Here is a 57,273-nt window from a genome sequence, read left to right as displayed (position 1 = left end):
CGAACAGCGTTTGGAAACCAGGCGCGGCGGTTGATCGGGTAAAAATTCAGCCGGATAGACCAGTTCAGCCTCCAGCCGCACTTCACAGCCGGCATGGTCACAAAACTGCACACGGATCGTTTCCCAGCGTTTGTCAGCCATCACACACCTCCAGTAATCCTTTACCATAGCATAGCGTAAAACCGGGCAATTGAACAGGATGATTTTTACCCATTCGGTTGGATTTTCATCCTCTCTTACCGGCGTATCAGCTTGTAGATGCTGCCCGAACGATGATCCAGCAGGTACAACTCCCCCTGCGCATCCTCGCTAAATGAGCTGATGTTGGCACCCAACTGGAAGAGACGCTCGACCACCCAGTTACCGTTTGAGTCCCGCAGCATCCCCCACACAAAGCCGTTGCAGTAATCGCCAAACAGGTAAACCCCGTAAAACTCCGGTAATTGACTGCCACGATAGACATAACCACCGGTAACCGAGCAACCATCGTTGCGCCCGTATTCATGCACCGGATCGTACAACGACAAGCCGGCCGGGGGTGTATCCGCAAACGGATGGGTTGCTTCACGGTAATGCCATCCAAAATTGAGGCCGGGTGGGCTGCCCGCCGGTACAAAATTGATTTCTTCGTACTTATTCTGTCCCACGTCTGCAATATACAGGTCACCGGTCAGTCGGTCGAAGGTGTAGCGCCACGGGTTGCGCAACCCGTTTGCCCAGATTTCCTGACGTCCACCGTTACCGTCCGCAAACGGATTGTCCGGCGGGATGGCATACAGGGTTTGACCGCGTACATCCAAACGCAGCATCTTGCCCAGCAAGGTTTGATTGTTTTGGGCACGCCGCTGCGGGTCACCGGCAGAACCACCATCTCCCAAACCGATGTATAAATAGCCATCCGGGCCGAACTCCAAATCACCGCCGTTGTGATTGGCGTAGGGCTGCTCCACGTACAACAACACCTGCTCGGATTGAGGATCACCGCTTGTCCCATCAGCAGAACGCCGGAAGCGGGAAACCACGGTATTGCCGTTCTTGTCGGTGTAATTCAGGTAAAAAATGCCGTTCTCCGCATAATCCGGATCGAGCGCAATTCCCAGCAATCCCTGTTCAGACGAATTGGCGCCCACCCGGTCGGTCAGATCCAGAAACGGACGCTCCTGGAGCTGCCCATCCGCAATCACCCGAATCAAGCCCGGCTGTTCCAGCACCAGCAATCGTCCGCTGCCATCATTCGGATCGGCAAAATCGGTCGGGCGGCGCAAACCGCCGGCGATGGTAACCCAATCAAAAGCCGCAACGGCCGGAAAGGCCGTCACGTTGCCCGGCCCAGCGGTTTCGGTGGGAGAAGACACTGCCGTATCCTCGGTTAGTGGAGTTGCTTCGGCTACAGGTGAGGAAACCGGTTCTGGCTGAGTGGTCGGCTGCGACGGCGGAGAAGTGGGCATTAATGTCGCCGGCGGGGTAATCTGCGGGGTTGGGCTGCAAGCCGCAGCTATCAAACCAAACAGCAGCATGGCCAGACTCAGCCGCAACACAATGGGGGAACGAACTTTCATCGCTTCTCTTTCTCCTCTTTGTGGCCATTTTCGTGAATGGTCACGTCCTTAATCTCGTAATACTCGCCCTCGATGATGTCTTCCTCAATGGCCTTGCGCTCCGACGGAGAGGCCGATCGTCTCTGGGCTTCTGCCCGCAGTTGCTGCAGATGTTCTTCCACCACCTCCGGCGGACACAGCTCAACAAACAGGCTGAAAGCAATCCCCAGCACCGCCGCATCATCCAGCGGCCCGATCACCAGATCCGGCAGGAAAAAATAGATGAAGGAAGCAAAGGGAATCAGTTTGATAAAAATGTTGACGCGCGGATCAGCCAGCAAACGCAGCACCAGTTTGATGCGCAGCGCAATTTCGCCAAAAAAGCCGGGCGAATAACGGCCTGAGGGAGACGAGGTTTTTCGAGCCATGAGCCACCTCCAACTACCATTATAGCCGGAACATGCGCCGTCTTCGCCAGTTGATATAAGGTGCAGCCAGTTTTCTAATCCAGTACTTAAGCACAATCATCGAAAATGGCGAACCCCCATCGCGATAATGCACCCGCAACATCTCCGGCCAGCAGCGGTCATCGGCAGCGATGGTTTTGGCATCCGAATGCAGGCGAAAATTCGCCCACAGGCGCGGATGATAGACAATCGGCGCTTCGCGCGCCAACCGTACCCATAAATCATAATCCATTGCAAAGTAAAAACGCTCATCCAGCGGACCCACCTTGCGCCACAAGTCCGCCCGAAAGAAAGCTGCTTGCTGGGGGATGTGAACATAGCCCTGCCGCAGACGGCGGTAATCGGTCTGCGCCGCCGGAAAACGGCCGATCACGCGCCCATACTCGTCAATGTAATTAGCGTCCCCATACACCAATCCTACCTGCGGGTTTTGCTGCAAAAATTCAACCGCCTCGCGGACCGCGCCGGGCTGGTAAGTATCATCCGAATTGAGCCATGCCAGCACTTCCCCACGCGCCCGCGCAAAACCCTTGTTGATCGCCTCCGTCTGGCCGCGATCTTTCTCCGAAACCCACCACGCCAGCCGGTCGGCGTACTTTTCGATGATCTCACGGCTGCCATCCGTCGAGCCGCCGTCCACCACCATGTACTCAATGTGGGGGTAATCCTGCTCAAGTACCGAGCGGATGGTTTCTTCCAGATAACGCGCCTGATTGTAAGAGGGAGTAACAATCGAAACTAACATCTTGCCTCTCTATCGCTCTGCAATAATTTGCTCGACCTGATAGTAATCCGCGGCACAGCCGTTGACCCAATGCTCAGGCTGGGGAGTCAGGTCTTCCAGCGTGCTGACGACATCCACCTCGCGAACGCGAATGGTCTGTAAACCCGCGGCGCGCTGAGATAAAATCTCAGCCTGACGTGCATCCCAGCGGGCGGCTTTGACCGCCAGCATCTGTGCCTCTTTGAGCGGCAGCTGGGTGGCCCGCAGCACATAAGCCCCAACCAGCAGCAGCCCAACCAGCCCGGCGGCGCTCACCCACTGGTGGGAAGCAGAGGGCAAGCGGCCTTTCAGCCAGTTGCCCCACGCGGCGGCCGCCAGACCCAACCCGCTCATCAGCGGGAAACGGGCGGTCATCAACGCCCGGCCAGCGGGGTATTGCAGCCCGGCATAAACACTCGGCGCCATCGCCGCCGCCGTGCCAATGATCCCGGCAGCCAGCAGCGCCCATCCCGCCAGCCCTGAATTTCTCGGCTTATTTCCATTCAGGAGATAACCCAGCACGCCACAAAACGCCAGCCACATCCCCAACGGCAGCGGTAGAGTACGTAAAGTATCCCGCACAAAATCAATGGTGTAACGCAGGAGCGCACCGCCCCACGCGCCAGCCGAAGGCGGAGGGGGTAATAAGGCCTGCCGCCACTCGTTGGCCGGAGAAAGCGCCATGATCAACAGGGCAAGCAGCGAAGCCATCAGCCCGCCACTCAACAACACCAGCCCGTTGCGCTTTCCGCCGCCGCCCCATATCACCAGCCCGGCTGCCAAAAGCAAATACAGGGTCGTTTGCAGCGCTGCCGCCGTTTCCGAAAGGCCGGCGCAAAACAGAGCCAAAAGGCCGTTGGCAGCGCTGATCCACACCAGCCGGGCGGGCTTGCCGGTAGTCAGACCGCCAAGCACCACCCCAGCCTGAATCAGGATCAGCACCAGCGGCAGGGAGTAGTGCAGCAGTCCCATGCGCCAGTAGAGGGTTTGCAAACGGTCAGGCGAAGTATAGGTCAGGAAAAATACCCAGCCCAGCGAGGCAGTTGCCAGCCACAGACGGTGTACCTTCCAGCCCGCCAGTTTCACCAGTGCGTTCAAGGCAAAGCTGGCCGCCGCTGCCCAGGCGATCAGCAGCCCCGACGGTAAAAACACAACCGACGCCTGACCTAGCCGCTCAATCAGCCCAACGGCAAGGAAGGCCGCAAAGCGGTTACCGCCGTTCTGATACCAGTACAGCGTGCCGCGGATCAGACCATCCCGCTGTACCACCGCCGCGTAACAGTAGTCATCCGCCCAGTAACGGCTGAAAGTGCCGGCGTATGCCGTCGCTCCCAGACCGCAAAGCAGCACCAGGCAAACTACAATCAAAACCACCCGCTCGAAGACCGATTTCATGGCGATTCTTTCCGCTGCCGTAAATCATACACCCGAAAATCCGGCCCTTCCAGCACCAGCGGATAGTGATTTTTCAATTCCATTTCCAGCTGCGGCTGGCGCGCCAGTTCCTCAAAATCGGTCACCAGAAAGTAATCCCGCCCACGGGTCTGATTTTGAAAATACTCTTCAAAATCCATCTTTTGCCCGGCTGCCTCTCGCAGGGCAAAATCACCCACCCCAAACCAGTGAGTCGTGTTCAGCCAACCCCAATAGACCAGCGGTAAACTGTAATCGGGCGCAAGACTGACCAGACTGTCCTCCGGCGAAAAGTGCGCCGCAATGGATTGAATCTGCTCCACAACCGGACGAAAGTCCTGCCGTTTGAGCAGGGTGCGTGCCGACCAGCCCTCGGCCAGAAAAATGAAAGCAAGCCCAAGCACCGCCATGCCTCGCCGCCAGCCGGCGTGAACCTGCAAAATGGACAACAGCCCGGCCAGTGCGCTGCCTGCACCCAGCGCCGCCAGCGGGATAAGCGGCAGGTGATAATAGTCGTGTGTGCTGACGTAGTACGAAAAAATGAACGCATAGACCCCATAACCGACCGCCCAGCCGAGTAACAGCGAGCGGGCACGCCCGGCTGACAGCGAGAAAATTCCAGCAATCATTAACACCAGCCACGGCAGGTTCAACACGGCGTTTAAGCGTGTCCACCAGCGCAGGTAAAAAGCCGCATCCAGCCACATTTGCGGAAAAAAACGCAGGCTCAACTGCCCTTGCAGGCTGTTCAACACCATCGCTGAATAGAGCGCGTATATCAGCCCCGGCAAAACCGCCAGCCCGCCGATGACCCACAACTGACGATCCCGCCACAAGCGGCGCAACCCGCCATCGGCCAGCAGTAGCCCCAGCCAGCCGCCGGCGATAAAAAAGACGGCCGTCCACTTGATCAACAGGGCGAGACCGGCCAGTAAACCCGCCAGAACTGCCCTGCCCCAGGCGGGTCTAGTTTGCCACTCAGCGGCACCCCACAAAGCCCAGATAATGGCGGCGGTCATCAACGGGTCTGGCTGAAAGGAACGCGAAGCCAGAATGGCGTACGGCCAGCCCAAATACAGCATCAGAGCCAACAGACCGACATCCACATGGATCAAACGGCGACCAAGCAGCCACAAACCCAGCCCGCCCAGCATCCAGAAGAAGATTGAAAAAGCCCTTCCCGCCCAGACGATTTCAGCGCCGGATAAGCGGTAGGTAAAGGCAACCAGCGACTCCATGATCGGCGGTTCGATCACATCCTGCGCCCGCCATTGACGTACAGCATACTCGCGCTGTTGTTCCGGCACATCGGGCAATTGTTGCAAGTACATACCGCGCGCAATGATCAAAGAACGCACCTGCCGGGTGGGGTGAAAATCCAGCGGCGGGTCGGTCAGGTCATACAGGCGAAAAGCCGCCCCGCCCACCAGCAGCAACACCAGCAGCACACCGCTCAGCCAGCGCGGCTGAACAAACAGGCCTGGTCTGCCGGCGGTGTGGGGTAATCCATTTTCGTCCATGGTTCAATGCCCCCGCTGCTGAAAACGCCGGCTGCGACGCCGCAGGTAAGCCTGCCGCAGGCCTTCCAGCCCCAACGGGCTGAGCAGGGCATACAGCAGCCTGCGCCAATCGCGCAGTACCGTGGGTGGATGATAGCGAAAGGCTTGAGCGTATGCCGCCAGTGCAGCGCGCCGGTCGCCGGCATCCAACCGGTAGAAGGCGTCTAAGCGGTAGGCGCCGGCCCACATGCGCCTTTGGACGGACGGCAGATGCTCCTTGAAGCGCGGATCGCTCTCCATCCACGCCGCCAGCCGTAAGGCTTCGTTGCCAAAACCAGCCGCCTGGGCCACATTTTTGGCGGCCGGGTGAAAGCGCGCTGCCGCCCAACGCGCCCCCCGGGCATAATGCAGCGGAGCGATGACCGCCATCCGCAACCAGAGGTGATGATCGAGCAAGTAGTGGTAATTCGGATCGAGGTAACCGGCTTGTTCCAGCACACTGCGGCGCATGAACACGCCCGGTTGGCTGATGATCCGAAACGCCATTAAATCGGTCAACCCCCACTCACCAAAGCGCATGATGTTGAACCGGTTACCCTCCCCATCTACCGACTCAACATCACTGAACACCAGCCCGGCCTGCGGGTGATGACGAAACACCTCCACCGCCTGCCCCACCGCAGCCGGCAGGTAATAATCATCCGAATTGAGCCACGCCACAATCTCCCCTTGGGCGCGGCGCAGGCCCTTGTTGATTCCATCTGCCTGCCCGGCGTCCTTCTCCGAAACCCACCACGCCAGCCGGTCGGCGTACTTTTCGATGATTTCACGGCTGCCATCCGTCGAACCGCCATCCACCACCATGTACTCGATCTGCGGGTAGGTTTGTTCCAGCACCGAACGGATCGTCTGTTCCAGAAAAGCCGCCTGATTGAAGGATGGGGTAATAATCGAAACCAGCGGTGCGCTCATCAGAATAGCGAGTCGTAATCCACTTTGGGAAAAACGGTTAATTTTCCGCCGATGGTTGCATCCAGCACACGTCGGCCCTCGGCTTCGTAAGCGGCACGCGCCATGCGATAAGCCCGTTCGGATGTTTCCAGATCCGGCAGCTGCCAGCGGAATCCCTTACCAAAGTAGCCGGGGTGAAAGTGATTGGGGTCATCTCCCTGCGAAACCACGGTCGTGTTGGGTTTGCCCTGGGTGGTGAAGTTGTGATCCACCCCAATCAAAATCACCGTCTCAAAGCCGAGGTAAAACGCCACCTGCAAAGCGACGTAGGTCACGGTTGCCCCTTCCCAGACCCGGCCGGTCAGATCACGGGCGAACCTTGGTCCGGTGTAGGTGGTGTAGAGAAAGTAAAGATTATCGTCCGGTTGCAGCCAGCGGTGCGCCCGCCACGAAACGAAGCGCGGCATTTTGAGCGTTTTGATCTCCTCGGCGCATTGCTCGATGACCAGATCGTTGATCGAGAGGTAGTAACTGGTCTCAAAGCCCATCTGCGGAAAAGCCAGATAAATGCGGTTGAGGCCGATGGTGTATTCATCCCGCAGGCGGGTCAGATCGGTTCTGGCCAGACTCGGGCCGTTACCAAGGATGAAACAGCGTTTGCCGCGCTGACTGTTCCTCAGGGCCGGCAGCCGGCGAATCGTGTCTCGCCGCCAAGGATGGCCGTAAGCATCCGGCAAGTCGCCCAGCCGCACCAGGCCGTCGCGCGCCTCACGCAGCAGGTCAACCGCGCTCGGCGGCAAGATTTTCTTAAGCGTCTCACGCCATCCGCTCATTCGGTGCTGAGCCTCGCTGTCGCCCCGCCATCCACAATCAACGCCTGACCGGTCATAAACGAAGACTGGGTGTCATCAGCCAGGAAATAAATGGCGTGGGCAATTTCTTCGGGCTTGCCGATCCGTCCGTTGACCGTCTTGCGTGCCAGATTTTCAAGGCGGTCGTAAATCGTTTCCCCGCCGACATGTCCGCGGTTCAAACCGGCGCGCAGCATGGGGGTATCCACCGCACCCGGCAAAATGGCATTGACTCGGATGTTGTCGGGAGCAAATTCAATCGCCATGGCACGGGTCAGGGCCAGCAGACCGCCCTTGCTGGCTGCATATGCAGCAATGTTGGCGGAAGTGGCAACCGCATGAACCGAGGAAACATTGACAATTGCCCCGCCGCCGGCTGCTTTGAGCAGCGGATAGGCCAGTTTTGCCCCCAGAAACACCGAACGCAGGTTCGATGCCATCACCGCATCCCATTCCTCGGCGGTAGTTTCGATTAGCGGTTTGGCAATTTGCAGGGCAGCGTTGTGAATGACGGCATTCAACTGGCCGGTGTAGGCGCGCGTTTTTTCGTAGATACCCTCCAGCTGGGCTGGTTCGGAAATATCCGCCTGGATGAACAATCCCTCAACCGGAAAATCCTCACCAAAGGATTGCCGGTCAACCCCAATCACCCGCCAGCCGCGCTCGACGAACAAACTGACCGTTGCCCTTCCAATCCCACCGGCAGCGCCGGTAATCAACACAATTCGGTTTTCAATCTTCTCGGACATATTCTAATTGTACCCAATCTATTTTGTTGGAGTCTTTGCGGAAGTACATCGGATGGGTGTTCACTTTTGCCATGAGGTATTCATCATCCAGATACTTTTCGGCAATATCCCCCGTACTGCGGCGGATTTCAACCACCACATCGGGTTTGAGTGTTCCAATGGAATACTGATAGTTGAACTTGATATGCCCCGGCTGCAATTCGCGCCAGTCCGCATCTGGCGGCACCTGAATGCCACCACGGGCAATCACCGGGTCACTCTTGCCCAGTAAATCAATGCAGTAGCGATGGGAGAAGTAGCAGATATTGCCGGCAGCTACCATCGCCACACTGGCATCCGGCTGAGTCAGCCGGCGGATGATGATCGCATCACGGGTGTATCGCTCATTACCCGGCACGTAAATGGAGCGATCCAGCAGCAGGAAAAAACGCAACTCACCTTCATCAATCCGCCTCAGGCTGGTAATAATCCCATAATTCCCCGGCATTCGGTTCCAAAGAAGCATGCTCAGCAGGATGAAAGCGGCCAGCCCGACCGGCATCAGCCGGATCAGACCGCGCGCCAAAGCCCCACCGCGTTGGTGCAACCAGTCGCCAAGCCGGTCATACCACTCCCACGCCGCCAGCGAGAAGAGGACAAACACGGCCGGCATTCCCAACGCCACAAAGCGGTTCGCCCCGCCACGGTGCTCCCAGGCATCCCCGCCGACGTAGATGCTGTACGCTACCTGCGCCATAAAGACCAGTGCCACCAGCAACACTTTCCGGTCACGGCGGAAAAGAAAGACCGTGAAGGGAAAGATCATCAGTAATGGAGAAAAGCCGCGCACGAAGTTCCAGGTCACCTGCAATCCGCGACGCAAGCGCGCCCAAAGCGGCAGCCCTTCCACCTTGAGAATGTAGGTGTTCGGCACCCATTCGCCGTAGTACAGTTTGCGCGCCAGCGTCTGACCACCCACAAATAGCAGCAAGAAGAGACTGCCTTCAATTAAGTGACGGCGGCGGTTGGCACGGTCAAACCACACCAGCAATCCCCACACGGTCAGGTAAGTGACGGCTGCATCCACCCGCACCAGCGTAGCCAGCCCCATCAGCAGGTACAGCCGGCGCGAAAATTGCCCGCTCTCCAGTGTGCGCAAGGCGAGAAACATGGAGAGGTTGACCATCAGCAGCAACACACTGACCTCCAACCCCAACAGCGACCAGTTGCTGAGTGGGTAGTAAAAAGCGGTCAACAGCACCGCCAGCAAAACAACCCGTGCCTGCCGGGCGGAAACCTGTTCAGCCACCCGCCGCAGCACCAGCAAACTGGCGAGGAAAAAGACCCCGCCGCTGATTTGCACCGCCAGACTGATCCAGTTTTCCGGGATGGGCAGCAAATGAAACAACGCCATAAACGCCACCCACAACGGATTGCTGAAGCCTTCTACCCGTTCACCGCCGGGATTCCACACCAGTCCATACCCCTGTGCCAGATTGCGGGCATAGGTCATTGAAATCATCATATCGTCGAAAAGCGCTGAATAGGGGATTCCATCCACCCAAAAGATGGTCTTTGCGATAAAGACAACCGCATACACCCCATACGCCGTCAAAATCAAGATCAATAATCTTCGTTCCAATTTTTGGCTCATACTAAAGGACTCATCCTCAATCTCTGCCCAAACGTTTTCTCCACTCTTCCAAACCGCTCACATCCAGGCCCAAACCATCCAGCAGATTGCGGATGGTGTTCCAGTGAACGCGCTCCCATGCTGCCGGGCTGGAATTGGAATTATGCGCTGCCAGCAGAACATTGTCCATCTTCAACAGAGGCGAATCAAGCGGCAGCGGTTCCACCTCAAAAACATCCAGCGCCGCGCCGGCCAACCGTCCTTCTTGAAGGGCGGCAATCAGCGCGGGCTCGTCCACCACCGGCCCGCGCGCTGTGTTGATTAATACCGCTCCGGGTTTGACCCATCCCAGCGTCTCAGCGTTGATCAGATGATAGCTGGTCGGGTTCAAATCGCAGTTCAGGCTGATAAAGTCGGAGCGTTCCAGCAAATCACGCAGACCGGTCATCTCCACTCCGTTTTCGAGGACGAAATCCGGCGCAATCGGCACAATATCGTTACCCAGCAGGCGCATCCCAAACGCCCGCGCCCGCCGCAGCACCGCCTTGCCGACATTTCCGACCCCCACCACTCCCAGCGTACATTCACTCAACGAACGGCCTGGCAGTTTTTCCCACCGGCCATCCTTCATGGCGCGATCCATCCACGGCAGCTGACGGGCAAAGGCGAGAATGTAGCCCAGCACGCTGTCTGAAACCGGCAGCGTAAAGGCATTCGGCGTATTGCGCACCTGAATGCCCAGCCGGGCTGCTGCAGCCCGGTCAATCGAGTCAATCCCCGTCCCCCATTTGGAAATCACCTTCAATCGCGGGGCGCAGGCTTGCAGCACCCGCTCGGTATAGCGGTCATCGCCGCAAATCGTGGCATCGAACCGGCCGGCATACGCCAGAATTTCCTGCTCGGAAAGCCGTTCATGAACTGGCGGAACGATAACCGTCAACCCGTAGTGATCGAACAAGGGGCGGAAGCGCTCCACCACCGGCAGCATGTACGGTGCAGAAAGCAATACCGTGTACATCAGTCCTCCCTGCCGCTTTCGGCCTGCAGCCGCTGGCGCATCAGCAAATCCGCCAGAAGGAAATCGAACTCTTCATCAATGTCGCGGGCTTCAAGCGGATCCATTTCAAATAGATAGGGACGTTCGCCAATCCGGTTACGCCGCTGTGCCAGGGTTTGGCGTGTAAAAATATACATGCAGGAATTTTCCTCGTAAACCGGCGGTAAATCCTGGGTGCGCAGCAGGATCGCCGGGTTGTGATTGATCGGTCGAGCCAGCCCGTCCCACAAGCGGGTTTGCAGACGGGTCACCGAAAAGAGTGAATCATAAGCCGGGTAATGGCTGAGAAAAGTCTGGATGGCTTTGGAGATGGTTTGCGGGCGCAGCAGCGGATTGGTGGAATGGGTTTGCAGGTAAAAATCGGCTGCCACCTGTTCGGTATCGTACATCAAAATTTCATTCATCGGCACCGTGTCCGCCGTCAGGTGAGCCGGGCGTTCCAGCAGGGTCACCTGCGGAAAATCACGGGAAATTCCCTCCATCAATACCGGCGAGTCGGTGTCCACCACCACCCGGCCGATTTCCGGAGTTTGCAGCAAAGCGCTCAAAATATGGTGAAAGAGCGGTTTTCCCGCCAGCGGACGGTAGTTCTTGCCGGGTACACGCACCGAGTGATGGCGCATGGGCACCAGTGCCACAATCATGGGGTCTGTCTTCATTCACTCACCTCGCCTGGTAAGAATCCTTCTCTCATTCATTGCCCTCTTTGTATTGAATCGGCTGGACATCCCGCCGGACGGTTTGTCCGTTGGGAGGTTCATTCAGGTTGGGGTAGTAGAACGTCTGTTTGAGCTGCCAGGTCAGCGGCCCGGACTGGCGATAGCCCTGATAGGTTCCCCAGAACTGCATCAGTCGAAACCGGACGATATTCGCCCATTCTTTAGCCAGTAAGCCATCGCTGGCTGCCGCCCGCCAATCGCTCCACACATTACTCACCCACAGGCGCACAAAATCGGTGAATCGAAAATGCTCCTGCGGATAAATCTGCTTGAAGGCCATCCCCTCACGCCGGTAACGGTTGTAAATTCCGCGCCAGGTTTCCTGATGAACATGAATGACCTCCGCCTCGGCCACATAGGCAACTCCATAGCCCTGACTCTGCGCCCAGCGCGCCCAGGCCAGATCTTCCAAACCGGTGAGAAGTTCATCATAAGCGTGCTGCTCCCACAAGGCGCGGCGGATGGCCGCGTTGGCATTGTTGCAAAACGGATGCGGCTGGCGCAGGGTGGATTGGTCGGGGAACCAGCGCCGAAAAACCTGATGCTCGGAGTAGTGGGTGGTGGCTGCGCCGCGCTGTTTACCGTAAGCCACCGCCACCTGCCCATCCTCGAACGGTTCGAGCAATCGTTCCAGCCAGTCCGGATAAACCGGATAGACATGCGCCGAGGCCATGACCACCACATCAGCACGTGCCCGGGCAATCCCCATATTAAGCGAGCGCCCAAAGGTGAATTCCTGCGGACGGATATGCACCACCTCAACCGGGAAGCGGCTGGCAATCGCAACGGTCGCATCGGTTGAACCCGAATCCACCAGCACAATCTGCACATCCTGCACGGTCTGCTGCAGGATGCCGCTCAACAGCCGGCCGATGTGCTTTTCCTCGTTATATGCGCGGATGACAATCGAGCAGCGTGGTTTCGACATGCCGGCTTAATCCTCCTCCGGTAGCAAAAACGGCTCACCCTGAAGCACCCCGCGGTTGATCACCGCCAGCGTGGGGGAAGATTCGGGCAAAAAGTCCTGCCAGCCCAGGTTCTTTTTCAGGCGCACAAAACCGGGAGTCAGGTCCTCTTCCAAAAAGGCATCAAACGGCAGTGAAGCCCGAAATAGTTGATAGTACAAAAATCGGCGGGCGTTTCGTTGAAACTCAGGCGGTGGACTAACTCGCTCGGCGCGTAAAAAGGCTTCCGCCATCCGGCGAAAATCCTCGGCCGATTGGGGCAAAAACACGGTTGGCAGACGGGTGTAGCGTGCCTGCCCGCCGCACAACACCGCACTCCCCAGGATAGAGGCTTCCAGACCGATGGTCGAATTATAAACCATCACAAATTTGGAGCGTTGGATCAACTCATAAGAACTCAGATATTCCGCCGGCGGAATGAACACCACGTTCGGCAAATCAGTCAGCCGTTTTTGGGCAGCCCAGCCGGTAACACTCTGGCGAGCTTGTTTGCCGGGACGGTCTTCATCGGGATGAGCCCGCACCACAAACAGGGTTTCGGGGTGAGCGCGGATGATCTCCAACACCTCATCCAGCCAGGCGAACATATCCCGGAAGAGGATGTTGGCGTGGATTTGGCTGGTATCAAATATCACATTGGTAAAAACCGGCACAATTTGACGGAAGGCAGCTGCCTTTTGCAGTAAACCCTCATCCAGATGACGCATGTCCTGCCAAAAGCGGATGCCCGCCATGCTGAACTGCCCCTGAAAGCGTTTTTCAAGGTAAGCGTTCAGGCGCGCTTCCCGGTCCGGGTTGAGTTCAAAATTGGACGGCACATCAATCGGGTAGGCAGTTGCATGCCCGTGCGAGAAGAAAGCACTGAACGGCTGTAAGCCCACCTCGTGCGTAATCACCGGCAGGCCGTGCTTCTGTCCAATCTGCCTTGCCACCGCCTCCGGGTAGGAAACGCCGTTGAATACCACCACCGCCCGGGGCTGCACTTCCTCAACAAAGCGGGAAAACTCCACCGCCACCCGCGCCGCCGAAAGAAGGAACTGCCTGAGCAGAAAGCGGGTCGGCTCGTCATCTTCCAGATCATGGCGGCGCAGCGCCCAGCGCAGCGATGGCAGCACCAGTTCACCCAGCGGTAAACCCTGCCACCCAAAACCCATCAAATCGGTCAGCGGCAGACCGGCTGTGGCGCGTTCGACTTCTTCCACCGGCTGGTACTCAAACCAGCGCACCTTTCCGTTGCGGTAAAGATGCCCCGACTGGCGGACGCAAGCCGCACACGGCGGCGGTTGGTCAAACGGGGTCAGCGCACTGCCGAGTTGACAACGCGTCATCCCCGCCCGGCAGACGAAATGCACCACCGGCACCCCCGCCAGACGCAAACCCCAACCGCTCAGCAGGGTAAACGCCGCATTCAGGCTCATCCACGCCAGCCGGCTGGACGCATTGAACATCACCACCGGGCGCGAATCGACCACCGGCGGCGCATTTCGTTCAATTTGCGCTGCCAGATCAGCCAGGCGCCGGTTATTCTGCGCTTGCAGCCAGCGCCGCTGCACGCCCTTGCGGATGCGCTCCACCGTCCAGTTCATGCTGGATTAGTTGAACACCCTGCGCAGTTTTTTCAAAGAGGGCAGTTCGCTGTCGTACACCCGTTTCACGCCGTCACCCAGCGAAAGTTCGGTGACGCGGATGTATTTGACCAGTCGTTCAAAGCCGCCCGGCTCTACCGAAGCCGCCTGATCCGATCCCCACATGGCGCGGTCGAGGGTGATGTGACGTTCCACCAGACAAGCCCCCAACGCAACCGCTACCACCGAGGGGATCAAACCGACTTCATGACCGGAGTACCCAATCGGGCAGGGATAGGTCTCTTTGAGGGTCTGCACCATGCGCAGATTGAGTTCTTCCGGCGGGCAGGGATAAGCACTCGTGGTATGACAGATAATCAGGTTTTCCATATCCAGCAGTTCCACCGCCGCCTTGATCTGGTCAATGGTGGACATGCCGGTCGAGAGGATGATCGGTCGGCCGGTCGAACGTAGTTTACGCAACAAGCCGTGATCGGTCAGGGCAGCAGATGGTACTTTATACGCCACCGGGTCAAAAGCCTCGATGAAGTCCACCGAGGGCTCATCCCAAACCGAAACGAACCAGGTGATCCCGATTTCTTTGGCGTAACGGTCCACTTCGCGGTATTCCGCCTCACCAAATTCGATTTTATGGCGGTATTCCAGATAGGTGATGTAGCCCCACGGCGTCTCACGCATCACATTACGCTGATCGGGCGGGGTGCACAGTTCGGGGGTGCGTTTTTGAAACTTGACCGCATCCACCCCGGCATGTTTGGCGGCATCCATCAAGCGCTTGGCAATTTCAATATCGCCGTTGTGATTGATGCCAATTTCAGCCACGACATAGGTGGGATGGCCATCCCCCACCCAACGATCCCCTATTTTGACTGCCTTTGCCATTGGTTCACTCCTTAAGAATTCAATCGAACAATCCAGTTTTATTCCTGCCTGTGCAACAGCAGATCACACAGCTCGCGTACGGCACCATATCCACCCCGACGGGTCAAAATCAGGTCTGCCTGACGCAGCACTTCCGGCTGGGCATCGGCAACAGCCACCGCACAGCCTACCAGATCGAAACAGGTCAAATCATTGACATCGTTCCCCACAAAGATGACCGAGCGAGCATCGAGTTCATGCTCTTTGAGGTATTCGGTCAACCGCGCGGCTTTATCCTCCACACCTTGCAACACCGGCACACCCATTTTTCGGCAGCGGGCCGAAACCGCCCCATCTTTTTCGGTCGAAAGCACCAGCGTCTGGATGCCGGCTTTGTGCAACGCTTGAATGCCGAGGCTGTCCGAGCGATAGGCGGCAACGAACTCATGGCCCTCGGAATCCACCCACACGCGGTTATCGGTCAGCACGCCGTCGAAATCGAAAACCACCAGAGTCACCTCATCCGGCAATGGACGGCGCACCCGGCCGGGATGCACCATCTCCAGCCCGCCGTGATACACCAGCCACTCGGCCCGCACCCAATCTGAGAGCGAGTCAATATCCACCGTGTAGCGCGGGTCAATCATCACCGGTAAAATCACCTCGCCGCTCATCGAATTTTTTTCTAGAATCGTCACCGGGCGGATGGCGTCAATGTGGCCGGTCTGCCAGTAAACCGGCGGCAGGATCTGACGGGGCGCATTGTACGGCTCCGGCACCCCCGGCACATCCAGCAAATTTTTCATCTGTCCGGTTTGCAGGTCAATCCGCCACATCTTGTGAGGGTTTTGTCCGGCCGGCACCACACCCCGCACGGAGTCGGCTTCGGGGTGTTCCAGCAGAATCCGCACGGCCTCGTCCACCAACCCTACCGGGCGGATCGGAGAAGTCGGGCGAAGCTGCACCACCACATCTGGAGCATAGGCTTCATTGGCCGTCAACCATGCCAGAGCATGTTGAAAGACCGGCAAATCCAGTGTCGAGTCCTGAGCCAGTTCGGCCGGGCGCAGGAAGGGCACCTCGGCTCCGTAGGAGCGGGACACCTCGGCAATTTCGGGGTCATCGGTCGAAACAATCACCCGGGTAACCCGGCGCGACTGCAAGGCCGCTGCAATGCTATACGCAATCAACGGATGACCGGCAAAGTTGCGGATATTCTTGCGCGGAATGCCCTTCGATCCGCCGCGCGCCGGGATGATCGCCAGCACTTCGGTGTTGTTCACCATGCCGTCCAGCCTCCGTCCACCACCAGATTGGCGCCCGTCATGTAACTGGAAGCGTCTGAAGCCAGAAAGAGCAATGCGCCGTTCATCTCATCCTGTTCAGCCATCCGCCCCATCACGGTACGATAACTGTAATTTTCGACAAACACGGGGTCATGCTGATGATAAACCCCGCCGGGGGTCAGCGCATTCACGCGAATGTTCCGCCCGGCATAATAGGTCGCCAGATAGCGGGTCAACCCCAGCACGCCGGCTTTGGTGACGGAGTAAAACACCGGCTTGTACTGCGGCGGTTGTCCAGGGCGCTGATAAATCCGCTGATCCGGGCCAACCAATCCGTATGTGGAGCAGATATTGATGATCACACCGTGATTCTGCGCCAGCATCGGCTTGACGGCTGCCTGAGCGCTGAGGAACATGCCGGTCAGGTTGACATCCAGTGCCTGCCGCCAGGCTTCCAGCGGGTAGGTTTCAAAAGCGTTACCCTGCTGCTGATCAGCGTGTTCGGCATCGAATTTCGGATCCATGGCGGCACTGCACACCAGCACATCCAGCCGCCCAAAATGATTGACCGCCGCTGCAACCATATCTTCCACCGAGTCGGGATCGGTCACATCCACGCCGGTGCCAAGCGCCGGATAGCCGTCTTTTTGCAGGTTTTCCGCCAGCGTGATGGCGCTCATGCGGTTCAAATCCGCAACCACCACGGCAGCACCGGCTTCAGCCAGCGTTCGGCAGAATTGCCGTCCCAGCAAACCTGCCCCGCCGGTCACTACCGCAACCTGTCCGTCCATTCGAAACTTATCCAGAATGTGGCTCATTTTTACCTCTCTCAAGGAATTTGATAGCGTTTTTTCATCATCGCCCACTGTTCCGCTGAGCAGGAAGGGGATGGCAGCGGCATATCATCCGGGCAGGAATGCACGGCAAAGTAAGGTCCGCAGGCGTCCGTACAGGTTGCCACAATACAGGGATTGCCGTTTGGATCAATCCGGCATTCTGTTTCGCAGGAAACATTCTTACCGCGCTGATCGCAAGCCGTATGCAGATAACCCACCGGAGTTGGCGGTACCATAAAAGCCAGCGGGATGATCAAACTGCCCCGGTACACTTCCTCACCATTTTCTGGATTGACGAACACCAGCAACATAGATTGATCCACGGACGGTTTTGCCAGCCCCTGACAAAATAAACGCTCGGGGTAACGCTCGTCTAGCGAACAGCGGTAGTCTTTCCCATCCAATTTTAATAGCAGAGGCTGCCCAATTCCGGGCAGGTGGAACTGTATCATCCAGCCGAAAGTGTTGCTTTCCAACGTAATCACCCGCAGCGAAGAAAAATCCGCCAGCGGGGTTGGGGTTGGCGCAATCGTCGGGCTGGGCAGAAGCGTTGCCGTTGCGGTAAAAGTTGCAGAGGGTTCTACCGCCGTCGGCATCGGCGGCAGGGATGTGGAGGTGATCATTACCGCCTCCGTGGGACTTTCCGTCGGCGTTGAGCGGGCCGGCTCGGCCGTTAAGGGCAGCGGTGAAGCACAGCCTGCCACGATCACAATCAACGGAACCAACAAACTCAATCGGTAGAATTTCATTTTCTGATCACTCACTCAAGGAATATTGTGGCGGGCTTTCATTTCTGCCCACTGTTCGTCGGTGCAAAGCGCCGGATAGACATCCACATTTTCGGGACAGGTATGAATGGATAAATACAGCCCGCACGAATCGTAACAACTTGCCACCACACACGGTTCACCGCTGGGCGGGATGCGGCATTCCATCTCACATTTCACGTCCAGCCCGCGTTGCGGGCAATTCGGGTCGTAATAGCCACGAGGCATGGGAGTAACCACCAGAATGGACGAGATCGAAGTGACAGTCTCAAATACCGCCTGGTTGGTTTCGGGGTCGCGCAAAATCACCTGCACCGGTTGATCCACCGGCGGTTTGGCGAGTCCGTTGCAAAACAGCCGGTTGGGGGCGCTCTCCGCCAGTTGACAAAGATAATTAACCCCGTTGATGGTCAGGTTGTAAACCTGCTGCAAATTGGGGATTTCAAGGATGATGCTGGCGCCATCATAACGAGCCGTTACGCCGATGAAACGAAGACTGGAAAACAAGGGTGCCGGTGTGGGCGTTTCGGTCGGCGGCAGCGTTGGGGTGGCGGTCAAGGTGAGGGTTACCGTGGGTGAGGGCGTAGCAGTGGCCGCCGGAGTTGGGCTGGCCGTCGGGTTGAGGGCCGTCTTTGCCATAGACAACGCCGTTTCCTGAACATCGGCGGTTGGAGTGGTGTTTTGCTGGGGTTGACAGGCAGACAGAGCGAGGGCAGCCGTCAGCCATATGAGTATCCATGTCATGGGAGAGCGGGAATGGGTTTGCATGGTTTTCTTCCTCATATCGTGAATGTCCGTCCCTGCCGGGCCGAATCGAGCGCTGCCAGAGCAATTTGCAAAGCGCGTTGGCCGTCCTCCAGCGTACAAATCGGTCGGTCTTCTCCGCGCACCACTTCCAGAAAATGGCGCATCTGTTCCAGAAACATCCAGTTGCGCTCAAAATCCGCCGGCGGGTGAGCGTGGTGTGGCTGGTTTTCTCCCACCCGCTGCCAGGCGAGCAGGCCACTGGTGTTATCCCAATTCAGCACACCCTCACTGCCAATCACCTGCACGGTGTGTTGGGCCGGCTGCTGAATGTAATCCAGATGGACACTGCCAACCGCCTGATTCTCAAAACCCAGCAGAATTTCCGCCACCGCATCCAGATTCAGGTCGAGCTCGGGGATGGTAGCCGTCATGGCGCTGACCGAGCGGATTTCTCCAATCATCATCCGCAGGTAGTCCAGCGGGTGGCAGAGGGTCAGGATGACCCCCCCGCCCAGGTCTGGGCGGGCTGCATAACTCTGGCGGTAATCTTCCCACGGATGCCAGTTGGGCAGGTACTCGCCCCAGTGCGCCCGCACCGCCAGCGGCCGGCCGATCTCACCGGCGGCGATCACCGCCGCTGCCGTCCGCAAGGTAGGATGAAAGCGAAACTGGTATCCCATCAGCAATTGACCGCCGCCCTGCTCCAGCGCGCGGCGCAGTTCGTCCAATCCCTCCAACGAGTGGGAAATCGGCTTTTCCATGAGGATGTGGCAGCCCTGCCGGGCAGCCGGTATGGCAACCGAAAGGTGCAAAGCGGTCGGGTTGGAGATGATCACCGCATCGGGACGGTGGGCAAGCGCGGCTTCCAGAGAGGTTTCGGTGGGGAACTGCTCAATTTCATCGGTCGGCAGGGTGGAACGGTGGGTGCGGTACAGGATAATATCGCGCTCCCCCAGCGCCAGCAAATTGCGCAGATGCCTGCGGCCTATCGAACCAAAACCGGCGATCAAGAACTTCATGAGTTTCCTCACACCAGAGAAAGCAGATATTCGGCGGTACGCCTGCCGGCGCTGCCATCCGTGAAAGTCACTTCCCGCTCCACAAAGCGGCGGCGTGCTTCGCGGTCGGCATCCGGCTGAGTCAGGTAAAAATTGACCGCCTCGCGCACCTGTTCGGGATTGAGCGCAACCCGCCCGGCACCGGCCTGCCGGAAGCGTAAATGAGTCGGCCATTCGGCAATTTCCGAAAGCGCCAGTGAAAATTTGCCGGGCGTGTTCCACCCGCCGGGTGTGTCAATGCACACACTCACAATCGGGCGGTCGTGGATGGCGGTTTCCACCACCATCGTTGAATAAACAGTCAGAAAGACATCCGCATGGGCCATCATCGAGGATTTTTCCGGCATGTCCTCCCCGGAATAATATCCCAATTCACCGCCCAGCGGGACCGGCTCAACCAGATGAACATGGGGTAATTCACCAACCAGTTGACGAACGCGCTGCGCCTCTTTTTCGTAGAGCGAACCGGGGATGAAATGATTGGGATGCAGACGGATGAGCAGCTGCGCCGGGTAAGCCAGGCGGTCTTCGGCTACCAGCCGCGCCAACGCCTCGATGTTGGGGTAATTCGGCGCAAAAGTGACAAAACTGGAAGCGTAAGCCAGCAATTTACGCTGCGGGTCAAGCCCGTGCAGGGCAAAGTATTCTTCGCGGCTCATCTGCCACTGTTTGCGGAAGTAACCGTCATAAGCCGGAATACCGCCGATGTTGACCCGCTCCGGCTGCCAGTCTGAACCCAGCACCAGTTCTTCCTTTTGAATTTCCGACCAGCAGGTGATGTAGTCCACCGGAGCGCCCGGCAGCCGGTAACTGCTGGGATTATCCCAGCCGATAATCGCCGTGGCAGTGCAAATACCCTGCCGGACCGCCTCACGCAGCAGGTAGCGGTCAAAGCGCCAGCCGGGAGTGCTGGCAACCACCAGCGCCGGGCGGTATTTCTCAAACAGGTCACCATAAATTTGCGGGGTGTAGCGCATCTGAAAGTTGACCAGCGCCCGCCGCGCCACAGCCGAACGACGCAGCACCGCCGTGGCAGCCCGGATGAAGGGCATCAACAATTTACCCCGCCGGGAGGTCTCATGCTGCATCTGGCGCAGGTGACCGTCCATGGCGTTGGTGTTGATTCGCCGCGAGCCGCCCATCCAGCGTAAAAAGTGCAGCCAGTACTGCGTGCTGTGGTCGTGCGTCTCAAAATAATGGCGCGCCTGTTTGAGGCGCAACCCCTCGACAATCAGACCCGGCTGCCCAAAGCGGCGTTGAATCTGTTCCACCAGACCGTCGTCGGTCAGCAGCACCACCTCAACCCCGCCCTTCAAGAGCGTGGGCAGCACATCCGTTTGCAGGAAGTAAACCACCGCTAAACCATGGTCAGCACTGATGAAGATGCGTTTGTTTGTCATAGGACTTGCGGTTATCTCTCCCATCCTTATCGCCGGTCATAATACCAGCGGAAAATCGTGTCGTAAAATTTCAACAACAACGCCCGCAGCGGCGGAAAATCCAGCAGCGGATTTGGGCGTTTGGAGCGCAGGCGGCCAGGCTGGTGTTGATCGGCTTTCAGACCGCGCAGGGTATTGCTCAGATTCATGGCGAAGGGCTGGGTGGGCATCAGCCGCAGCAGGCCGGCATCATTGACGCGCTGATCCAGTTGCTTAACCTGCCCCATTGGGCGATCCATCTGAAATGGCAAAAATTGCGCCAGCGTGGACTTGTAAGCCGTGAATTGCCAGTGAGACGCTCCAGCAATCGCCTGCATGCCGCGGTAGGTAATCCGCACGTCCTCGGTCGTCTCGTAACGCTGGCGGATTTCTTCCTCACTCTGTCCCAAACTCAGGTCAAATTCACGGAATACCTCCCACGGGATGAACTGCCCGCGCTCGACCTGCACGTCCGGTTGAGACTCTGCCCAGGCTACGGTGCTGCTGTAAAACTGAGGATTGGTGCGGTAAGGCCGGGCTGTCACCATGCCCACATGGGGAAAGGTTTCCAACAGGTCAACGCTCTGCTTGAGCCAGCCGGGGTAAAACAGCACATCACTGTCGGCGTAGGCAATGATCTCTCCCGGCGCACCGTTCAGGATGATATTCCACGCTCCGCCCTTGCCGAGGTTCTTCTCCGATAGGATCAAATACTGAATATTACCGTCACGCTGCTCACTTACCAGCCAGTCCTGCACCTCGGCGCATGAGCCGTTGTCGAACACCAGCAGATCAAACGGCAGACCGGCATCTTTGCGTGCCGAGGCAAGGCAAACCTTCAGCACATCCAGCGTTTCGGCATAAAAACCGCTCAGGAACGGGATGTAACTTAACACCGCTACCGTAATGCGTTCCGGGTTGGCAACTTCTTTGACGAACTTGGCCGGGTTTTGACCTACACGCATCGTTCATCCTTCCTTTCGGTTGTGAGGAGCCGTCAGCCGTTTGCGCAATTCGGCATAGGCCTTATAAGGGTGAAAAACGGCAAAAAACAACCACGCCAGCGCCGACGAATGCAGGCGCACCAGCGGGAAAATCTCCACCTCGCGGCGCAGTTTTTCGCCCTTCAGCGGCAAAGGGGAGACTCCCTCGTCGGTCAGGCGATGAGTGGCATCCGTCAGTTTGAAGATGGTCAACTTGCCGCCGCCCAATCGCACGTTTTCTTCCGTTTCCGGAAGGCGATAGTGGGGCTGACCGCCGGGCAGGTGCGAGTAGTCGTGATTTTGATGCAAAATCATCACGCTTTGACTGGCATCAATCACCGGTAAACCAGCCGCCCGCGCGGCATAAATCATCCAGTTATCCCAGCCGGCCCGCCCGACCGCCATTGGCGGCACATTCTCGAAACACTCACGGGGGAAGATGAAATAATCGCTGCCGCCGGGCGAGTGCAGGCGTCCCTCGTTGAGCGCCATTTGCCGCAGTCGGTCGGCCCACTCCCCTTCAAAATCCAGCGACTGGCGCACATCCACGTCCCAACGCTGCCCAACGATGAGGAAACCTGAAAACTGCCCGGCAGCCCGCTTTGCCGCTTCCACAAAATCGGGCAGCAGCAGAATATCGGCATTCACATAAGCCAGAATTTCACCGCTGCCGTGCCGGCGCGCGAGGTCGAATATCGAGCGAATCAGCGGCGTGCCGTAGGCGTTGCGTTCCACCTGTGGCAAGTGGCGGATACCCAATTCTGCCGCCGTTTCGGCGAGGCCCTCTTCATCGCCGATCAGCAGTACCTCCACCTCATCACCCAAAGCCAGCCACGAACGCAGGGCATTGCGCTGAATCATCGCAATGTGCGGGTTGGTAAACGGTTTGGGGGCGGTGAAGATGGTCAAAAGCGGCATTGCTTACGATTCCTGTTTGCCAAAACGTTCGTCATATTCGTTGAACCAGTGATGCTGCACCCCGGCGTTGAGCGATTGGACTTCCGGATGCTGCAGCCAGACCGGAAGCACCTCCAGCCAGGAAAGCGGCGGTTGATTTTGAAACAGGGCAAATAAAGCCCGCATGGCGGTCAAATCTTCGGGGGTGTCCACCGTCCAGCGCAGGTTGCCGTAATCCTGCCCGGCGTGGATGACATGCACCTTGAAGCGGCCTTCTTCCTCGTACAGATACGGCATGACATGCTCGCGCTCATGCGGTTTGTCCGCTTCGCGCCAGGCACGTTCCAGCGCCGCAAAACTGCACACTTCCGTATCCAATCCAATAGGGAAAGTGCGTTTCCACGGCGGCGGCAGGCGGTTGGCAGCAAAATCTGCCTGATGAGCAAAAAAGGCTTCGACCGTCTGGTCAATCACCAGCGGGTCAATCAACGGGCAATCGGCGGTAATGCGTACGATCACATCCGCACGGTAAGCCCGGGCTGCCTCGTAAAAGCGGTCCAGCACATCGAATAAACTACCGCGGAAGCAATCATAGCCATGCTTCTGACAGAATTCGGTCACCGGGTCATCACTGCGATCCACCGTAGTGGCAACCACCACCTGCCGAACAGTTTTAGACCGGCGCACCCGTTCGACCACGTGTGCCAGCATCGGCTTACCGCCCAAATCGGCAAGGATTTTGCCCGGCAGGCGGCTGGAAGTCATCCGCCCCTGCACAATCGCAACCACATGGGGTGGAGTGACTGTCATGGTTGCTGCTCCTTCAAGGGTTTTGAGATTGAAGAGAGTGAAGAACGATGCAAATCCACCGCCCGTTGATAGGCTTCCAGCAAGCGCTGAAAATTGACCGGCCAGTTGGCGCGTTCCTCGGCGAGTCGGCGGGCAGCCAATTTCATTGGAGCCAGCACCTCCGGCTGGCCGGCCGCCCGCAATATCCCCTCGCTCAAAGCGAGATCATCGCCATCCGGGAAGAGCCAGCCCTCCTGACCGTCGGTCACCCACTCGCGGTTGGATGGGATGTCCGAAACCAGCACCGGAAGTCCGCTGGCCAGGGCTTCCATCAGCGAAACCGAAGAACCATCGCTGTGAGAGGCGCTGACATACAAATCGGCAGCCTGATAATACTGCGGGAGTTCATCCCCGTTGACCTGCCCGCCAAAAAAGACCTGTTCCAGTACCCCTTCCTGCTGAAAGATGGTACGAATCAGGCCTGCCTGCGAGCCGCCGCCCAGCAGCAGCAAACGCAGGCGCGGATTCTGGCGGGCGGCGCGTGCAAAGCCGCGCGCTACCACATCCACGCCGTAGAGCGGTTCCCAGGTACGCAGGGAAAGCACCACAAACGCCTCCTGCCAGCCGCGCCGCGTCCGGAACTCCTCCGCCCGGCCGGGGCGGAATTGAGTCAAATCCACCCCCCAGGGGAAGAGAACAACCCGCTCAGCCGGGAATCCAAAGGAGGCGGCTTTTATTTGCACGGTACGACAGTCGGCTGCCAGCACGGTGGTGCGGCGCAGGGTAAAGCGGGTCACCCAGCGCATCCACGCCGAACGCCCGGCATCCAGCAGCAGATCCGAACCCCACGACATACTCACCAGCGGCTGAAAACCGCTCAACGCCGCCAGAAAAGCCGCCGATTGAATCGGCCCGACATGGATGACATCCGGTTGAATCTGGCGGATGACGCGTTTTAAGTCCCTCAGCAGGCGCGGGTAGTCCCGCCAGCCGGCTGACTGGCGTCCACCCTGCCAGACCACCTGCTCCACCTGGGGCGGCAACGGACGATCTTCCAATTGACGGGGCTGCCGCTCCAACCGCAGGTAGTAGATGGTATGCGGCGACTGCGCCAGCGCGCTCAAAAAGCGGTGGTCGTGGGGAGTGTAGTCGCGCGAAAAATACAGAATCTTCAATCGCCCAAATCCGTCCAGCGAATTTCTTTGCCATACGGCAAATCGCGCAGGGCCTTGGTGCCGATCACGCGATCAATCTCCGGCGGCAGGATGGCGCCCGGGGTTGCCGGCCGCAGCACATCAATCATCTCACGTGTGATGATCTCTCCGGCGCGGATATCGCGTGCCGCCCGCAGGCAGCGCCGCTGCAGGATGACGGTTTCACGTTCATTATCGGCTACCCGTTTGTCGCCATCTCCCAGCGCCATTTCCAGCTCGCGGGTACGCATGACCATCTCTTCCCAGGCAATCGGATCAAGGGCAAAGGCATGATCCGGGCCTTCGCGGGTGTTGTCATCGGTAAAGTGTTTTTCGATCACCCTTGCGCCTAACGCCACCGCGCCCAAAACCGCAGCATGTCCGGGGGTATGATCCGAAAGTCCCAGCACCACGTTCGGGAACATGGCGCGGTAGGTTTTCAACACATTCAGGTGAACATGTTTGAAATTCTCGATACTACCGGTGTAGTTGGTGTTGCACTGCATCAGCACCAGTTGGGGATTATGCGCCAGCACGGTATGGACGGCGCGCTGGACATCACCGATATTGGATGCCCCTGTTGCCAGAAAGACCGGCTTGCCCTTGCGGGCAATCCGCTCAATGGCTTCCAGCCAGTCAATATCGCCGGAGCCGATTTTGTAAACCGGCATATGTTCATCAAGGAAATCAATCGCTTCGAAGTCATACGGCGCGGAAAAGTAATCAATCCCAACTTTGTCGCAGGTTTCCTTAAGCTCATACGTCCATTCAAAGGGAATGGAAGCCGATTGATAGACTTCAAAAACCGAACGCTTCCAGCTGGCCTGATGGGATTGCTGCGAACCCAGCGCCTTGAAGCCGTAATCCGAAACGATTTTTGGTGCGGCAAAGTTCTGAAACTTGGCCGCATCGGCGCCGGCTTGTTTGGCAAGCTTGATCAGATACTTGGCACGTTCCAGACTGCCATCATGGTTGGCGGCAATGTCAGCCACAAAGTAAGTGGGGTGATTGTCGCCGATGATTCGATTTCCAATTTTGATTTCTACGGACATCTGACTGTCTCCTTCTTCTCAGAAATTAGGCCGATTGGCTTCCACGGCCATCCGCCAGCGAGCGGACTCGCTGCGGATAACCGGATAAATACAATTCATAAAAACGCTCCAGAGCCTCCGCCTGCCCGGGTGGAGATTCGCCAAGCGCCTCACGCAGTTTATCGGTGCGCAGGCGTAAATTGGGCGAACGCCGGGCAACCAGCCCCCCCTCCATCACCGAAACCGGTTCGATCAACCTTTCATCCAGCCCAAACCGGCGGGCAATGCTCACCCCAAACTGATATTTGGACTGGCACTCGCTGCTGACCACGTGGAACAAACCCGCAGCGCCCTTACGAACCAGACTCAGCAAAAGATCGGCCAGTTGGGTGGCCTCCAGCGGGCAAAACAACACATCCGTAAAGCCCTTGACCGGCCTGCCTTCTTTCAAGTTATAAAAGAAAAACTCCCCCAAACTTCGCTGACCGGAAAGGCTCCACCCGTAAAAATTAACCCGTGCCACCAGCGCTTGCGGACAGGTTTCCAGGACGCGCAGTTCGGCCTGCCGCTTGGTGCGGGCATACACACTCAAGGGGTTGGGGGTATCCTCTTCGGTGTAGTCACCACGCTGTCCGTCAAAAACCGCGTCGGTAGAAAGATGCACCAGCCGAAAGCCATCCCGCGCAGCGCAACGCGCCAACGCCGCCGGCAGGTTCACATTGATCTCAACCGCGCGCTGGGGGTTGCGTTCGCATTCGTCCAGATTGGCCAGCGCAGCACAATGCAGCACCACCTCCGGTTGAGTCTGCTCCAACACGGCTTCGAGCATTTTTGGGTCGCTCAGGTCGGCGACGATTTGCCGAAAGGGCGGGTTGCGCAGCGGGTTGCGGTGAACCACCCCGCTGACCTGATGATCGGCGTGGTAACGCAGGGCAAAGTTCAAGCCCAGCAAGCCGCTGGCACCTGTGACCAGAATCCGCATCATTCCAGGGTTCCCTGTTTGTAGGCCTCTTCAATCGGACGGATGATCTCACGAATTTTCTCAATCGTCAGCCAGTCGGTGTTGGTGTTGCTGGCATAACGGAAGCCGTCCGGCAGAGGTTTGCCGCGTTTTTCCCATTCCCGGCCAAACCAGAGCGTTTCAGCCGGTTGTACCACATACATATCCTCCAACTCCACAGTGGTGCGGGCTTCGTCCTCGGAAATCAGCACTTCGTGCAGTTTTTCACCCGGACGGATACCGATTGTCTCAATTTCGGCGCGCGGCGCTACGGCCTTTGCCAGATCCACCACTTTCATGCTGGGGATCTTTGGCACAAACACCTCGCCGCCCAGCATCTGCTCGGCACAGCGCAGCACAAACCGCACGCCCTGTTCCAGCGAGATCCAGAAACGGGTCATGCGTTTATCGGTGATGGTGATGACTCCATTTTCACGTTGTTTGAGGAAAACCGGCACAACGCTGCCGCGGCTGCCCACCACATTACCATAGCGGACGCAGGCAAAACGGGTAGTCATGCCGCCGGCGTAACTGTTGGATTGGATGAACAATTTTTCAGCAGCCAGTTTTGTGGCTCCGTACAGGTTGACCGGGTTAACCGCCTTATCAGTGCTGAGAGCAATCACACGGCTGACGCCGGTATCCAACGCGGCATCAATCACATTACTGCTGCCGAGGATGTTGGTTTTGATGGCTTCCATCGGGTTGTATTCGCAGGCTGGCACCTGTTTGAGCGCAGCGGCGTGAACTACCACATCCACACCGTTGAAGGCGCGGTGCAGGCGGTCTTTATCGCGCACATCACCGATGAAATAACGCAGCCGTTTGTCATCAAAACCGGCCTGGCGCATCTCGTGTTGCTTCAATTCGTCGCGGCTGAAGACAATCACCTTCAGCGGGCGGTACTCATCCAGCAAAATACGGATGAATTTCTTTCCAAACGACCCGGTACCACCGGTCACCAGAACAACTTTATCGCTCCAATCCATGCTGGCTTCCTCCACCTCCGCCCAACGGGCGGGTCATGATCCTTTCGGTTTATCAATCACAATCAGGGGGTATTGCCCCTTTTCACCAAAATAATGCGGAAATCGTTCTTCCAGCGCGTATAACAAACGCAACCACAGACGCCCGGCCAGAAGGCGGTGAATGACGGCGCGCAAAAAGCGTACGCTGACGCTCCGCCAGACCCAGATTTGGGGACTTAATTCGGCTAATTCGCGGCGCAGCCAGGCTGCGTCCAGTTTTTCCACAAAGGTGCCGGTTGGGGTTGCCTTAACAGGAACGGCGGTTTTCCCGTCGTTGCGGGGTGTTGCTTTTTCTTTGCCGCGCAATCGGGCAATCCACTTACCGATGGTCTCCATCAGGTTCACCAGCCAGCCAAACCGACGCATGAGTGGTGAATCCGTCCAGCCGTTGACCACTGCCAGACTGCGTCCGGGAGTTAAGACGCGGTAGAGTTCATGATAGGCTTGTTTTTGCTCATTCAAAGGCAGATGATGGAGGGTGTGAAGGGACACCACCCCCTCGAACACATCCGCGCGGAAGGGCAAATTGGCAACATCCGCAACCACAAACAACCCATGATCACCCAGTCGCTTGCGGGCTTCCCGCAAGGCGAGGATCGAAATATCGGCGCACACGCGGTAACGATAGCCCTGCGAATACGTCAGGTATTCGGGGTACTGCACCGGCCCGGAACCGGCATCCAGTAAAAACCGACCCTGCGGTGCAAGATGCCGGTTAACCCGCAGGTGGCAGCGGTGAATGTACTCACGGGATACTGGCCGCAGGTCTTCATAGCGCGCGTTTTGATACAGGCCATCGCTGACGGTTTGCCAGCCGACCTGATCGTAAAACTCACGCACTTTTTGTTTAACCCGGGTTTCGCTCATCCAATCACGCCTTTGTCAGGATTTACCGCCGTTGTTCTTGATGTAATCCCAGTTGACCGGCTCACCCGCCAGAAAACGGAATGATCGGCGATAACCTTCGCTTTCGCTGCCGGTCAGGGCGGTCTTTAAATCGGTATTCTGGTAATCTTCCCACAACCGCACCAGATGCCACGGGAAAGGCTGGGGGTAATCAAAGAAGAAACGGTAGGCATACTGCCATGCCTGATTGACCTGCTCGCGGCTCAGACGGTATTCGGCTGGGTTTTCAAGAATATGCCCCAGCAGTTTGAAGTAGGTTACCCACGAATCCGGGTCATAGGTAAAGCCGCGCTCGCGGTAGTGAGTCTGCCCGGCCACAATCACCGGCAGGCCCATCATGGCCATTTCAAGGCCAACCGTCGTGGTATAGACCAGCCCCACATCGGCTACCTCAATCAGATCGTAGGTGTTGATCTCGTCGCTGGCGCGGATCAGGCGGATGTTTTCCGGCAGGCGCGGCAGGACTTCCTGCACCACATCCGCCATGGATTGCCCGTGGGTCAGCACCTCACCGGGGTGGATGCGGATGACCAGCTGTACATCCGGCCGGCCGATGAAGTACTGGACGGTGCGGCTGATCCACTCCGCCATGGACTTGGAAAAGACCTGCCGCCCCAGCGTCAGACTGTCACCCAGGACGTTGGTGGCTAACAACACCACCGGGCGTTGATCCAACCCCAGTTTGCGGCGGGCTTGCTCCCCGCCTTCGGCGGGTTTGCCCTGCCACAGGCGGGCGAAGTTTTCCCACATGGCCGCCCGCTGACGCGCCATCATCAGACTGCGCATCCGCTCCAGCTGATCTTCGCGAAGCGGCTGGTCTTTGCTGGCTTCCCACAGTTTCGCCGTATCCTGCCGCATCACCTCGCTGTTATAAGCCAGCCAGATGCGCTGACGCTGATCGCTGAACTCATAGGTAACTACCGGCAATTTGAGATGGCGGGCAACCCGATAAACCACGCCCAATTCCTGAATCGTGCCGTTGGGGACAACAACCACATCCGGGCGGTTCTGGCGCAGGTACGCCAGCACGCCTTGGGCAATCTCGCGGTTGCGGTTGAAACGCAGTTTATAAATCTCGGATTGCGGGTCAATTTCTTCCACCTGCAGGGTATACTGCGCATCATAGGTGCTGACTTCCTGCACGGCGGCAGCCAGATCAGCGGGCAGCGGGGTGTAAGGGGCGCGCACGGAGATAAAAGAAACTGAATCCATCAAGGGACGGGCTTCTTCCAGCACCTTGCGGGCGTAGGCATTCTGCCGGCGCAGGTCAAAACGGTTGATGTCGTTTTGCCAGTCCGCATAGGGCAGGTAACCGAGAGTCACTTTATGCCCCTGGGCTGCCAGCGCCATTCCTACCAGTGCGGCGTGTTCAATCCAGTAGTGCAGGGTGGCAAAGATGAAAATCTTTTTGCCGGGCGGGGCGGTCTGGCGTAATTCGGCTGCCTGACGGCTGATTTCCGGCAGGTGGGTTTGCAAATTCCGTAGAGAAAAACGCGTGCGCAGCGGTTTACCGCGTTGGCGCACCAGATAATACAACTCTGCCGTGAAGGGAATGTTTCCCAAAATTCGTTTGATGGTGTCTTTTCCAGAAGGTGTCATAAGTCAAACTGCCTCAATTGTCCATTCCAGGCGCGGTCGAACCGCTCCCAAACGAGTTTCCGGCCATTGCGTTCCGGGCGCTCCGGTGATGTCCACCGAGAAGGTGAGGGCCTGCTCATCTTGAAAATAGCGGCGCACCCGATACGAACTGGCGTTGATTCCAATCACAAAACGGCCTTCGTTCAACAAATCTGCCGGCAGGGTACAGCGGCTGAGGTAATGCCCCGCCGGGCGGACGGCCATTTGTTCAAACACTTGCGGGTCATCCGTGTCAAAGGAAGTGAAGATGGTCTCGCCGCGCATGCTCATCAGGTAAATGCCCACCCGCAGGCCGGTGATCGGCGCATCCAGACAGTACTCCACCTCAATGGTATTGGCTTCCGCCGAGCGGATGGAATTGACCACTTCACCGCGTGGGTTACGCAGACGCACGGCCAGCGGGCGGAAAGGCAGGGAAGCAGCCGGCACTTCATCGGCTTCCCAGATGCGCTCCCCCTCACGGGCAAATCCGCGCGAAAGGTAATAATCCACCGCTTGTGGCGTTGGAGCCCGTAACGCCAGACGACCCTTTTCAATCACCAGCGTTTCTTCGGTCAGCCTCAAAATGGCCGACATGTTGTGGCTGACGAACAGCACCGTGCGGCCCTCGCGGGCAACATCGCCCATCTTTCCAAGGCATTTGCGCTGGAACTCGGCATCGCCAACCGCCAGCACCTCATCCACCACCAGAATCTCCGGTTCCAGATGGGCAGCCACAGCAAAAGCAAGGCGCAGGTACATCCCGCTGGAATAGCGTTTGACCGGTGTATCAATGAACTGCTCCACCTCAGCAAAGGCGACAATTTCATCGAACTTGCGCTCGATCTCGGTGCGACGCATGCCCAGAATGGCGCCGTTGAGAAAGATGTTTTCTCGTCCGGTCAATTCGGGATGAAAACCGGTGCCGACTTCCAGCAGCGAGCCAACCCGCCCGTGAATCTCGGCTTCTCCTTCGGTGGGTTCGGTGACGCGCGAAAGCAGTTTGAGCAGGGTGCTTTTTCCTGCCCCATTGCGCCCGATCACTCCCAACACCTGGCCCTGTTTGACTTCAAAGGACACATCCCGCAAGGCCCAGATGGTTTCGTGGGATTTCCTTTCATCGCGCCGGAAAAGAGAACCCAGTGATTCGCGCAGGGTGCGGTAACGCTGCTCGTAGAGCGCGCCAAGGCGGTATTGTTTACCCAGATGATTGGCTCGAATGGCAATGTCGCTCATATCATATCCGCAAAAATGCGCTCCATGCGCCGGAAGTAAAACAGGCCTGATACAAACAAAACCAGCACCACCCCGGCCGAAACCAGCATGGAAAGACCGGGTGGGTTGGTGCCGAATAATGCCCAGCGGAAACCCTGAATGACTCCAACCATCGGGTTGAGGGCATAAACTGCCTGCCAGAACGGGGAAACGGTGATGACTTCGGCCGAGTACACCACTGGCGAGGCGTACATCCAGGCCGTCAGAAGAAACGGAACCATGTGCTGCACATCGCGGTACTGGACATTGAGCGCCGATAGCCAAAGCCCCACCGCCAGCGCCGCTAAAAGGGCCAGCAACAAAAAGAGTGGCAGCCACAACAGACGGCTCGTAAACGGCACGCCAAAGTAGATCATCATGGCAGCCAGCACGATGAAAGAAAAGAAGAAATCAACCAGCCCGGCAGCCACCGCCGAAAGGGGGATGATCAGGCGAGGAAAATAGACCTTGGTGAGCAGGTTGGCGTTGGTCACCAGACTGATGCTGGCGCGCTGCAGCGCCCCCTGAAAAAACTGCCATGGCAGCAAGGCTGCAAAACCGAAGATCGGGTAGAACTCGTTGGGAATGCCAGCATCCGGTTTAACGCCTAAAAAGCGGTTGAAAATGACCGTAAAGATGACCATGCTCAGCACAGGTTGAAAAATTGCCCAGCCGATGCCAAGGACTGCCTGCTTATAGCGCACTTTAATATCCCGCCAGGTGAGGAAATAGACCAGTTCGCGGTAGAGCCAAAGATCGCGCAGGTTGATGTTGATCCAGCCGCGCGCCGGTCGGATGTAGGTCACGTTGGTGTTGACTCGTTCTGCCATACGCGTTATTTCCTCAATGGACGGGGGAGATCAGGCTTCCCGTCCTTCTCTTCCTCAACCCCGCGCGGGGCGATTCTGGCGGTACCACTCAATCGTTCGGCGCAGACCCTCTTCAAAATTGGTTCTGGCTCGAAAACCAAAATACTTCTCTGCCCGGCTGATATCCAGGGCGCGGCGCGGCTGGCCGTTGGGTTTGCTGGTGTCCCAGACCAGTTCTCCCTCAAAGCCGGTCAAGCGGCGGATCAATTCGGCCAGGTCGCGGATGCTGATTTCAAACCCGGAGCCGAGGTTGACCGGTTCCGGGCCGTTGTAACGCTCGGTGGCCAGCAAAATGCCCTCGGCGGCATCCTCCACATACAAAAATTCGCGGGTTGGGCTGCCATCGCCCCACACCTCAACGGTTTTCTGCCCGCTTTCCTGCGCTTCGATGCACTTGCGAATCAGCGCCGGGATGACATGCGAGGATTCAAGGTCAAAGTTGTCGCGCGGGCCATACAGGTTGACCGGCAGCAAAAAGATGGCGTTGAAGCCGTATTGCTGACGGTAAGCCTGAGCCTGCACCAGCAGCATTTTCTTGGCCAGTCCGTAGGGTGCGTTGGTTTCTTCGGGATAACCGTTCCACAGATCATCTTCGCGAAACGGCACGGGAGTGTATTTGGGATAGGCACACACCGTACCGATGGCAACGAACTTTTCCACCCCGCGCTTCCAGGCCTGGTGCATCAGTTGGACACCCATCATCAGGTTATCGTAAAAGAACTCGGCCGGGTGGAGGCGGTTGGCGCCGATGCCGCCCACATGAGCGGCGAGGTGAAGGATCACATCCGGACGGGCATCGTCCAGCAGCCGTTCGACATCCTGCGGTTGAACCAGATCGTATTCCGGGTAGCGGGGGATGAAAATTTCGTGTGCGCCGCGCTGGCGCAGTTTTTCGGTCACAAAGGAGCCAAGAAAGCCGGCTCCGCCGGTCACACATACGCGTCGGGACTGCCAGAAACTTTCGGGGGTGGGATTCACGCTGTCTTATCCTCCTCGTCTTGAATCAATACTTTCAGGCCCTGAATTACGAGCAGGGGCACCGATGGGTCATCTACAATCTCAACGCCCTGTTCGAGGCAGGTGAGACGGCAGACATCGGCAACATCGCCATCGCCGTTGAGCCGGATGGCCGAATAGCCCATCCTGCGCACCTCGGTAAGCGCATGAATGACCCGCGAGCGCACCAGCCGGTAGAGTTGGAACGAACTTTGAATATAGTCCAGCGTCAGACGGGCGCGCAGCGCCAGCCCTTCAGGGGTGATGATATAGCGTAATTTACGGCGCTCGACGCGCCGCACCTTGACATATCCTTTGGCGATCAATCGTTTGAGATGCCAGTTGATCGTTCCAACCGCTACACCCAGTTGAGCCGCTAAGGAAGCCTGAGTGGCATCCGGATCCTGTTCGATTTTTTCGAGGATGACAAGGTCGCGAGTTGATTCGGTCGAAAGTTCGGTCATGTTCTAAAATTCAGTGGCTGAATTATAAACCGGGCGGTTGTTTGGGTCAAGGGCGCATTCTGCCCGCCAGAGCCTCAAAACCGGCTGCGGGAGGGGTTGCAGCCGGTTTTTAACCAAACGCTAATCTGGTTAACTTGGGGAAAGACTCAGGGCAAAACCGGTTGAAAGGCCGCATCCAGCTGACGGAAGTTGATCACCGCCAGGCTGGTTTGGCAATCGGTCAACATGGTGAAGTTGAGCGGCTCGGTCAGCGGCTGAGCCGCCAGATCGAACAATTGCACCCAAAAGATGCCGGGGGCAACCCCGTTGTGGAGAGTTACCTCGTAGCCGCCGGGGCCGTAAGCCGGGGCAAGGCCGGTGAATCCAAGCGCGTCCACATTCTGGCCGGCCACATTGCCGACCACTGAAACGATGATGCCGTTCAGTGGTCGGCCTTCGCCGTCAAAGACCTGACCGGCTGCACCCATCCACCCGCAGGGCGGCTCGGCGTGGGCAAAGGGCGGCGCAAACAGCGGGGCTTGCTGCAAGGGGATAAAGGGAGGCAAAGTCGGCTGGGCTTGAATTTCAACCGTGGGTTCGGGCGTTGGGGTTGGGCTGGGCAGCGGCGTCGGCGAAGGCAAAGGGGTGGGGGGAGATGGAGGCAACGTCGGAAAGGGAATCCTCGGCAACGGTTCCGGCGTCGGTTCCGGGAGTACACGGCAAGCGGAAAGCAGCAGGGCCAGGGAGAGGAGGAGGCAAAAACGTTTCAGCATATTTCCCCATGATGAGTGAATGGTGGTTTAATTATAGAGGAGATTGCCAGAAAAGAGGGTGATATTCCGAATTGGATTTTGATATACTAAGCATACTCCAATGAAACTGATCATCCAGATTCCGTGTTACAACGAGGCTGAAACCTTACCTCACACCATCGCCGAGTTACCCCGTGTAATAGATGGGGTGGATCAAATTGAGTATTTAATTATTGATGATGGCAGTACCGATAACACCACTGAGGTTGCCCGGCAAGTAGGGGTGCATCATATTGTACGCATAAAGAAACATGCAGGGTTGGCAACCGCTTACCGGACCGGGCTGGATGCATGCCTCCGGCTGGGGGCCGATATCATCCTTAATACCGATGCGGACAATCAATACAATGCGGGAGATATACCGACTCTGCTCAAGCCTATCTTGGAAGGTAAAGCCGAACTGGTCATTGGCGACCGAGGGGTAGCCAATTTGGAGACATTTTCACCGCTTAAACGTAAACTTCAAACCTGGGGGAGCAAGGTTGTTTCACGAGCAGCCGGGTTGGATATTCCTGACGCGACCAGTGGTTTTCGGGCTATGACCCGTGAAGTTGCCCTGCGAACGAATGTACTGAGTAACTATTCTTACACTTTGGAAACACTGATTCAAGCCGGCAGCCAAAACTTTGCCATCGCCAGCGTTCCAATCCGCACCAATCCGCCCCGCCGTCCATCCCGCCTGATGCGCAGCATCACAGAATACTTAAGCCACTCCACGGTAACTATTGTTCGCGCTTATACTATGTACCGCCCTTTAAGGGTTTTTACCATCATTGGAAGCTTGATGATCGGAATCGGACTGATCCCTGCGTTGCGTTTTTTATACTTTTTCGCCATAGGACAGGGAGAAGGCAAAATTCAATCGCTATTGTTGGGAGCTGTGCTGATCATTGTCGGTTTTCAGACTTTGCTAATTGGTTTGGTGGCGGATTTGATCAGTTTTAATAGAAAGTTGTTAGAAGAGATTTTGTATCGCATTCGCTTAGACGAAGCAAAACCCAATAGTAATGAAGTTTGATGATCAATCTTTAATCAGAATCCCAACAATCAGCCAGACCCCTTCCGAGAGAAGAGATATAAACCGGGCTGCAACAGCAACCAGAAGAGCAATGTCAGAAGAAATCCCCATAAGTTGTTCCAAGACTAACCTGAACAAAATCTCACGAACCCCCATCCCCGCAGGTACAAATAAAACAAGGAAACCACCAAGCCAAGCTGTGCAATAGGCTAAAGTTGCATTCCACACATTTTGAACCGACCAAATTGATAATTGGTTATTTGGGTTATTAAATATAGTAACTAAAAATAATGTCATCAACCCCATCAATATCCAATTTACCGAAAAAATAAAGTTGCCTAATAGCCACCTTCTAAACGAAAAATAATTTTTTTCATCCGAAAAGCCTAATCGAGGAAAAATCCTTTTTCGGGAAAACTCAAATACCAACCAAAAACCGAAGAGTATGATGACAGCAAGAACTAGATATAAAAGAAAATTAAACTTTAAAAAAGATCCCGACAGCAGAAATAATGAAGCGCTGAGTGGAATAATTACTTCCAGTAAGGAGCTATAAATATTCATCTTATGACTAACGTTAAAGTTAGTAAGCAGCCACTCTCCCCTGCTCAAATAGCCCCATATTGAGCCGGGAATGTATCGAGGCAGGAACGTTCTTGGAAAATTTTTAAGGGTTTCCTTAAGGGGAATGATAATTCCCAACCCGCTCAAGATCAATTTCCAATTGAGCATTTGAAGAAAATTGAAACTTAAGCCAAGAAAAAGTGCAAGGATACTAAGGGACGAGAATTGGAAAATAATTTTTGATTGAAGCAATTTTTGGACACTTTGATAAACTTGAAGAAGGAATAAAAAGAGACCAAGCCATATGCCTAGTTGTTGAAACCTAAGGCGAGAAGACTTATTTTCAAATCCTGGTTTATAATTTTGCAATATCTATCTCAATGGATTGGGCGATAGGGTTTAAAATCTTATAATAATCTTACCACACAGGCCTAATATTCAAGTATTCCCCGGAATTATTATTATGAAAAAGAACATCCCTTTAGGTAATTATTATAATAAATACACTTCGAATAATCTATTGGTGAAGTTTTTTGTTAATAAGTATAAAAGTGCTTTTCAATATTTCTTAACTCGCATTAAAGCAGATAATATTTTAGAAATTGGAAGTGGCGAAGGATACATAGTAAGGTATGTCAGAGATATTTACCCGGAAGTCCATTTTTTCGCAAGTGATATTGATTGGCATTTCGTAAAATCAAGTGCAAAAAATAATTCGGATGCTAATTGGGTTGTATGTTTTGGAGAAAATCTTCCATTTTCAGAAAACACATTCGATCTTGTAATTGCATGTGAGGTTCTCGAACATGTATCAAGTCCAGAATTAGTTCTAAAAGAGATTCAAAGGGTTGGCAACGGATGGACAATTCTCTCCGTGCCTAATGAACCTTGGTGGCAATTATTAAACCTTGCTAGAATGAAATATATAAAAAGTTTTGGTAACACACCAGGTCATATTCAACATTGGAATTTAAAAAGTTTTTCGAATTTGATAAAAAATTACATTATCGTCCATAACATACAATATGTGTTTCCCTGGATATTTGCCATTGGTAAATTTAAAAAACCAGAACATTAACCCATAAGAATTATTGCTATTGCAAATTAACAATTGTATCTTAATAGCAACTCTAAAATTATGGAGGTAAAAAAATGTTCAACAAAAATGTTTTCAAAGCGTTACCAATAGTTATTATTATGATGTTAATGCTAACATCTATAGCGAATGGCCTTGCTGGGGGAACCTGGCAGTCTGGAATTAAGATCCAAAATCTTGATCCAAGCAACGTGGCTAACCTTAGTGTCTCTCTCTACGGTAGCAGTGGAGGATCACCAATACATGTCATCACCCAGACCTCTGGTGGTAGTCCTTTAGTAGCACAACCCAATAAATCAGTTGAAGTATATCTACCTTCTTTTTCCAGCGTTACAGCAGGGCAATATTCGGCTGTTGTGAGTTCTGATCGAAACGTTGGTGCTGTGGTTACTACAACAAATTATCCTTATGGCATGGCTGATAGCTATAATTCAATGGTACCCTCTACATCAGTGTTTGTACCATATGTTTATCGCAACCACAACAGTTGGAGCACCGAAATCTTTGTTCAAAACACAACGGCTTCGTCAGTCACTGGAAACATTGTTTTCACCGAACCTTCATCTTCTGTTTCATATAGTGATTCTGGTGTCCACACAAAAACAGTTCCCTTTAGTATTGCACCCTACGGGACACAAAGCTTTGACACCCTTACTTCAACATATAACGATTTGGGGTGGTTTATTGGAAGTGCCACTATCGAGTCAAGTGGTCCAGTTGCAGTTATGGCAAATCAAACGCGACTGGTCGGTAATGGTGATGTCCAAGGCAATGTGCTTATTAGCGCGCGTGGACTTTCTTCGACAGATGCTGGAACAAAGATTCTTCTGCCATCTCTTTATAACAACTTCTCTGGCGCTAGTGGCACATGGAGATCTGGTATAAAGATAGTGAATTCCTCCAGCTCACCCGCAAGTATTACGGTGGAATTCAAATCTGACCCTGGGATGCCATCATTTACCGGTACAAAAACTCTTAGTATCCCTGCTGGTGGAAATACAGAACTGTATCTTCCTGGAACAACTTTGAATTCACCCGCTGGTCCAATGCCTAACCAGTTCAAAGGATATGCAATAATCAATTCAAATGTTCCTGTTGTTGCAACAGTACAGCACACAAATTATGAAGGGGCAAGCGGATACGGAGTGGCGGTAGGCTATGCGGGATTTGCTAGCGGTAGCAGGAATATTAGCTTGCCATCGCTTTACAATTGGCCTTCTGGTTCTGGAGTATGGATTTCCGGAATAAAAGTACAAAATTACGGCAGTTCCAATGCCACATTTACAATCACATACTCGGCTGACCCAGACTCTGTAAGCAACCTTAATGGGACAAAGAGTAATGTAACCCTAACTCCCGGCCAAGCGATAGAGTTTTATTTCGGTGGTCCAGTACTTGATGGGAATGGTTCTATTCCGTCTGGTTGGAAAGGCTCAGCCTTTATACAAGGATCATCAGGGGCTCAACTGGTTGCAACTGTCATTCATACAAATTATGGTCGACATGTTGCAACGATGTATACTGGCGTTCCAATTCCGTGAATGACCTATATTTACAAAATGCAGAAGTGTTGTGGAAAATTCCACAACACTTCTGTTATTGGAGGTTGAAATATGAAAACAACCCGCAAGCATTTTATTTTTATACTTCTAACTATCTTAACTTTCGGTTGTGCTCCAAACGGAGAAAGGGCAACAGAAAAAAAAGTAGAACCAACTCCTCTTCCAGGCACAGGAGGAGTTAAGGGTAAGCTAATAATGCCAAATTCTTCTGATTTGAATGGATTAATTGTATACCTTGGGGATATTATAGAACTTTCCAATGAATTTTCTGGTGGATTTTTAGATACTTCAAAAGCCCCTTTCTCTTATGTTGATCCAATTGATGGTAGTTTTTATTTTCATGATATTAAGCCAGGTAATTACTCTCTCGTTATATATGAGGTAGTTTCAGGTGGTATGGTTTATTACGATGAGAGTGGAAATGTTCTTAAAATTGAAGTAAAAGAAAATAATATCATAGATCTGGGTGAGGTATATTTTTCATTTGACTGAAATGGCAGTGTTTATTTTTATCTTATAAATTTCAACATTATCTCGGCTATATACCCTTTCATATAAAATCGACTGCGAAAGAGTTGTTGCATTTATCCGTTCAGATATTTCATTTTGTCTAACATACACATATTTTATATTAAATTTCCCAAATAAATCGATTGCCCCTTTAGAGGTTAGTTTTCCATCTAAATTATGTATCCTCACCACCTTATCCAATGCGCTAGGATGATCAAACCGTTCGATATTACTTGTCATTGGATAAGTAACAACGCATCTTTGAGCTAAAACAGGTAACCACCCGCCAGCATCACTTCCTATAATAAAATTCGTTGAGAATTCAAAACGATAAGTATTGATCATAAAACAGGCATCTTCAGGTGTATTTTGCCTTATCCATTCAGCTGCCTTCAAGTCTTCTGGCTTAACATACGCAGCAGAAGGAACATCCAACAACCCATTCATGTGATATGCCCCCCAAACTAACGCAATCACACCAATAGTTCCTAAAATTCCATTTACAATCTTTTGGGAAAATAATTTTTCAACATCACTCACTCCCCAGCCAATCATGATAGAGAGTGGTAGGTACGAGGAGGTGATAACAGTAATTGTATCCGCCGCCGTATATTTTAATCCTCTCGTCAACCACGAACTGATCAACATCATAAACATCCATAAAAATATCCACGCTCCTAAACGATTTCGTCTGTAAATTGCCCACAAACTGAATAAAGCAAAAGCGCCGATTAGTGAAATATTTGTAGGATATTCGAGTGTGGTAGAACCTAAACGATCAATCGAAAAAAATAGCTCTGTGGGAGCAGAATATGGATCTGCATAACCAACAAATTGATTCAGATACACTTGTAAAAACCAAGGCCAAACAAGAAAAACACTGAAAACTGAAACACCACCAATCAATAGTCCTCGTTCTCCGAAGAAAGCTATCAGTGATTTTTTTTCAATGAGCCTTATGAATTCCCAGAGCAAGATAGCCAAGATTCCCATAATAGTTACCCGATAATGGGTTAAAGCCAAACCACTCGCAATTGCTGATAGAGCAACTATTTTTCTTTTAGATACTTCAGATGCTTGGACCACTAGATACTCAGCCAGAAATACGGACAATATGATCAAGCCCAATGTTTGAGGATATCTGCCCCATTCCAGCATGGCGGTTGGAAAAACCGCTATCAAGGAGGGTATTATCCCGGCAAGAGCCATTGCAATTGAACTTTGAAAAACTCGCCAGCAAAAGTAGGCTGTAGCCAGGCCGGATAGTGTAATCAATATCGGAGCCAAAACAAGAACCATCAATCTTGGTTCCCACCCACTTAAGAGTGATAAGTTTGCTGCCAAAGCGTGAAAGCCGAAGTGATAATTAAAAGTAATAATATCCGGATATGCTGGCGAGTAGTTATTGGGTAAACCTTCATTCCAAATAAACATATAAGTAATAAGCGTATGATGATTGCTATCGCTGCCCAATCCAACCACCATATTACGCAGCGCATAAGTGTTGATAAGTAAAGAAATAATTAACCCAAAGATGAGAAGTATCTCCCATTTATCAGGGAGAAGAAATTGGGATTCTCGGTTTTTCGATAATTTGATAAATTTTATTACTCCAATTATCCAACTAAAAATTGATATAAGGTATACGAAATTATGATTTAGAAGATTAATTTTAAAAAAGCGAAAATACACCAGAAGTATCGTCCAAAACGCTATGGAGAGAACAAATGTCATCAGAAAGAATAGTGAAAAACGATACTTAGTTTCGTGCCTAAGAAAACTACATAGACTGATACCCGGCCCGATAAATAACAAAATCGAAAAAACCAAGAAAAACCATTGAAGAATAGTTACTTCTTTAAGCATTTTATTAAGTCACTTTTTAGTGGTAATATCAATGAAAGTCAACATCAAAAAGTATACCATACCCGGTTCACAAAAATCCCATGCCCCGTCTATCCCTTCCTCTCCTCTTCCTTCTCCTCCTAACCGCCTGCATACCCGCCCCAAAACAACCGCCGACGCTGACGCCCACCCCCACCGCCACCCTCACCCCTGCTCCGCCGCCAACCGAAACGCCAGCCCCTTCACCTACCCCGGCTTCCCCCTTCCAACCGGTTGGCGAAGCCAGTCTCCCCAATGCGCAAAGGCTGATCTGGTCAACCGACAGCCAAACGCTGGGCGTGCTGGGGAATCAAACCGCCGTCCTGCTGGCCGTGTCTGCCCTGCAACCGCTTTTCACCTTCAACGACCCCGCAGCCCCCAGCCTGCTGGATTTCTCCGCCGACGGACGCACCATCGTCTCCATCCTCGACCAGCAAACCCTGCGCTTCACCGACATTACCAACGGTGAGCAGCGTACTCTCGCCACTGACTTCTTGATCGGCCCGGTTCACTTCTCGCCGGATGGATTGCTGCTGGTCATCGGCTCCAACGAAGAATGGGCCGCCCATCTCTACAACCCGCAAAACCTCACCCCGCTCAAAACCGTGCGTGGCTTCCAAACCGCTGCCCCGGTTTATGATGTGCGCATTGCCGAAAATATCCTTGACCTGGCCTGGTCTGCCCGCGCCCGCATTCAACTGCAGAACATCCCCAGCGAAACCCTCTATCCCTCTCTGGATCACGAGGACTTTGTCACCGCCTTTGCTCGCTCGCGCGGAGACACCCTGCTGGTCAGTGCAGCCGGCGGTACGATAGACAACGAATATGCCCCTATTTTGTTCGTCTGGGATGCCGTTCTGGGGCAGGAACTCCTCCGCCTGCGCCAGGATGCTATGCCCTATGCGCTCGAATTCTCATGGGATGACCGGCTTCTGGCAGTTGGAGTGGCTGACCGGGTGGATATCTACACCACCAGCGACATGAACGTGGTCGAAACACTCACCGGCCACACAGAAAGTGTCATCAGTGTGCGCTTTTCACCGGATGGACGCTGGCTGGCTTCGCTGGACTCCACCGGCAAGTTAATCCTGTGGCAAATTAACCCGCCGCGCTGAACTCGCCTCACCGCCCACGCAGGTAAACCGTCAGCACGCCAACACCGCCTCGTGTGGTCAGGTAGATGCGGTACTCGCCGGGTGGCAGGTCTTTGGTGTACTCCACGCGCCCCCGCTCAGAAGTGAATTCCTCGCCGTACAGCAGCCTTTCTTCAAAACCGTTATCACCTGCCAGACGCACATCCAGCAATTCGCATTTCACTCCATCCAAATCCAGCAGTATCCCGCCGCTCCCCAACCAGCGGGTAAACACCGCAATCACCTCGTCCTGTTGATCCCCGCCACCGAGCTCCACCCGCCGGATGAATTGATACCCCTCCGGCAGGGGCTGCACCGCACGTCCACCGCCGCCCAATCCGTTGATCAATACGGTCATGCTCAGCACCAACCCGGCGCTGATCAGCAGCGTCAGGTAGAAGCGGCGGTTTTGCTGCCAGCCCAGCCCAGCTTCATCCGCGTTGTTCAGGATCAAATCTCGCAGTGCGCCTGAATTGCCGATTCGCGCCCGCGCAAGACGATACATGCCAAAAATCATCACAGCAAAAAATGCCGCCACCCAGTTTGGATTGAAAGCAGAGTACTGCAAAAACCGCGCCGCATCATCACTGACCGGCCCGCCGCCGCTGGCGTAAATCAGCGGAATAATTACCCACGGGATCAGCGAGCCGATCACACCGGCAGACGAGATGATTTTCAGGGTTTCCACCAGCGGACTTGCCCGCCGTGGCGCAATCAGCATAAACCCCAGCCAGACCAGCAGCGGCAGCCCCATACCGGCAAGGCTGTTAAAAATCTCACCGGTACGGTTGAGTTCTGCGCTGGTGCGTACATGCGCCCCCAGGTTGAAAAAGTTGATGTCAAACACATACACGCTTCCGCCCGAAAGCCACGCCACCAGGGCATGACCACCCTCGTGCAGGAAGGTGTACATCAACAACACCCATATAAACAGCCCCAAAGTGAGCAGAATCGAAAGCGAACCGTAGGACTCTTGTTTGGTTGCCATGCTCGAAATTATAACCTTTCTCACAACCTTCTAAACAGACTCGAAAGGAAATCGCTCCTTAACCATTCCCAAAATCTTCCTGCTTTCGTACCCGAAAAGCAACAATCCCTTCAAGATAACTGAGAAAATCTTTACGATGATGGGTTACCTGCCAATCCGGCTCGGCTTCAATCGCATTCGCCACCCTCAGCCCGTCGGCAGGCTATTCAATCCTCTCGCGGCAAATTTCCTCACCTTCTCACCAACCGCACAAGTAAGGGAGATTACCGCCTGCCTTCGCCCCATGCAATGTGGCGCAAACGTCACTTCGTTCTGGATTACATCAACATCATTATCCCGAATTCAAGCTAAAGGTGATTGTTTCCCAGCCACTCGATTCGAACAATATCCGGAACTGTTTCGAATTCAGGATTGCCGGTCAAAATGACCGCACCCTCACGGCTTGCCAATGCCACTACGAACGCATCCGCATAAGAAATGGGATACTTCGCTTTGAGGTGAGCGGCATCAAGAATAAGAGTACGATCCATTTGACATCGCCGCTCAACTTCTCTACAATAAGTTTATGCCCCGCCCCTCGTGGGATTCCTACTTCATGAAAATAGCCGAGGATGTGGCTCTGCGCAGCACCTGTGACCGCGCTCAGGTCGGTGCGGTGCTGGTGCGTGAAAAGCACATCATCTCCACCGGTTACAACGGCTCGCCGGCGGGTTTGGAGCATTGCGACGATGTGGGACATCTGATGGTGGATGGTCATTGTGTGCGCACGGTACACGCCGAAGTGAACGCCATCATTCAGGCGGCTGTATTTGGGCTGGCCACCCGCGATTCGGTCTGTTATGTAACCCACTTCCCCTGCCTGAACTGCACCAAAATGCTGATCAATGCCCGCATTGCACGGCTGGTCTATCGCGAACCCTACCGGATTGACCCAATCGCCCTGCAATTTCTCCAACAAGCCGGTATCGAAGTGATCCAGTGGCAGCCAGAATCCGCCCCGCAGCCCGAGTAACCCCCACCCGGTCATGCTGATTTCTTCAAAGAACCACTGGGACGCCATCATCGTCGGGAGCGGGCCAAACGGATTGGCAGCCGCCATCCACCTGGCACAAAATGGCTTGAAAGTGCTGGTGATTGAGGCTGCCAATGATGTTGGCGGCGGTTTACGCAGCGCCGAACTGACCCTGCCCGGTTTCATCCATGATCCATGCGCCACCGTCCACGCCCTGGCGGTGAACTCTCCTTTTCTCTCCTCCCTGCCCCTCGCCAATTACGGCCTGCGCTGGGTTTATGCACCTTATTCGGTCGCACACCCGCTGAATGATGGCCGGGCTCTCACCATCAGCCGGTCAATTAAAGAAACCGCTGCCGGCCTCGGCCGGGATGGAAATGCCTACCAACGGCTGATGACCCCCCTGGTGCACTCAGCAAATCACCTGCTGAGCGATTTTCTCGGCCCCTTCCCTCTTCCGCCGCGCCACCCGCTGGCTGCGGCGCGTTTTGCGCCGTTAGCCCTGCTTCCGGCTGCCTGGATGGCGCGGCTGGCTTTCCGCACACCCCCGGCACGCGCCCTCTTTGCGGGCATGGCCGCCCATGCCATTCTGCCGCTGGACTTGCCCGCCACAGCCGCCTTTAGTTTGGTACTGCACATGCTCGCCCACACCAGCGGCTTTCCGCTGGCACAGGGCGGTTCGGCCCGCCTGGCCGGTGCACTGGGTGAACACCTGCAGCGATTAGGGGGGGAAATCCGTACCGGCTGGCAGATCAACCATATGGATGAACTGCCGCCCGCCCGCCTCATCCTGCTCGACCTGACCCCTCGCGAGGTACTGCGCATCGTCGGCGACCGTCTGCCCGCGCATTACCGCCAATCGTTGAGCCGCTACCGTTACGGGCCGGGCATTTTCAAAGTAGATTGGGCGCTGGATGCACCCATCCCCTGGAAAGCCGATAACGCCCGTCGAGCCTTGACCATCCATCTCGGCGGCACATTCGAAGAAATCGCCCATGCCGAACGGGCGGTTTGGAACGGGAAAAGTCCCGCTCCACCGTTTGTGATTCTGGTGCAGCCCACCCCGTTTGACCCGCACCGCGCCCCGCCCGGCAAACACATCGCCTGGGCGTATGCCCACGTCCCGCATGGCAGCCGGGAGGATTACCTCGCCGCCATCGAAGACCAGATTGAACGGTTTGCACCCGGTTTCCAAGCGCGCATCCTCGCCCGGCACACTTTTACCGCCAGCGACATGCAGGCTTACAACCCCAATTACGTTGGCGGCGACATCAACAGCGGCGCCCAAACGCTGACTCAACTATTCACCCGCCCGGTCTTCAGCCTCAACCCCTACCGAACCCCGCTCAAAGGGGTCTATCTGTGCAGCGCCTCCACTCCGCCCGGCGGCGGAGTGCACGGCATGGCTGGCTATCACGCCGCGCGGGCGGCGCTGAAAGAATTCGCCGCCCGCACGAAGAAATGAGCCCATACCGTTAGTGACTTACGGCTTTTTACCGCCACCGCCGCCCGTATCCCCCGGTCCACCCGGCTGACCATAACCGCTGCCCGGCGTGGGCGTCTCGTCCGTCCATGGGTTGCCGCTGCCTTCTCCGCCCGGTCCGTAGCCGCTGCCCGGTGTGGGCGTCTCGTCCGTCCATGGGTTGCCGCTGCCTTCTCCGCCCGGTCCGTAGCCGCTGCCCGGTGTGGGCGTCTCGTCCGTCCACGGGTTGCCGCTGCCTTCTCCGCCCGGTCCGTAGCCGCTGCCCGGTGTGGGCGTCTCGTCCGTCCATGGGTTGCCAGTGCCTTCTCCGCCCGGTCCGTAGCCGCTGCCCGGTGTGGGCGTCTCGTCCGTCCACGGGTTGCCAGTGCCGGCTCCGCCCGGCCCGTAGCCGCTGCCCGGTGTGGGCGTCTCGTCCGTCCACGGCTTGCCGCCGCCCGGCTGAGCCGGAGGAACCTCATTCGGAAGTTGGCGTTGCTGCATCCGCTGACGGAACTGCTGCGGTTCTTGCAGCCCGTTTTCCACCCACTCCAAGCGCTGTTGAATCATTTTTCGGGTCTGTACAACCACCGCCTGATTGGCAGGCAATTGGCTCATCTGCTCCTCTTGCAGGCGCAACCGTTGGCGGATTTGTTCCAAAGCCCGCAAAGCCTGCTCATCCGGCAGGTTTTGGGCATAGCGCAGCGCCTGTTCCAGCTGAGCCTCGTAGCGGGTTTGCAGGGCTTCATCCGGTTGTTTACCGGCCTCGATCATCGCCCGAATTTCAGCAATCCGCCGCTCAGCAAATTGCAAAGCCACCTGCCAGCCGTTTTCCGGCTGGTTGGTGAAACTGAGACGGGCATCCTCGCTCCAGAGTTTCAGTCCATAAAGAGGCTGATCAGGAAGGCTGGATTGGGCCGCAGCCACGGTTGCCCCTCCCCCCCCAAATACCAGGGAAAGTACCAGTACCAAAGCAAGAATTGGATTGACCATCAGAGACCGCTCCTTTCGTTTCCAAAAGATCAAGGGTATCCACATCCCTTTGGTTAAAGGACGCCGTTTCGGGGATCCAGATACGGTCTCTGCCAGTTGTCTGGCGCGTTCCAGATAGACAGCCCGACTCTCTGCCGCACGTTGAGCATCGCGCGGCGGGACATCCTTCAAGATGTCCAAACGCTCCCTCCATTTTTCATTCATTTCGTCACTCTTCGCCATGCTTCCACTCCCTCTCGTCTTCTCCCAACCAGCGGCGCAGTGAGGCAACGGCGCGATGCTGTAAAGCTTTCACCGCGCCAACCGGCTTTTCAACCGCCGCTGCAATCTGATCATTTTCCCATCCTTCAAAAAAACGCAGCAGAATCACCTGCCGTTGATCCGGGGTGAGCGCCTGCAAGGCTGCCCGCAGCCGTTGTTTTTCCTGTTCAAGTTGCAATGCTCCGTCCGCATCATCATTTTCATCCCCGCCGAGATTCTCGCTCAATTCCATCGTTGTCGGCTGACGGCGGAACTGATCGGTAACCCAGTTGTGGGCAATCCGGTACAGGTAGGCTTTCAGGTGATTGCGCGGCCCGCCGCCGTTATGCAACGCCTGTAAAAATCTGGCAAAGGTCTCCGAGACACACTCTTCCGCCAGATCAGCGTTGCCCAGCAAACGGACTACATAGCCGTACAGACCATCACTGTAACGGTCGTAAATTGCCGCAAGACAGTCCAGGTCAAAGCGGCGGGCACCTTCCAGCAGGCGTTTCTCTTCATCTATCACGCTATTATTATGACGCCAAAGCAGTAAATCCGTTACGGGCATCATTTTCATTTTGAAGTACAATTTACCCATCTTTACTTTCCTCATATTTGCAGGATTGCCATGCCCCCCACTTCAACCCTTCCTCAGCCGATTTGGTGCGAACAACTTCGCGTGCGTGTCTTTGAAACCGACCTCAATAATCGCTGGAAGCCAGCCGCTTTTTTCCACGCCATGGAAGAAGCCGCCGCCAACCATGCTCGCAATCTGGGGTACGATTATCCCGATATGATCGCAAAAGGGATGATCTGGGTTCTCTCCCGCCTCAAAATCCGCTTTGAGGCCTTTCCGACCATTCCCGACAAAATTATCCTGCAAACCTTTCCCAGGGGCATTCAGCAAAAAATCTTCTTCACGCGTGATTTTTTATTTACCCTGGGCTCCGGCAAACGGCTTGCGGTGGCAACCTCGGCGTGGCTGTTGATTGACCCCAACAAACGGCGCATGTTGTTGCCAAACAGCCTGCCGGGCAGTCTGCCGCCCAATGAGGGTTTATGCACGCTGAATGAAAATCTGGAAAAAATCGGCCTGCCGCCTGAAATGACCCCCATTCTGACTCGTCAGGCTGCTTACAGCGACCTCGACCTGATGAATCACGTCAACAACGCCCGCTATGTCGAATGGATTTGCGACTGCTTCCCACCGGAACATTACCGCCGCTACCAGCCGGCCTGGCTGCAAATCAACTACAACCACGAGGTGCTGCCCGGCGCAAGTGTGACTCTGGCCGTGGGAACCCGTTCAGCCCACCCGCTCACCCATGTCGTATGCGGCAGCCTGAACGGCAGCGAATCGCGCGCTTTTGAAGCAGAAATCGGCTGGCGGGAACTCCGCCAGCCTGAATGAGCCTGCCGAGTGCCTAACGCGGGTCAACCACCCGCCCGGCAAACAACAGCGTCCCGCTTTCCCGGTCTTCAATGAAGAACAGAAACGGACGGTCTATTGTCAACTCCACTTCATTCATCGGCATGGCTTTGAGTTCCATGATCACTGCCGTGGCTGCGGCTGCTTCGGTACCTTCTTCGTTCACATCCACATAGGCTTTATGCACCACGTTCGAGATGAACAGGTCTTTACGCCCGGTCATGCCGGAAAAATCCGCCAGGGAACGGTCAAAAGCCGCCGGCATGCCCATCTCCGCCAGCGTCTGACTCAGGTTGAAACTGGTTTCCATCTTGAATTTGGGCATGGCTAAACGCACTGCTGCCAGCGAGAAGTTGGAGCGAATTTCCTCCAGCAATTGAGGGGTAAGGGCTCTTTCAACCTCCTCAAATTGACCCTCGTCCGGCACAATGATGGTCATGCCCATCGGGCTGTCGCGGTAGGGCAGGCGCACCACCGTGTAGTTCTTGCCGCGCAGGTAAAGCAAGTCTTTGGCAAGGTACATCATCGGCACATTCACCCGACTACCGTCCAGCAGGGTGAAGGGAGCATCACGAGTGCTTTCTTTGTCAAAGGGATAGACCCACGCCCCCTTGAAGTAAATGGCATTGACCAGCACCAGCCGCGTCATGGGGTTGAGCATGCCCTGAGCAATCAGATCCTTGATTTTCTGCCTGGTCTGTTCTTCAACCCAGCCGTTGATCCGTTGGCGGGCGGTTTCCGGCTCGCTGTAGTCCACCCGGTACATCCCCGCCCCGTAGTTTTCCGCCAGCAAGTCCAGAAACTCCGGCAGGAAATCGAACCCGGCCTGCCCCCATAGAGAGTTGGCAATGTTCAGCTGAAACGGCTGCTCATCCTCGCTGGCGGGTTTCTGCTCCGGCGGGCGCAGGTTGAGATCCAGCATGTTAAAAGCCGGGTGGAGTTGTGCCTGCGGCAGGCCGAACCGGAGAGTCTGCGCCATTTGCCGCTCGGTCTCTCCGCGCGCCCCGGCGTAGGTCATCGCCAGTGCCAGCGAAATGCTGTAAGGCGAGTAAAACAGGTTGCCGGGTTTTTCGGCAAGCCGCTGGTAAAGATCTAACGCAAAAGCGGTATTGCCGTTGACCAGTTCGCGCAGGGCAACATCCCCACTGGGCGGGGCAGTGTTGCGCGGGCGTGAGGAAATCAGTAAAGCGCTCTCATCCATACCATTCTCCTTGGGGGTTGGCTCAGCGGTAGGCTGCGGCGGCACGATTGTGGCTACCGGTGCACAAGCGCTGAGGATTAACACGGCAGCCAGCATGACGAAACACATCTTTTTCGGGGTACTCATTCCATCCTCCTTTTGACTCGCCAGAGGGCTTTCAACATCCATAAGACGCCTGAGGGCGAGCCCGGGTTCCCTCAACCGCCGATCTGCAATTCCGATTTGTCAAGAGAAAAGAACCTTTCTGTAATGAAATTGTAAGGATTTTGTAAGTTATTCTTTATCAATCTTTAATCGAATTGGACGATAATCATAGGACAGTGCCGGTTCATTTGAGTGAAATCATCCCAAAAATTGCCACCCTTTTCAAGTTGTCCGGGATGTCCTCATGACGCTTCGTAACCGCATCCTTCTCTTTTCGTTGCTGGCGGGGGGAATTTCCATCCTCAGCCTGATTTTAATTTCCAATCAACTGTTTCTCCATCATTACCGGTCACTGGAAGAAAACCTCCTCCGGCAAGACCTCAACCGGGTTGAAGCCATCCTGCAAAGAGATGCGGAATTCCTCAGCAACACCGCCGCCGATTGGGGCTACTGGGATGAAACTTATTATTTCATCAAAGGGAAGAACCCGGCTTTTGTTCAGGACAACCTGACCCCCACCACTTTCGCGGGTCTTGGGGTGGATGTCATGATCTTTTACGACATCAATTTCCGCCGGGTTGCGGAATTTTCAGTCAACCCACTGACTTTGAATACCATTCCGCTTCCGCCCGATGTAGACCGGCAAATCTTTCAAAACCTGCTCGGTTCCCTGCCACCAAAGCCCGATTTTGAACAGGCGGGGCTGATTTCCACCCAGTTCGGGCCGCTGGTGTTTGCCAGCCGCGCCATTTTGCGCAATGATGCCGTCGGTCAGCCGGCCGGACTGATCGTCATCGGGCGGTATTTGAACGACCTGCGGGTGGCCGAGTTGGAAAAAGCCACCCTGCTTTCCATCGAAGTCGAAACCGTTGCCAATCCCCAACTTCCGGCCGATTTCCGCAGCTCGCTTGAACACATGGGTAACACCGGTGAACCCCTCCTGGTCTTTCAGCCATCACAGCCATCCCCCTCCCAGAAAATCAGCGGATACGCCCTGCTCAACACCCTGCGCGGTGAGCCGTATCTGATCATGAAAGTGAGCAAACAACCGCAAATCTATCAGGTCGGATTGAATAACTTCCGCCAGTTTCTTCTCTTCCTCGCGGTTCTGGCCGTCATCATGGGAAGTGCCTCGTGGCTTTTCTTCAGTCACACCTTCACCTCCCGCTTATTCGCCATCATCGGTTCGATCAACCGTTTTCGCGAGAATCGGGATTATTCGATCACCATCCCGGTGCGCGGGAGGGATGAATTGAGCCAGTTAGGGCTGGCGCTCAGCCAGATGATTCAAGACCTGGGACGCTACCATCACGCCCTTGCAGCTTCTGAACGTCAGTACCGCGAAATGCTGCAAAGGATGAAACTGATTGCGGTCATCCTCGATACCGATGGTAAAGTCATCTTCAGCAATGAATACTTCCTCAAACTGACCGGCTGGAACTGGCAGGAAGTACTGCAATGCGACTGGTTCGAGCGCTTTGTGCTGCCCGCCGAACGCGAGAAACGCCGTGCCCGCTACCGCCAGCACATTCAGCAGGAAAAGATCGAACACCAGCAAGAATCCTGGTTAATCACCCGAACCGGCGAAAAACGGCTGATTGCGTGGAACAACACCTTCATTCGCAACCCGGATGGTTCGGTGGCCGGCATGGCGCGCATCGGACAGGATATTACCGAAGCCCGCAAAAATGAGGAAAAAATCCAGCAGCATTTGCAGGAATCCAACCTGCTGCTGGAGCGTTTGAAGACCCTGCGTGAGATTGATACCACCATCACAAGCCCGCAAACCTCTGACGAGAAGATGGAAATCATCTTAAGCACCATCAAAACTGCTCTGAGGGTGGATGCAGTCAATATCCTCACCGAAAGTTTGCCGGGTTACCTGCTGCCCTATGCCAGCCGCGGTTTCAATCTGGCTCAAATCATGCCCATCTCGGCTCAAATCGAGGTCAAAGAAGCTGAAGAATCGCTGGGGCGCGGAACGCCGCTGGTCATCAACCGCTTGGTTACCGGTGAACTGTCTCACTGGTTGACCAGCCGTTTCAGCGGCTTTGTTCCCTACCAGTTTTACGCCGCGGCGCCCATGCTCGTGGATGGCAAACGCTACGGCATTCTGGAAGTGTTTGCCCACAAACCTTTTACCCCCGGCGATGAATGGCGGGCGTTCTTCCAGACGCTTGCCTCTCAAACCGCCATCGCCCTGGATCACACTCAAATGATACAGGACATTCAACGCGCTTATCAAGAACTGCAGCAGGCTTACCGTGCCACCATTGAAGGTTGGTCGGCCACGCTTGAACTGCGCGACAAAGAGACGCAGGGCCACTCCGAACGCATGCTGGAACTCAGCGAACGGCTGGGGCGGCGGATGGGTTTGAACGAAAAACAATTGGAGGACTTGCGCTACGGTGTTCTGCTGCATGATATTGGCAAAATGGCCGTGCCGGATGCCATTCTCAACAAACCCGGCCCGTTGAACGATGAAGAATGGGACATCATGCGCCAGCATCCCCAATTTGCTTACAATCTGCTTTCCAAAATCCCCTTCCTGAAAGGCGCAATGGATGTGATCTACTGCCATCACGAGCGTTGGGATGGCAGCGGTTACCCGCGCGGCTTGAAAGGCGAACAAATTCCGCTGTATGCGCGCATCTTTGCGATTGTGGATGTGTGGGACGCTCTGACCAACGACCGCCCCTACCGTCAGGCGTGGAGCGTGGAAAAAGCCCTGGCTTACCTGCAAGAGCAGGCTGGCATTTTGTTCGATCCGCAGGTGGTTGAAAATTTCGTAGCGCTCATTCTGGACGAAGAGCAGACCGAGCCACGCTTACCCGCTTACCAGCAGTAAAGGGGACGACCGAATCTAAAAAGGGTTCTACACCACATCCAAATCAGCGCCAATCTCCACTTTCTCCGCCCCCAACGCGGCCTGAAAAGCCGTTAGCCCATTCCGCACCGCCGCCCGCAAACGTCCATCTCCCTTGTTCACACCGGATTCCCACCACCAGCCGCGTATGTTCAGCGTTTTGGAGCGGCGTTCCAGCACAGCATCACACCGGGCAATGAATTGCTCGCCCAGCAAGACCGGCAGGGTATACGCCCCAAATTGGCGGGTGGCGGGCGGTTTATACACCTCCCAGATGTAGTGGAAATCGAACAACCAGCGGATGACTTCGCGCTGCCAGAGCAGGTTATCCAGCGGCGGCAAAAAAATAACCCGATCCGCTTCGCTGTTCACCCCTCTGTTGTCCTGCCACGCCTGCCAGTCACCGCGGCGCAAAAACAATAATTTTCCCTCCAGCCCCTCAACCCCGACTGCCATCAAATCACCCCGCTCCACCAGCCGGCGCAGGCTGGTCAGCCGTTCTTGGCTTTTCATGCCCAAAATTCCTCCCCACGCCTCACCGGCCATTGGCGAAGCCAGCCCCATCCCGCCAACCCGCCGCAGGACATGCCAGTCATGATAATCCTCCAGCCGGTCAAAAGGCGATTTTGCTGCGTGAATTTCGGCGGGCAGTAAACGATCGGTCAGGTCGAAATAGCGGCGGGTTCCCACCCGGTGGTGAATGCCGATTTCGCCCATGTTATACAGGTTTTCCAGAGCGGCCCGTTCCACCCGCACCGGCACCCCCCACCAGCCGTCTATGTGATGGCTCGTTTCTAAATCCAGGGATGAAAGCGCCCCCCGCTGGCGAATCAGATCCAGCACACGGGGTTGAAATTGGAGTACCTGCTCATGAGGCAGCCAGTGGTTTCGGCGGTTTTCCTCACGCCGCAAGGCAAAAAAGGGATAATCCTCCACCGGGTAAATGGACTGGACTTTATCCCACCCATCCCACAAGCGCCGTTCCCGGTACAATAATTCTTCCAGCCAGTGCGGTTGATAATCCCGCACGCGGGCTTGCAAAACCAGATGCGGGCTCCACCCGACCACATTGACCGGATCAAACTGGACGCAGCCCACCCGCTGATAGTAACTCCGAATGCCCTCTTTGCCCTCCAGCGAATGAGCGGGCAGCAAGTACTGCTGCCAGAGCATAAAACGGCGAGCCTCGCGGCGCGACAGGATGATCTCCGCGTCAAAATGCTTCAAAGCAGACATGGGCAATATTCCTCAAACCGATTTTCTCCATGATAACACATTTGTTCTAAAAACAAAACAATTGCGACGAAAAAATGACGCAGTCATTCTACGCGGTGATGAGAACCGGGCGGTTTTGATGGCCGACGCGTTTTTAACCGGCCGCACTTTTCAAGATAGCGGTTTTTCTCGCGCCGGCTTCCAACGAGGTAGTTGGATCGGTTTACGGGCACACAGCACCACCCCCACCACCAGTCGCAGCGCAGCCGCCAGCAACAGGGTAGCCGCCATACCGATCCAGCCAGCAATCAACGGAGCAAGCAGCCCGCATAACAACGCCGCTGCGTTATTGATGAGGTTGAACCACGCCAGATGAGAAGGCCGATCATCGGCGGGAATGCGCTCCAGCACAAAGTTGATCAGCCCCCCCGCAATCCACGCCCAGCCGATTCCGCCGATCAGCGAGTGCAGCAGATAAATCCAGCGCTGGAAACTGAAGGTGAACATGACGAGGGTGATCGTGACGATCATCAACCCCCAGCCGGTCATCCGTTGAAAACCCCATCGCTGCGAAAGCCGCCGGCTCTGCAACGAGCCGATGAAATGCGCCACCCAAAACAGCGCACTGGCCTGGCTGATGGTCACATCGCTCAATTGCAGCACATTCACCTGGTACTTGGGCACCACCGGGCCGATCAGGTACACCCCCAATTGATACACAAAAATCAGCACCAGCAGCCGTCCAAAAGCCCCGCTCAACACATCCAGCCGCAGGGCCTGCAAACGCAGCGCCTTCAACGGCGCCTTTTCAGCCGCCCGCAACTCTTTTTGAATCCCATTGAATGACGGTGCCACCGCGGGCTTGTCCGGCAGGCGCACCAGCCACAGGTGGAAGGCGCTCATCATTGCCCCAAAAGCGCCGATCCCAAACACAATCTGGTAGCCAATGGCGAAGGGGGTTCGGTCTAAAATCAACCCCACCGTCAGCGCCGTTACCATCGTAGTGATCGAGAACAGCGCGTTGCGCACCCCGGCTACCTGACCTCGCCATTCGGGCGGCACGGCCTCGGCAAAAAAAGCGTTGAAGGCAATCGCAATCAGCGTGCCGGGGATGTTCATCAGCAGCGTGATCGCCAGAATGACCCACACCTGGGTACCGGCCGGCAGCAGCACCGGCAGCGGAATGAGTAAAAAGTAGAAAAGGCGCATCAGGAGGGCTGACCAGCGCGTTACGCGGGCAACCGGTTTACGCTCCAGCAGGCTACCCGCCGGGAAGGTAAAAAGCAGATTCATCAGCGCAGGAGAGGCCGTCAACAACCCCAGTTGAAAGGTGCTGGCGCCCAATCGCGAAGCGTATACCCCCAAAAAGACCAGAATACTGCCGTTGAGCAAACCCCACCAGGCAATATCAAGGTAAAGGTGCAAAAAATTGCGCCGGAGTTCAGCCGGCACCGGCTGAGCCGGGCTAAATAACCTGCGGATCATATTCATTCTACGCAGCCGATTATATCAGAGAGCGGGCAAACCCATCCCTACAGTTTTGTTGGGCTGACCCCGCCAAAGCCATCCGAAGCGCCGAAGCGCGCAACCGCCCGCACCAACCCGACCAGCAGGCGGATGGTGCGTTCAATCATCTCCGGATCGCCCTCAAACGGATTGCGTTCGGATGCCTGCGGACGACGGCGCACCACCCGCAAGTAGGAATTGAGTTCAATCTGAACGGCCGGCACCCCCAACCGCTGGGAAACAAAGCGGGTAATCGTTTCCTGCCGGCTGCCATTGCCGGCGGTGAAGGTGCGATCCACGTCCACCCGCGAAAGCCAGCCCCCGCCCGTGCGAAAACCGTGGTGATACAGCACCTTCAAAATCAAACGGCGAAACTCGCATGGCAGGCTCTGCCCCTGCATCGTCCCCACCCCAATCCCAAAATCACGATAAGCCGCACAGCCGTGCAGGTCGAGCACAAATCCAATTCCAAAACGGCGGACTATTTCCCGCAGGGCTTGCTTATAGGGCACATCCGGGTAGTAATTCGGGTCGGTAGCCGATTTCCGCCACGCATACAGGACATGCGCGCCGCTCAGTTCCGCGCACAACCGCGCCATGCCGGCGGTAAAATCGTCCTCTTCCTTCAACCGCCCATGACGGGTGTGGGCGGCGCCGTGCGGAGCCGAAATCAGCACCGGTAAACTGCCCGGTTGAAAACAAAATTCCCCCTCCCCGCGCCGTGGAGGAGTTTTGTACTCTACCTCACTTTCCAGCGCGACCAGCCGCTCCAACCATGCGTTCATGTTGCCATCGAACTGACCTGAATCCGTCTAGACCCGCACATACCGTGCCGCGACCGCGTAGCGGCGGCGGGTGGGCACCCCGCCGGCATCGCAGAACAACCGCACGCACAGGCTGGCCTCGTCCTCATCTTCAGCCTGCTGGAAGGCTTCCTTGCTTTGCCAGAAGGAGATGATGTGCCACAGGGTCGGGTCGTCCTCACTCTGCACCAGCGTAGATTCAACCAAACCGCGCGGCGGGTGGCGGGTTACTTTTTCCTGATAGGCTTTTTGCAGCGTGGTCCAGTTTTCGTGGCTGACATGACCGGAGAGAATGGTAACGTACATTTCAGCCTCCTTTCCCAGGCAGTAATGGCTCGGCCCAATTTCATTATACCGAATTGGGGAAGGGAAAACCTTAAAGGGTCATCTGGTTTCTTCCACAAAAGGGAAACTGGGCTGCCAGACACCAGCGTGAATTACCGGGAGACATGACAAGAACCGCAACAGCAGTTAAGTAGAGCTACTCCGGCGCAAGTGCAGCCAATGCACCCCCATGCCGACCCATGCGCCCACAAGGGTGTAGAACAACAGGGATAAGGGGGCTGTCCAAAAAGTAAGGGACAGCCCTTTTCTTTTTAGGAGAAACGTGATTCAATGGGGGCATGAAAAGAAAACCTGCCGCTCCTGTCTTCAAACCTTATGTGATGGGTCAACCTTATCTGCTG

Annotated in this window: 56 protein-coding genes (1 of these 56 only partly in view); 9 read left to right on the top strand and 47 right to left on the bottom strand. The window is 55.5% G+C overall.

The features are described from left to right. From AC812_RS16050 to AC812_RS15880, 35 genes are all read right to left on the bottom strand, one after another. On the bottom strand, positions 1-141 hold the 5' portion of the coding sequence (locus tag AC812_RS16050) for a hypothetical protein (RefSeq protein ID WP_061913476.1). The gene continues 84 nt to the left of window position 1, outside the view; only the first 141 of its 225 coding nucleotides appear in the window; the start codon lies at positions 139-141; its stop codon lies beyond the left edge, outside the window. A gap of 95 nt (positions 142-236) precedes the next feature. Next, on the bottom strand, positions 237-1,559 hold the full coding sequence (locus AC812_RS16045) for a PQQ-dependent sugar dehydrogenase (RefSeq protein ID WP_082148914.1): 1,323 nt from the start codon (positions 1,557-1,559) through the stop codon (positions 237-239). Beyond that, entirely contained in the window at positions 1,556-1,966 is a 411-nt protein-coding gene (locus AC812_RS16040) for a YkvA family protein (protein WP_061913475.1), read from the bottom strand. The genes AC812_RS16045 and AC812_RS16040 overlap by 4 nt, the downstream gene beginning before the upstream one ends. Before the next feature lie 19 nt (positions 1,967-1,985). After that, entirely contained in the window at positions 1,986-2,750 is a 765-nt protein-coding gene (locus AC812_RS16035) for a glycosyltransferase family 2 protein (protein WP_061913473.1), read from the bottom strand. 9 nt (positions 2,751-2,759) lie between these two features. Next, positions 2,760-4,163 (bottom strand): DUF6056 family protein, encoded by a 1,404-nt coding sequence (locus tag AC812_RS16030; RefSeq protein ID WP_061913471.1) that lies wholly within the window; start codon positions 4,161-4,163, stop codon positions 2,760-2,762. Beyond that, positions 4,160-5,701: an ArnT family glycosyltransferase gene (locus tag AC812_RS16025; RefSeq protein WP_061913469.1), complete on the bottom strand. Its 1,542-nt coding sequence runs from the start codon at positions 5,699-5,701 to the stop codon at positions 4,160-4,162. Before AC812_RS16025 ends, AC812_RS16030 begins: the two co-directional genes overlap by 4 nt. A 3-nt stretch (positions 5,702-5,704) precedes the next feature. Next, positions 5,705-6,652, bottom strand: coding sequence for a glycosyltransferase family 2 protein (locus AC812_RS16020; RefSeq protein WP_061913467.1), 948 nt, complete (start codon positions 6,650-6,652; stop codon positions 5,705-5,707). Continuing rightward, entirely contained in the window at positions 6,652-7,464 is an 813-nt protein-coding gene (locus AC812_RS16015; RefSeq protein ID WP_082148913.1) for a 6-hydroxymethylpterin diphosphokinase MptE-like protein, read from the bottom strand. Before AC812_RS16015 ends, AC812_RS16020 begins: the two co-directional genes overlap by 1 nt. Further along, entirely contained in the window at positions 7,461-8,231 is a 771-nt protein-coding gene (locus tag AC812_RS16010) for an SDR family NAD(P)-dependent oxidoreductase (protein WP_061913465.1), read from the bottom strand. The genes AC812_RS16015 and AC812_RS16010 overlap by 4 nt, the downstream gene beginning before the upstream one ends. Further along, positions 8,215-9,864, bottom strand: a complete 1,650-nt coding sequence (locus tag AC812_RS16005) for a hypothetical protein (RefSeq protein WP_061913463.1) — start codon at positions 9,862-9,864, stop codon at positions 8,215-8,217. Before AC812_RS16005 ends, AC812_RS16010 begins: the two co-directional genes overlap by 17 nt. A gap of 16 nt (positions 9,865-9,880) precedes the next feature. Next, positions 9,881-10,861, bottom strand: coding sequence for a phosphoglycerate dehydrogenase (locus tag AC812_RS16000; protein WP_061913461.1), 981 nt, complete (start codon positions 10,859-10,861; stop codon positions 9,881-9,883). Then, positions 10,861-11,559 (bottom strand): acylneuraminate cytidylyltransferase family protein, encoded by a 699-nt coding sequence (locus AC812_RS15995; RefSeq protein ID WP_061913459.1) that lies wholly within the window; start codon positions 11,557-11,559, stop codon positions 10,861-10,863. Before AC812_RS15995 ends, AC812_RS16000 begins: the two co-directional genes overlap by 1 nt. Before the next feature lie 31 nt (positions 11,560-11,590). Then, entirely contained in the window at positions 11,591-12,547 is a 957-nt protein-coding gene (locus AC812_RS15990) for a glycosyltransferase family 2 protein (protein ID WP_061913457.1), read from the bottom strand. Positions 12,548-12,553: 6 nt separating this feature from the next. After that, a complete protein-coding gene (locus AC812_RS15985; protein ID WP_061913456.1) occupies positions 12,554-14,170 on the bottom strand; it encodes a capsular polysaccharide export protein, LipB/KpsS family in 1,617 nt (538 codons plus the stop codon). 6 nt (positions 14,171-14,176) lie between these two features. Then, positions 14,177-15,052 (bottom strand): N-acetylneuraminate synthase family protein, encoded by an 876-nt coding sequence (locus AC812_RS15980; protein WP_061913454.1) that lies wholly within the window; start codon positions 15,050-15,052, stop codon positions 14,177-14,179. A 38-nt stretch (positions 15,053-15,090) separates the two neighbouring features. After that, on the bottom strand, positions 15,091-16,317 hold the full coding sequence (locus tag AC812_RS17900; protein WP_169787329.1) for an acylneuraminate cytidylyltransferase: 1,227 nt from the start codon (positions 16,315-16,317) through the stop codon (positions 15,091-15,093). Beyond that, the gene (locus tag AC812_RS15970; RefSeq protein WP_061913452.1) at positions 16,311-17,135 is read right to left on the bottom strand and encodes an SDR family oxidoreductase; all 825 of its coding nucleotides are present in this window, start codon (positions 17,133-17,135) and stop codon (positions 16,311-16,313) included. Before AC812_RS15970 ends, AC812_RS17900 begins: the two co-directional genes overlap by 7 nt. A gap of 11 nt (positions 17,136-17,146) precedes the next feature. After that, positions 17,147-17,902: a hypothetical protein gene (locus tag AC812_RS15965; RefSeq protein ID WP_062158973.1), complete on the bottom strand. Its 756-nt coding sequence runs from the start codon at positions 17,900-17,902 to the stop codon at positions 17,147-17,149. A gap of 15 nt (positions 17,903-17,917) precedes the next feature. After that, positions 17,918-18,688: a hypothetical protein gene (locus AC812_RS15960; RefSeq protein ID WP_061913448.1), complete on the bottom strand. Its 771-nt coding sequence runs from the start codon at positions 18,686-18,688 to the stop codon at positions 17,918-17,920. 11 nt (positions 18,689-18,699) lie between these two features. Continuing rightward, positions 18,700-19,686, bottom strand: coding sequence for a Gfo/Idh/MocA family protein (locus tag AC812_RS15955; protein ID WP_061913446.1), 987 nt, complete (start codon positions 19,684-19,686; stop codon positions 18,700-18,702). Positions 19,687-19,694: 8 nt separating this feature from the next. Beyond that, positions 19,695-21,125 (bottom strand): UDP-N-acetyl glucosamine 2-epimerase, encoded by a 1,431-nt coding sequence (locus AC812_RS17895; RefSeq protein WP_061913444.1) that lies wholly within the window; start codon positions 21,123-21,125, stop codon positions 19,695-19,697. 26 nt (positions 21,126-21,151) lie between these two features. Beyond that, entirely contained in the window at positions 21,152-22,108 is a 957-nt protein-coding gene (locus tag AC812_RS15945; RefSeq protein WP_061913442.1) for a glycosyltransferase family A protein, read from the bottom strand. Positions 22,109-22,111: 3 nt separating this feature from the next. Next, positions 22,112-23,044, bottom strand: a complete 933-nt coding sequence (locus AC812_RS15940; RefSeq protein ID WP_061913440.1) for a hypothetical protein — start codon at positions 23,042-23,044, stop codon at positions 22,112-22,114. A 3-nt stretch (positions 23,045-23,047) separates the two neighbouring features. After that, the gene (locus AC812_RS15935) at positions 23,048-23,833 is read right to left on the bottom strand and encodes a cytidylyltransferase domain-containing protein (protein WP_061913438.1); all 786 of its coding nucleotides are present in this window, start codon (positions 23,831-23,833) and stop codon (positions 23,048-23,050) included. Then, entirely contained in the window at positions 23,830-24,987 is a 1,158-nt protein-coding gene (locus AC812_RS15930; RefSeq protein WP_061913437.1) for a glycosyltransferase family 4 protein, read from the bottom strand. The genes AC812_RS15935 and AC812_RS15930 overlap by 4 nt, the downstream gene beginning before the upstream one ends. Next, positions 24,984-26,057 carry an N-acetylneuraminate synthase family protein gene (locus AC812_RS15925; RefSeq protein WP_061913435.1) on the bottom strand — a complete coding sequence of 358 codons (1,074 nt, stop codon included), beginning with the start codon at positions 26,055-26,057 and terminating at the stop codon, positions 24,984-24,986. Before AC812_RS15925 ends, AC812_RS15930 begins: the two co-directional genes overlap by 4 nt. A gap of 25 nt (positions 26,058-26,082) precedes the next feature. Next, positions 26,083-27,021, bottom strand: a complete 939-nt coding sequence (locus AC812_RS15920; RefSeq protein ID WP_061913433.1) for an SDR family oxidoreductase — start codon at positions 27,019-27,021, stop codon at positions 26,083-26,085. Further along, the gene (gene pseB / locus AC812_RS15915; RefSeq protein WP_061913431.1) at positions 27,018-28,025 is read right to left on the bottom strand and encodes a UDP-N-acetylglucosamine 4,6-dehydratase (inverting); all 1,008 of its coding nucleotides are present in this window, start codon (positions 28,023-28,025) and stop codon (positions 27,018-27,020) included. The genes AC812_RS15920 and pseB overlap by 4 nt, the downstream gene beginning before the upstream one ends. 33 nt (positions 28,026-28,058) lie before the next feature. Next, complete coding sequence (locus AC812_RS15910) at positions 28,059-28,931, bottom strand: class I SAM-dependent methyltransferase (RefSeq protein WP_061913429.1); 873 nt, start codon at positions 28,929-28,931, stop codon at positions 28,059-28,061. Positions 28,932-28,946: 15 nt separating this feature from the next. After that, the gene (locus AC812_RS15905; protein WP_061913427.1) at positions 28,947-30,569 is read right to left on the bottom strand and encodes a capsular polysaccharide export protein, LipB/KpsS family; all 1,623 of its coding nucleotides are present in this window, start codon (positions 30,567-30,569) and stop codon (positions 28,947-28,949) included. Positions 30,570-30,572: 3 nt separating this feature from the next. Next, the gene (locus AC812_RS15900) at positions 30,573-31,823 is read right to left on the bottom strand and encodes an ABC transporter ATP-binding protein (protein ID WP_061913425.1); all 1,251 of its coding nucleotides are present in this window, start codon (positions 31,821-31,823) and stop codon (positions 30,573-30,575) included. Further along, the gene (locus AC812_RS15895) at positions 31,820-32,671 is read right to left on the bottom strand and encodes an ABC transporter permease (RefSeq protein WP_061913423.1); all 852 of its coding nucleotides are present in this window, start codon (positions 32,669-32,671) and stop codon (positions 31,820-31,822) included. Before AC812_RS15895 ends, AC812_RS15900 begins: the two co-directional genes overlap by 4 nt. Before the next feature lie 54 nt (positions 32,672-32,725). After that, a complete protein-coding gene (locus AC812_RS15890; RefSeq protein WP_061913421.1) occupies positions 32,726-33,688 on the bottom strand; it encodes a GDP-L-fucose synthase family protein in 963 nt (320 codons plus the stop codon). Then, positions 33,685-34,170, bottom strand: coding sequence for a winged helix-turn-helix domain-containing protein (locus tag AC812_RS15885; RefSeq protein ID WP_061913419.1), 486 nt, complete (start codon positions 34,168-34,170; stop codon positions 33,685-33,687). The genes AC812_RS15890 and AC812_RS15885 overlap by 4 nt, the downstream gene beginning before the upstream one ends. A gap of 146 nt (positions 34,171-34,316) precedes the next feature. After that, positions 34,317-34,814 carry a hypothetical protein gene (locus tag AC812_RS15880; RefSeq protein WP_145962490.1) on the bottom strand — a complete coding sequence of 166 codons (498 nt, stop codon included), beginning with the start codon at positions 34,812-34,814 and terminating at the stop codon, positions 34,317-34,319. 208 nt (positions 34,815-35,022) lie between these two features. On the opposite strand from AC812_RS15880, the gene AC812_RS15875 reads away from it, so the two are divergent. Further along, the gene (locus AC812_RS15875) at positions 35,023-35,979 is read left to right on the top strand and encodes a glycosyltransferase family 2 protein (RefSeq protein WP_061913416.1); all 957 of its coding nucleotides are present in this window, start codon (positions 35,023-35,025) and stop codon (positions 35,977-35,979) included. A 3-nt stretch (positions 35,980-35,982) separates the two neighbouring features. Here AC812_RS15875 and AC812_RS15870 read toward each other — a convergent pair whose 3' ends face one another. Beyond that, complete coding sequence (locus AC812_RS15870; RefSeq protein WP_061913414.1) at positions 35,983-36,912, bottom strand: lysylphosphatidylglycerol synthase domain-containing protein; 930 nt, start codon at positions 36,910-36,912, stop codon at positions 35,983-35,985. Positions 36,913-37,006: 94 nt separating this feature from the next. Here AC812_RS15870 and AC812_RS15865 point away from each other — a divergent pair, with 94 nt between their 5' ends. From AC812_RS15865 to AC812_RS15860, 3 genes are all read left to right on the top strand, one after another. Further along, the gene (locus tag AC812_RS15865; RefSeq protein ID WP_061913412.1) at positions 37,007-37,621 is read left to right on the top strand and encodes a class I SAM-dependent methyltransferase; all 615 of its coding nucleotides are present in this window, start codon (positions 37,007-37,009) and stop codon (positions 37,619-37,621) included. Between the two features lie 74 nt (positions 37,622-37,695). After that, positions 37,696-39,180: a hypothetical protein gene (locus AC812_RS17725; RefSeq protein ID WP_145962487.1), complete on the top strand. Its 1,485-nt coding sequence runs from the start codon at positions 37,696-37,698 to the stop codon at positions 39,178-39,180. Between the two features lie 72 nt (positions 39,181-39,252). Beyond that, positions 39,253-39,693 carry a peptidase associated/transthyretin-like domain-containing protein gene (locus tag AC812_RS15860; protein WP_145962484.1) on the top strand — a complete coding sequence of 147 codons (441 nt, stop codon included), beginning with the start codon at positions 39,253-39,255 and terminating at the stop codon, positions 39,691-39,693. On the opposite strand, the gene AC812_RS15855 is transcribed toward AC812_RS15860, so the two are convergent. Next, positions 39,682-41,577, bottom strand: a complete 1,896-nt coding sequence (locus AC812_RS15855) for a glycosyltransferase family protein (RefSeq protein WP_061913408.1) — start codon at positions 41,575-41,577, stop codon at positions 39,682-39,684. The genes AC812_RS15860 and AC812_RS15855 overlap by 12 nt on opposite strands. An 80-nt stretch (positions 41,578-41,657) precedes the next feature. On the opposite strand from AC812_RS15855, the gene AC812_RS15850 reads away from it, so the two are divergent. Further along, the gene (locus tag AC812_RS15850; protein WP_062158971.1) at positions 41,658-42,710 is read left to right on the top strand and encodes a WD40 repeat domain-containing protein; all 1,053 of its coding nucleotides are present in this window, start codon (positions 41,658-41,660) and stop codon (positions 42,708-42,710) included. Between the two features lie 7 nt (positions 42,711-42,717). Here AC812_RS15850 and AC812_RS15845 read toward each other — a convergent pair whose 3' ends face one another. The 3 genes from AC812_RS15845 to AC812_RS15840 all read right to left on the bottom strand — a co-directional run bounded on the left by AC812_RS15845 (position 42,718) and on the right by AC812_RS15840 (position 44,246). Then, a complete protein-coding gene (locus tag AC812_RS15845; protein ID WP_061913404.1) occupies positions 42,718-43,716 on the bottom strand; it encodes a M50 family metallopeptidase in 999 nt (332 codons plus the stop codon). Between the two features lie 58 nt (positions 43,717-43,774). Further along, on the bottom strand, positions 43,775-43,900 hold the full coding sequence (locus AC812_RS18320; RefSeq protein ID WP_272897777.1) for a hypothetical protein: 126 nt from the start codon (positions 43,898-43,900) through the stop codon (positions 43,775-43,777). A gap of 163 nt (positions 43,901-44,063) precedes the next feature. Further along, positions 44,064-44,246 (bottom strand): PIN domain-containing protein, encoded by a 183-nt coding sequence (locus tag AC812_RS15840; RefSeq protein WP_061913402.1) that lies wholly within the window; start codon positions 44,244-44,246, stop codon positions 44,064-44,066. A gap of 35 nt (positions 44,247-44,281) precedes the next feature. Between AC812_RS15840 and AC812_RS15835 the strand changes: the two genes are divergently transcribed. Continuing rightward, the gene (locus AC812_RS15835; RefSeq protein ID WP_061913400.1) at positions 44,282-44,728 is read left to right on the top strand and encodes a deoxycytidylate deaminase; all 447 of its coding nucleotides are present in this window, start codon (positions 44,282-44,284) and stop codon (positions 44,726-44,728) included. A gap of 13 nt (positions 44,729-44,741) precedes the next feature. Next, entirely contained in the window at positions 44,742-46,193 is a 1,452-nt protein-coding gene (locus tag AC812_RS15830) for a phytoene desaturase family protein (RefSeq protein ID WP_061913398.1), read from the top strand. 18 nt (positions 46,194-46,211) lie between these two features. Here the strand turns inward: AC812_RS15830 and AC812_RS15825 are convergent, their stop codons facing one another. After that, positions 46,212-47,402, bottom strand: coding sequence for a DUF5667 domain-containing protein (locus tag AC812_RS15825; RefSeq protein ID WP_061913396.1), 1,191 nt, complete (start codon positions 47,400-47,402; stop codon positions 46,212-46,214). Further along, on the bottom strand, positions 47,389-48,021 hold the full coding sequence (locus AC812_RS15820; protein ID WP_061913394.1) for an RNA polymerase sigma factor: 633 nt from the start codon (positions 48,019-48,021) through the stop codon (positions 47,389-47,391). The genes AC812_RS15825 and AC812_RS15820 overlap by 14 nt, the downstream gene beginning before the upstream one ends. Positions 48,022-48,051: 30 nt before the next feature. Between AC812_RS15820 and AC812_RS15815 the strand changes: the two genes are divergently transcribed. After that, a complete protein-coding gene (locus AC812_RS15815) occupies positions 48,052-48,834 on the top strand; it encodes an acyl-[acyl-carrier-protein] thioesterase (protein WP_061913392.1) in 783 nt (260 codons plus the stop codon). 13 nt (positions 48,835-48,847) lie between these two features. On the opposite strand, the gene AC812_RS15810 is transcribed toward AC812_RS15815, so the two are convergent. Next, the gene (locus tag AC812_RS15810; protein WP_061913390.1) at positions 48,848-50,179 is read right to left on the bottom strand and encodes a serpin family protein; all 1,332 of its coding nucleotides are present in this window, start codon (positions 50,177-50,179) and stop codon (positions 48,848-48,850) included. A 262-nt stretch (positions 50,180-50,441) separates the two neighbouring features. Between AC812_RS15810 and AC812_RS17330 the strand changes: the two genes are divergently transcribed. Beyond that, complete coding sequence (locus AC812_RS17330) at positions 50,442-53,045, top strand: HD domain-containing phosphohydrolase (RefSeq protein WP_082148907.1); 2,604 nt, start codon at positions 50,442-50,444, stop codon at positions 53,043-53,045. A gap of 27 nt (positions 53,046-53,072) precedes the next feature. Here AC812_RS17330 and AC812_RS15800 read toward each other — a convergent pair whose 3' ends face one another. From AC812_RS15800 to AC812_RS15785, 4 genes are all read right to left on the bottom strand, one after another. Then, complete coding sequence (locus AC812_RS15800) at positions 53,073-54,299, bottom strand: DNA glycosylase AlkZ-like family protein (RefSeq protein WP_061913388.1); 1,227 nt, start codon at positions 54,297-54,299, stop codon at positions 53,073-53,075. 150 nt (positions 54,300-54,449) lie between these two features. Beyond that, the gene (locus tag AC812_RS15795) at positions 54,450-55,769 is read right to left on the bottom strand and encodes an MFS transporter (RefSeq protein ID WP_061913386.1); all 1,320 of its coding nucleotides are present in this window, start codon (positions 55,767-55,769) and stop codon (positions 54,450-54,452) included. Between the two features lie 41 nt (positions 55,770-55,810). Further along, positions 55,811-56,569: an N-formylglutamate amidohydrolase gene (locus AC812_RS15790; RefSeq protein WP_061913384.1), complete on the bottom strand. Its 759-nt coding sequence runs from the start codon at positions 56,567-56,569 to the stop codon at positions 55,811-55,813. Between the two features lie 27 nt (positions 56,570-56,596). After that, a complete protein-coding gene (locus tag AC812_RS15785; protein WP_061913382.1) occupies positions 56,597-56,893 on the bottom strand; it encodes an antibiotic biosynthesis monooxygenase family protein in 297 nt (98 codons plus the stop codon). Between the last annotated feature and the right edge of the window lie 380 nt (positions 56,894-57,273).

Source organism: Bellilinea caldifistulae, from assembly GCF_001306055.1.
Classification (GTDB): domain Bacteria; phylum Chloroflexota; class Anaerolineae; order Anaerolineales; family Anaerolineaceae; genus Bellilinea; species Bellilinea caldifistulae.
Note: the sequence above shows the minus strand (reverse complement) of the source record. Positions and strands in the feature narration are given on the sequence as shown.

Excerpts from the sequence above, each read along its gene's own strand:
- AC812_RS16045 (WP_082148914.1), bottom strand. The coding sequence starts at position 1,559 with ATGAAAGTTCGTTCCCCCATTGTGTTGCGGCTGAGTCTGGCCATGCTG.
- AC812_RS16040 (WP_061913475.1), bottom strand. The coding sequence starts at position 1,966 with ATGGCTCGAAAAACCTCGTCTCCCTCAGGCCGTTATTCGCCCGGCTTT.
- AC812_RS16035 (WP_061913473.1), bottom strand. The coding sequence starts at position 2,750 with ATGTTAGTTTCGATTGTTACTCCCTCTTACAATCAGGCGCGTTATCTG.
- AC812_RS16030 (WP_061913471.1), bottom strand. The coding sequence starts at position 4,163 with ATGAAATCGGTCTTCGAGCGGGTGGTTTTGATTGTAGTTTGCCTGGTG.
- AC812_RS16025 (WP_061913469.1), bottom strand. The coding sequence starts at position 5,701 with ATGGACGAAAATGGATTACCCCACACCGCCGGCAGACCAGGCCTGTTT.
- AC812_RS16020 (WP_061913467.1), bottom strand. The coding sequence starts at position 6,652 with ATGAGCGCACCGCTGGTTTCGATTATTACCCCATCCTTCAATCAGGCG.
- AC812_RS16015 (WP_082148913.1), bottom strand. The coding sequence starts at position 7,464 with ATGAGCGGATGGCGTGAGACGCTTAAGAAAATCTTGCCGCCGAGCGCG.
- AC812_RS16010 (WP_061913465.1), bottom strand. The coding sequence starts at position 8,231 with ATGTCCGAGAAGATTGAAAACCGAATTGTGTTGATTACCGGCGCTGCC.
- AC812_RS16005 (WP_061913463.1), bottom strand. The coding sequence starts at position 9,864 with ATGAGCCAAAAATTGGAACGAAGATTATTGATCTTGATTTTGACGGCG.
- AC812_RS16000 (WP_061913461.1), bottom strand. The coding sequence starts at position 10,861 with ATGTACACGGTATTGCTTTCTGCACCGTACATGCTGCCGGTGGTGGAG.
- AC812_RS15995 (WP_061913459.1), bottom strand. The coding sequence starts at position 11,559 with ATGAAGACAGACCCCATGATTGTGGCACTGGTGCCCATGCGCCATCAC.
- AC812_RS15990 (WP_061913457.1), bottom strand. The coding sequence starts at position 12,547 with ATGTCGAAACCACGCTGCTCGATTGTCATCCGCGCATATAACGAGGAA.
- AC812_RS15985 (WP_061913456.1), bottom strand. The coding sequence starts at position 14,170 with ATGAACTGGACGGTGGAGCGCATCCGCAAGGGCGTGCAGCGGCGCTGG.
- AC812_RS15980 (WP_061913454.1), bottom strand. The coding sequence starts at position 15,052 with ATGGCAAAGGCAGTCAAAATAGGGGATCGTTGGGTGGGGGATGGCCAT.
- AC812_RS17900 (WP_169787329.1), bottom strand. The coding sequence starts at position 16,317 with ATGGTGAACAACACCGAAGTGCTGGCGATCATCCCGGCGCGCGGCGGA.
- AC812_RS15970 (WP_061913452.1), bottom strand. The coding sequence starts at position 17,135 with ATGAGCCACATTCTGGATAAGTTTCGAATGGACGGACAGGTTGCGGTA.
- AC812_RS15965 (WP_062158973.1), bottom strand. The coding sequence starts at position 17,902 with ATGAAATTCTACCGATTGAGTTTGTTGGTTCCGTTGATTGTGATCGTG.
- AC812_RS15960 (WP_061913448.1), bottom strand. The coding sequence starts at position 18,688 with ATGCAAACCCATTCCCGCTCTCCCATGACATGGATACTCATATGGCTG.
- AC812_RS15955 (WP_061913446.1), bottom strand. The coding sequence starts at position 19,686 with ATGAAGTTCTTGATCGCCGGTTTTGGTTCGATAGGCCGCAGGCATCTG.
- AC812_RS17895 (WP_061913444.1), bottom strand. The coding sequence starts at position 21,125 with ATGACAAACAAACGCATCTTCATCAGTGCTGACCATGGTTTAGCGGTG.
- AC812_RS15945 (WP_061913442.1), bottom strand. The coding sequence starts at position 22,108 with ATGCGTGTAGGTCAAAACCCGGCCAAGTTCGTCAAAGAAGTTGCCAAC.
- AC812_RS15940 (WP_061913440.1), bottom strand. The coding sequence starts at position 23,044 with ATGCCGCTTTTGACCATCTTCACCGCCCCCAAACCGTTTACCAACCCG.
- AC812_RS15935 (WP_061913438.1), bottom strand. The coding sequence starts at position 23,833 with ATGACAGTCACTCCACCCCATGTGGTTGCGATTGTGCAGGGGCGGATG.
- AC812_RS15925 (WP_061913435.1), bottom strand. The coding sequence starts at position 26,057 with ATGTCCGTAGAAATCAAAATTGGAAATCGAATCATCGGCGACAATCAC.
- AC812_RS15920 (WP_061913433.1), bottom strand. The coding sequence starts at position 27,021 with ATGATGCGGATTCTGGTCACAGGTGCCAGCGGCTTGCTGGGCTTGAAC.
- pseB (WP_061913431.1), bottom strand. The coding sequence starts at position 28,025 with ATGGATTGGAGCGATAAAGTTGTTCTGGTGACCGGTGGTACCGGGTCG.
- AC812_RS15910 (WP_061913429.1), bottom strand. The coding sequence starts at position 28,931 with ATGAGCGAAACCCGGGTTAAACAAAAAGTGCGTGAGTTTTACGATCAG.
- AC812_RS15905 (WP_061913427.1), bottom strand. The coding sequence starts at position 30,569 with ATGACACCTTCTGGAAAAGACACCATCAAACGAATTTTGGGAAACATT.
- AC812_RS15900 (WP_061913425.1), bottom strand. The coding sequence starts at position 31,823 with ATGAGCGACATTGCCATTCGAGCCAATCATCTGGGTAAACAATACCGC.
- AC812_RS15895 (WP_061913423.1), bottom strand. The coding sequence starts at position 32,671 with ATGGCAGAACGAGTCAACACCAACGTGACCTACATCCGACCGGCGCGC.
- AC812_RS15885 (WP_061913419.1), bottom strand. The coding sequence starts at position 34,170 with ATGACCGAACTTTCGACCGAATCAACTCGCGACCTTGTCATCCTCGAA.
- AC812_RS15875 (WP_061913416.1), top strand. The coding sequence starts at position 35,023 with ATGAAACTGATCATCCAGATTCCGTGTTACAACGAGGCTGAAACCTTA.
- AC812_RS15865 (WP_061913412.1), top strand. The coding sequence starts at position 37,007 with ATGAAAAAGAACATCCCTTTAGGTAATTATTATAATAAATACACTTCG.
- AC812_RS17725 (WP_145962487.1), top strand. The coding sequence starts at position 37,696 with ATGTTCAACAAAAATGTTTTCAAAGCGTTACCAATAGTTATTATTATG.
- AC812_RS15860 (WP_145962484.1), top strand. The coding sequence starts at position 39,253 with ATGAAAACAACCCGCAAGCATTTTATTTTTATACTTCTAACTATCTTA.
- AC812_RS15855 (WP_061913408.1), bottom strand. The coding sequence starts at position 41,577 with ATGCTTAAAGAAGTAACTATTCTTCAATGGTTTTTCTTGGTTTTTTCG.
- AC812_RS15850 (WP_062158971.1), top strand. The coding sequence starts at position 41,658 with ATGCCCCGTCTATCCCTTCCTCTCCTCTTCCTTCTCCTCCTAACCGCC.
- AC812_RS15845 (WP_061913404.1), bottom strand. The coding sequence starts at position 43,716 with ATGGCAACCAAACAAGAGTCCTACGGTTCGCTTTCGATTCTGCTCACT.
- AC812_RS15840 (WP_061913402.1), bottom strand. The coding sequence starts at position 44,246 with ATGGATCGTACTCTTATTCTTGATGCCGCTCACCTCAAAGCGAAGTAT.
- AC812_RS15835 (WP_061913400.1), top strand. The coding sequence starts at position 44,282 with ATGCCCCGCCCCTCGTGGGATTCCTACTTCATGAAAATAGCCGAGGAT.
- AC812_RS15830 (WP_061913398.1), top strand. The coding sequence starts at position 44,742 with ATGCTGATTTCTTCAAAGAACCACTGGGACGCCATCATCGTCGGGAGC.
- AC812_RS15825 (WP_061913396.1), bottom strand. The coding sequence starts at position 47,402 with ATGGCGAAGAGTGACGAAATGAATGAAAAATGGAGGGAGCGTTTGGAC.
- AC812_RS15820 (WP_061913394.1), bottom strand. The coding sequence starts at position 48,021 with ATGGGTAAATTGTACTTCAAAATGAAAATGATGCCCGTAACGGATTTA.
- AC812_RS15815 (WP_061913392.1), top strand. The coding sequence starts at position 48,052 with ATGCCCCCCACTTCAACCCTTCCTCAGCCGATTTGGTGCGAACAACTT.
- AC812_RS15810 (WP_061913390.1), bottom strand. The coding sequence starts at position 50,179 with ATGAGTACCCCGAAAAAGATGTGTTTCGTCATGCTGGCTGCCGTGTTA.
- AC812_RS17330 (WP_082148907.1), top strand. The coding sequence starts at position 50,442 with ATGACGCTTCGTAACCGCATCCTTCTCTTTTCGTTGCTGGCGGGGGGA.
- AC812_RS15800 (WP_061913388.1), bottom strand. The coding sequence starts at position 54,299 with ATGTCTGCTTTGAAGCATTTTGACGCGGAGATCATCCTGTCGCGCCGC.
- AC812_RS15795 (WP_061913386.1), bottom strand. The coding sequence starts at position 55,769 with ATGAATATGATCCGCAGGTTATTTAGCCCGGCTCAGCCGGTGCCGGCT.
- AC812_RS15790 (WP_061913384.1), bottom strand. The coding sequence starts at position 56,569 with ATGAACGCATGGTTGGAGCGGCTGGTCGCGCTGGAAAGTGAGGTAGAG.
- AC812_RS15785 (WP_061913382.1), bottom strand. The coding sequence starts at position 56,893 with ATGTACGTTACCATTCTCTCCGGTCATGTCAGCCACGAAAACTGGACC.